General features: G+C 72.2%; 36 protein-coding genes and 2 pseudogenes (2 of these 38 cut by a window edge). 14 read left to right on the top strand and 24 right to left on the bottom strand.

What is annotated here, in order from left to right:
* The 11 genes from ACMCNK_RS03350 to ACMCNK_RS03300 all read right to left on the bottom strand — a co-directional run.
* Positions 1-366 carry the 5' portion of an MFS transporter gene (locus tag ACMCNK_RS03350; protein WP_412734903.1) on the bottom strand. 837 nt of this gene lie to the left of the window's left edge, so 366 of the gene's 1,203 nt are visible here — the first part of the coding sequence; the start codon lies at positions 364-366; its stop codon lies beyond the left edge, outside the window.
* A gap of 20 nt (positions 367-386) precedes the next feature.
* Positions 387-875 (bottom strand): GNAT family N-acetyltransferase, encoded by a 489-nt coding sequence (locus ACMCNK_RS03345; protein ID WP_412734902.1) that lies wholly within the window; start codon positions 873-875, stop codon positions 387-389.
* Positions 866-2,059 carry an ornithine decarboxylase gene (locus ACMCNK_RS03340; RefSeq protein ID WP_412734901.1) on the bottom strand — a complete coding sequence of 398 codons (1,194 nt, stop codon included), beginning with the start codon at positions 2,057-2,059 and terminating at the stop codon, positions 866-868. The genes ACMCNK_RS03345 and ACMCNK_RS03340 overlap by 10 nt, the downstream gene beginning before the upstream one ends.
* Before the next feature lie 20 nt (positions 2,060-2,079).
* Positions 2,080-3,441: a DUF6271 family protein gene (locus ACMCNK_RS03335; RefSeq protein ID WP_412734900.1), complete on the bottom strand. Its 1,362-nt coding sequence runs from the start codon at positions 3,439-3,441 to the stop codon at positions 2,080-2,082.
* A gap of 436 nt (positions 3,442-3,877) precedes the next feature.
* A complete protein-coding gene (locus ACMCNK_RS03330; protein WP_412734899.1) occupies positions 3,878-4,471 on the bottom strand; it encodes a hypothetical protein in 594 nt (197 codons plus the stop codon).
* Between the two features lie 10 nt (positions 4,472-4,481).
* A complete protein-coding gene (locus tag ACMCNK_RS03325; RefSeq protein ID WP_412734898.1) occupies positions 4,482-5,705 on the bottom strand; it encodes an ABC transporter permease in 1,224 nt (407 codons plus the stop codon).
* Positions 5,702-6,409 (bottom strand): ABC transporter ATP-binding protein, encoded by a 708-nt coding sequence (locus ACMCNK_RS03320; protein WP_412734897.1) that lies wholly within the window; start codon positions 6,407-6,409, stop codon positions 5,702-5,704. Before ACMCNK_RS03320 ends, ACMCNK_RS03325 begins: the two co-directional genes overlap by 4 nt.
* Positions 6,406-7,641, bottom strand: coding sequence for an efflux RND transporter periplasmic adaptor subunit (locus tag ACMCNK_RS03315; protein WP_412734896.1), 1,236 nt, complete (start codon positions 7,639-7,641; stop codon positions 6,406-6,408). Before ACMCNK_RS03315 ends, ACMCNK_RS03320 begins: the two co-directional genes overlap by 4 nt.
* A 69-nt stretch (positions 7,642-7,710) precedes the next feature.
* A complete protein-coding gene (locus tag ACMCNK_RS03310; RefSeq protein WP_412734895.1) occupies positions 7,711-9,450 on the bottom strand; it encodes a sensor histidine kinase in 1,740 nt (579 codons plus the stop codon).
* Positions 9,451-9,465: 15 nt separating this feature from the next.
* Positions 9,466-10,215 (bottom strand): response regulator transcription factor, encoded by a 750-nt coding sequence (locus ACMCNK_RS03305; RefSeq protein WP_412734894.1) that lies wholly within the window; start codon positions 10,213-10,215, stop codon positions 9,466-9,468.
* 92 nt (positions 10,216-10,307) lie between these two features.
* Positions 10,308-11,705, bottom strand: a complete 1,398-nt coding sequence (locus ACMCNK_RS03300; protein ID WP_412734893.1) for an efflux RND transporter periplasmic adaptor subunit — start codon at positions 11,703-11,705, stop codon at positions 10,308-10,310.
* 165 nt (positions 11,706-11,870) lie between these two features.
* Between ACMCNK_RS03300 and ACMCNK_RS03295 the strand changes: the two genes are divergently transcribed.
* The 5 genes from ACMCNK_RS03295 to ACMCNK_RS03275 all read left to right on the top strand — a co-directional run bounded on the left by ACMCNK_RS03295 (position 11,871) and on the right by ACMCNK_RS03275 (position 16,548).
* Positions 11,871-12,407: a hypothetical protein gene (locus tag ACMCNK_RS03295; protein WP_412734892.1), complete on the top strand. Its 537-nt coding sequence runs from the start codon at positions 11,871-11,873 to the stop codon at positions 12,405-12,407.
* Positions 12,408-12,924: 517 nt separating this feature from the next.
* Positions 12,925-13,878, top strand: coding sequence for an ABC transporter substrate-binding protein (locus ACMCNK_RS03290; RefSeq protein ID WP_412734891.1), 954 nt, complete (start codon positions 12,925-12,927; stop codon positions 13,876-13,878).
* A 65-nt stretch (positions 13,879-13,943) separates the two neighbouring features.
* A complete protein-coding gene (locus tag ACMCNK_RS03285; RefSeq protein ID WP_412740738.1) occupies positions 13,944-14,996 on the top strand; it encodes a FecCD family ABC transporter permease in 1,053 nt (350 codons plus the stop codon).
* Positions 14,993-15,796, top strand: coding sequence for an ABC transporter ATP-binding protein (locus tag ACMCNK_RS03280; protein ID WP_412734890.1), 804 nt, complete (start codon positions 14,993-14,995; stop codon positions 15,794-15,796). Before ACMCNK_RS03285 ends, ACMCNK_RS03280 begins: the two co-directional genes overlap by 4 nt.
* Before the next feature lie 176 nt (positions 15,797-15,972).
* Complete coding sequence (locus ACMCNK_RS03275; protein WP_412734889.1) at positions 15,973-16,548, top strand: hypothetical protein; 576 nt, start codon at positions 15,973-15,975, stop codon at positions 16,546-16,548.
* Between the two features lie 29 nt (positions 16,549-16,577).
* Here the strand turns inward: ACMCNK_RS03275 and ACMCNK_RS03270 are convergent, their stop codons facing one another.
* Positions 16,578-19,175, bottom strand: coding sequence for a tetratricopeptide repeat protein (locus ACMCNK_RS03270; protein ID WP_412734888.1), 2,598 nt, complete (start codon positions 19,173-19,175; stop codon positions 16,578-16,580).
* 23 nt (positions 19,176-19,198) lie between these two features.
* Here ACMCNK_RS03270 and ACMCNK_RS03265 point away from each other — a divergent pair, with 23 nt between their 5' ends.
* Positions 19,199-19,429: a hypothetical protein gene (locus ACMCNK_RS03265; protein WP_412734887.1), complete on the top strand. Its 231-nt coding sequence runs from the start codon at positions 19,199-19,201 to the stop codon at positions 19,427-19,429.
* A gap of 19 nt (positions 19,430-19,448) precedes the next feature.
* Here ACMCNK_RS03265 and ACMCNK_RS03260 read toward each other — a convergent pair whose 3' ends face one another.
* The 3 genes from ACMCNK_RS03260 to ACMCNK_RS03250 all read right to left on the bottom strand — a co-directional run bounded on the left by ACMCNK_RS03260 (position 19,449) and on the right by ACMCNK_RS03250 (position 24,334).
* Positions 19,449-21,500, bottom strand: a complete 2,052-nt coding sequence (locus tag ACMCNK_RS03260; protein ID WP_412734886.1) for a response regulator — start codon at positions 21,498-21,500, stop codon at positions 19,449-19,451.
* Positions 21,501-21,649: 149 nt separating this feature from the next.
* Entirely contained in the window at positions 21,650-23,158 is a 1,509-nt protein-coding gene (locus tag ACMCNK_RS03255) for a CehA/McbA family metallohydrolase (protein WP_412734885.1), read from the bottom strand.
* 132 nt (positions 23,159-23,290) lie between these two features.
* Complete coding sequence (locus tag ACMCNK_RS03250; protein WP_412734884.1) at positions 23,291-24,334, bottom strand: iron-siderophore ABC transporter substrate-binding protein; 1,044 nt, start codon at positions 24,332-24,334, stop codon at positions 23,291-23,293.
* Between the two features lie 101 nt (positions 24,335-24,435).
* Here ACMCNK_RS03250 and ACMCNK_RS03245 point away from each other — a divergent pair, with 101 nt between their 5' ends.
* Genes ACMCNK_RS03245 through ACMCNK_RS03225 form a run of 5 tightly spaced genes read left to right on the top strand, consistent with a single transcriptional unit; the run spans position 24,436 to position 30,800 of the window.
* The gene (locus ACMCNK_RS03245) at positions 24,436-25,482 is read left to right on the top strand and encodes a FecCD family ABC transporter permease (protein ID WP_412734883.1); all 1,047 of its coding nucleotides are present in this window, start codon (positions 24,436-24,438) and stop codon (positions 25,480-25,482) included.
* The gene (locus ACMCNK_RS03240; RefSeq protein WP_412734882.1) at positions 25,479-26,546 is read left to right on the top strand and encodes a FecCD family ABC transporter permease; all 1,068 of its coding nucleotides are present in this window, start codon (positions 25,479-25,481) and stop codon (positions 26,544-26,546) included. Before ACMCNK_RS03245 ends, ACMCNK_RS03240 begins: the two co-directional genes overlap by 4 nt.
* A 10-nt stretch (positions 26,547-26,556) precedes the next feature.
* A complete protein-coding gene (locus tag ACMCNK_RS03235; protein WP_412734881.1) occupies positions 26,557-27,384 on the top strand; it encodes an ABC transporter ATP-binding protein in 828 nt (275 codons plus the stop codon).
* Between the two features lie 8 nt (positions 27,385-27,392).
* Positions 27,393-29,054 carry an ABC transporter ATP-binding protein gene (locus ACMCNK_RS03230; protein WP_412734880.1) on the top strand — a complete coding sequence of 554 codons (1,662 nt, stop codon included), beginning with the start codon at positions 27,393-27,395 and terminating at the stop codon, positions 29,052-29,054.
* An 18-nt stretch (positions 29,055-29,072) separates the two neighbouring features.
* On the top strand, positions 29,073-30,800 hold the full coding sequence (locus ACMCNK_RS03225; RefSeq protein ID WP_412734879.1) for an ABC transporter ATP-binding protein: 1,728 nt from the start codon (positions 29,073-29,075) through the stop codon (positions 30,798-30,800).
* Positions 30,801-30,933: 133 nt separating this feature from the next.
* Here the strand turns inward: ACMCNK_RS03225 and ACMCNK_RS03220 are convergent, their stop codons facing one another.
* From ACMCNK_RS03220 to ACMCNK_RS03205, 4 genes and pseudogenes are all read right to left on the bottom strand, one after another.
* On the bottom strand, positions 30,934-31,389 hold the full coding sequence (locus tag ACMCNK_RS03220) for an Imm1 family immunity protein (RefSeq protein WP_412734878.1): 456 nt from the start codon (positions 31,387-31,389) through the stop codon (positions 30,934-30,936).
* A 125-nt stretch (positions 31,390-31,514) separates the two neighbouring features.
* Complete coding sequence (locus ACMCNK_RS03215; protein WP_412734877.1) at positions 31,515-32,084, bottom strand: flavoprotein; 570 nt, start codon at positions 32,082-32,084, stop codon at positions 31,515-31,517.
* A 300-nt stretch (positions 32,085-32,384) separates the two neighbouring features.
* Positions 32,385-32,726: a hypothetical protein gene (locus tag ACMCNK_RS03210; protein ID WP_412734876.1), complete on the bottom strand. Its 342-nt coding sequence runs from the start codon at positions 32,724-32,726 to the stop codon at positions 32,385-32,387.
* A 331-nt stretch (positions 32,727-33,057) separates the two neighbouring features.
* A pseudogene (locus ACMCNK_RS03205) lies at positions 33,058-33,309 on the bottom strand (transposase family protein); the annotation flags it as partial.
* A 317-nt stretch (positions 33,310-33,626) separates the two neighbouring features.
* On the opposite strand from ACMCNK_RS03205, the gene ACMCNK_RS03200 reads away from it, so the two are divergent.
* Complete coding sequence (locus tag ACMCNK_RS03200; protein WP_412740737.1) at positions 33,627-34,868, top strand: IS110 family transposase; 1,242 nt, start codon at positions 33,627-33,629, stop codon at positions 34,866-34,868.
* 8 nt (positions 34,869-34,876) lie between these two features.
* On the opposite strand, the pseudogene ACMCNK_RS03195 reads toward ACMCNK_RS03200, so the two are convergent.
* Positions 34,877-35,419: pseudogene (locus ACMCNK_RS03195) on the bottom strand (transposase family protein); the annotation flags it as partial.
* 107 nt (positions 35,420-35,526) lie between these two features.
* The gene (locus ACMCNK_RS03190) at positions 35,527-36,987 is read right to left on the bottom strand and encodes a hypothetical protein (protein WP_412734875.1); all 1,461 of its coding nucleotides are present in this window, start codon (positions 36,985-36,987) and stop codon (positions 35,527-35,529) included.
* A gap of 798 nt (positions 36,988-37,785) precedes the next feature.
* Between ACMCNK_RS03190 and ACMCNK_RS03185 the strand changes: the two genes are divergently transcribed.
* Positions 37,786-38,910, top strand: coding sequence for an adenosylhomocysteinase (locus tag ACMCNK_RS03185; protein WP_412734874.1), 1,125 nt, complete (start codon positions 37,786-37,788; stop codon positions 38,908-38,910).
* Between the two features lie 3 nt (positions 38,911-38,913).
* A complete protein-coding gene (locus ACMCNK_RS03180; protein WP_412734873.1) occupies positions 38,914-39,477 on the top strand; it encodes an NUDIX hydrolase in 564 nt (187 codons plus the stop codon).
* Positions 39,478-39,584: 107 nt separating this feature from the next.
* On the opposite strand, the gene ACMCNK_RS03175 is transcribed toward ACMCNK_RS03180, so the two are convergent.
* The 3 genes in view from ACMCNK_RS03175 to ACMCNK_RS03165 are tightly spaced (each overlapping or abutting the next) and all read right to left on the bottom strand, a layout consistent with a single transcriptional unit that may run on beyond the window.
* Positions 39,585-39,794: an MbtH family protein gene (locus tag ACMCNK_RS03175; RefSeq protein ID WP_412734872.1), complete on the bottom strand. Its 210-nt coding sequence runs from the start codon at positions 39,792-39,794 to the stop codon at positions 39,585-39,587.
* A complete protein-coding gene (locus ACMCNK_RS03170; RefSeq protein WP_412734871.1) occupies positions 39,791-50,590 on the bottom strand; it encodes an amino acid adenylation domain-containing protein in 10,800 nt (3,599 codons plus the stop codon). The genes ACMCNK_RS03175 and ACMCNK_RS03170 overlap by 4 nt, the downstream gene beginning before the upstream one ends.
* Positions 50,587-57,671: the 3' portion of an amino acid adenylation domain-containing protein gene (locus ACMCNK_RS03165; protein WP_412734870.1), read on the bottom strand. It continues 6,394 nt past the right edge of the window; the window shows 7,085 of its 13,479 coding nt (coding positions 6,395-13,479); its start codon lies off the right edge, out of view — the gene reads right to left on this strand; it ends in the stop codon at positions 50,587-50,589. The genes ACMCNK_RS03170 and ACMCNK_RS03165 overlap by 4 nt, the downstream gene beginning before the upstream one ends.

Here is a 57,671-nt window from a genome sequence, read left to right as displayed (position 1 = left end):
CTGCGCGTTCATGGCGACGTTGAGGCAGGCGATCGCGAGGCCGTCGACGAACAGCACCAGCAGCGCCGCCGGGTAGCTCGGCGCGACGGCCAGGCCCGCCAGCACGACGAGCAGGACGAGCGCCGACAGCCCGGCCAGCCGGCGAGAGCCGAGCCGTTTCATCAGCCGGGCCACCAGCGGGAACGCCACCGCCGCGCCGATCCCGGGGGCGAGCAGCAGCATCCCCAGCTCGGCCGCGCTGAGGTCGAGCCGTGCCTTCAGCGCGGGCACCCGGGACACCCACGTGCTGTATTGAAATCCGAGGAAGAAGAACAGCGCGGCGATCGCGAGCTGCGACCGGCGGAACGACTCGGGTACCGCGGGCATGCGGGTCTGCCTCTCCGTGCTCACAGCGTCCGGGACAGGTAGCCGGCTCCCGGCCCGTAGCCGGCCGGCACCGCGATCCCGGGGTGCGGGTGGAACCCGTGCGCCGACCAGAAGCCGGCGCTGCCTTCCACCGCTACCAGCGACACGGTCGCGCATGCCCGCCGCCGCGCCTGCCGCAGCAGGTGACGCACCAGCCGCCCACCCAGCCCCTGATGGCGATGCGTACGGGCGACGACGAGGTCGTGCAGGTGCAGGTTGGCGCAGCCGTGGACGGCCGTCGCCGCGCGAGTCAGGTCCGGCCAGCGGAACCGGGGATACCGCAGCGCCAGCAGATGGCCGACGATCCCGTCCGCGGTGGCGAGCACGTACGACGTGCCCGGGTCGGCCCGGGTCGCCAGTACGGCCGGGTCCTCGGACAGGCCGGTGGCGGCGTACGCCTCGAACTCCAGCGCCACGATGCCGGGCCAGTCGTCGTCCGTCACGGGCCGCAGGGCCGGGGTCACCGGCATGCCGCCTCGGCCGGCAACCCGTCGCGCACGGACCGGTGGGGCAACGGGTCGAAGCCGTTGAACCCGCGGGTCAGGTAGCTGACCGCGTACGCGCCGGCCGCCAGGATCCACACCGGATCGCCGGAGGTCAGCGCGGCGGGCACCGGCATGGGGTGGCTCGCGGCGTACGCGTCGTCGCTGTCACAGGTCGGCCCGGCGATCACGGCGGGCACGGTGGGGCCGGCCGGGTGCGCCGGAAACGCCAGCGGGTACTGGATCTGGTCCATCTCGTACAGTCCGTTGAACTTGCCGCAGCTCAGGTAGAGCCAGTGGGCGGCGCGGCCGTGGTCGCGCGGCCGGCGGGCGGTGAGCCGGACGACGTGTGCGCGGATGGCGCCGTGGTCGGCGACGAGGTGCCGTCCCGGTTCGAGGACGACGCCGAGCACTCCCCCGGCCTCCTGGCGCAGCCGGCCGACCCCGTCGCGGATCTCGGCGAGGATGCGGTCCAGTGGTGCGCGCAGGGGCCTGCCGCGCCGGTCCCGGTAGCCCAGGGCGGGCAGCCCGCCGCCGAGGTTGACGTGGCCGAGGTGGATGCCGCGCCGCTGCAGCAGGGTCTGTGCCTCGGCGAGATCGGCGAACGCGGCCCGCCACGCGGCCGGGCTCATCTGCTGTGATCCCACATGCAGGGAGAGGCCGGACGGGGTGAGTCCGCACGCGCGGGCGGTCTCCAGGACGGTCACCGCGTCGGGCACGGAGCAGCCCATCTTGCCGGTCAGTCCCCACAGCGCCCCGGCCCCGGTGGTCGCGAGGCGGCAGAACACCCGGGAGCCGGGCGCGTACGCGGCGACCGCGCGGACGTCGGCCGTGCTGTCGGTGGCGAAGTCGCGGATCCCCAGCCGGTGCGCCGCGGCGATGTCCATGTCGGACTTCACCGTGTTGCCGTAGTGGATCAGGCGTGCGGGCACGCCGGTGCGTAGTGCCTGGGCGATCTCGTTCGGGCTCGCGGCGTCGAACCCGGCCCCGCCGCGGGCCAGTGTGGCGAGCACGTCGTCGACCGGGCACGCCTTGATCGCGAAGCGAACGGCCACCCCCGGCAGGTCGTTGCGCAGCCGGGCGTGACTCTCGTCGATCCCGGACAGGTCGTAGATGATCTGGTCCGTGGTGGCGGCCGTCAGCGCGGCCCGCAACACCGGGCTCGCCGGCATCCCGGTCTCCCCCGCCGCCGTCATGCGGCGTCGAGTCCGATCGCCTTGGCGGCGCGCACGAGCGGCGCCCACGCGTCGATCAACAGCGCGAACTGCGCCATGTCGTCGGCGGCCTCGGCGAGCAGCTCGTCGCGGCGCGCCGCGAGATGGTCGGCGAACACCGCGTAGCGCCCGCCCAGCCTGCGGTACGCGCGGTCGAGCTCGTCCAGGCGGCGGACGTTGGGGGCCCGGTCGAGCAGCGTGCTGTCGCGGACGATGGCGGCGACCCGGTCGGGCCGGACCCGGTGGCCGTCGTCGAGCAGGCGCTCCCCCGCCTCCCCCAGGCGCTGGTAGATGACGTGCAGGTAAAGCATCGACAGGAAGAACTTCGCCAGCCGCAGATGGTACGGGTGGAACGCGGCGTCGGTCTTACGCTCGGGCGTGTGCCGGTTGACGACGTGCCGGTTGTGCAGCACGCCCGGCATCCGGCTGTCGGGCACCAGGTGGATGAGGAAGTAGTCGCTGCCGATGGTCTCGGCCATCGGGGGCAGCGGGATCTCCTCGTACACCCGGTGGTAGCTGATGTTGCCCATGTCGACCCGCATCGGGTCGACCAGGCCGAGGACGGTGTGGTCGCCGGTGAACGGCTCGTTGCCCGCTCCGGTGAACGATTCCGCGACGAGGTCGCGCTTCTGTTCCGCGGTGCTGCCCTCGGCGGCCCACTGGCTGACGATGTCGTGGTAGGCCTGCGGATCCCGCCGCCGGATGTCGTCGATGTCCACGGACATCTCACCGATGTAGGAGGCGCCGACCGTCACCACGGGCCGATCGGCGAGCGCCTGGTCGATGTCGCTTTCGGACACCTGGGAAGCCACGTCGGCGGCGCGCCGGCCCAGCCAGCGCAGTTCGTGGTGAATCGGGTGGACGGGGACGCCCGCGTGCTCCTGGAATTCGATGTCGGAATCGCGGCGGTGCACCGACTCGCAGCCGAGTGCGGCCGCGATGAGGAACGCCCGGTTGGTGCAGGCGCCGTACGAGACGCGATCCGGCAGCATCAGGTCGCAGATCAGTTCCGGCCGGGACATTCCGGCGTGCGCGATCACCCGCCGCAGGAATCGTCGTTGCGCCTCTTCGTCAAGGTGCAGCACGGAAACATTCGGAGTCGCCGGGATGGCGTTCACCGCCGCGGCGTGCCGCGCGAACGTCGCGTCCTCGGTGGAGTCGAGGATCAGCAGCACGACCTCGACGCCGAAATACGCGGCGCCGTAGGAGGCTTCCGCGGCCACGGCCGCGATGGTGGCGGCGCACTCGCGGTGCGTGGGCACGGTCAGGCAGATCTTGCGTACGCCGGGAACGGGCGCACCGGCGTCGGACGGGTGTGGAAGCCGGTTCGGTGCCGACATGAAACCGCTCTCTCAACGGAGTTGACCCGACCCGGCGCTGGGTCGAACAGCAGGGAACCACGAAGCGAATTGACACAGACACGGTCACGAGGAATCGGAGATGACTGTGTGGACAGCGACGGCAGCGGCGCCGGCCGAATGTGTACCAGGGCGGGGAAATCGCCGGAGAGAACGTAGCACGCGGCACCACCGCGAGGAATCATGGGCTCGCTCCCACGAATTCCCGGCGAACGCGCGACGTCGGTCTAAACAGGCAGGTCGACCGCGCTGTTTGGGGTGGTCGTGATGGAGATGACCGGCGCGAATATTGTCGCGCATCACACCATCGCGATAGCCCACAGTGCCGGACCGTATTCGCAGAGTCGAACAGGCAATCCGCGTACTGCGGGAGTGCGGACGCTGCCCATTCGGAAATTGCCCGCGGCGGATCAGCCGGTCAACGCGGCCCGGCGGTGACCGCGGTCGCGGCGACCGTGCCGTCGGCGCCTGCCGGGCCCTGGACGGTCACCGACTGGCCCGCCTTGATGTTCTTCACCGTGGACTTCGTGGCGGTGGAGATCGAGGTGTGCGCGTCCGTCTGGACCGTCAGGACGTCGCCGCCCGCGGTCTGCACGTAGATCGTCGACCCGTCGACCAGTTTGACCGTGCCGGTCGTGACGGGCGCGGCCGCGGTGCCCGTCCCGCCGGCGGGCGCACCACCGGCGGGCGCGCCGCCACCGAACTGGCCCGCCGCCGGGCCCTCCGGGCCGTTGCCGAATCCGCGGTTCTGCCCGGTGCCGGACCCGCGGCCCTGCCCGGTGCCGAAGCCACCGCGACCCGCGGTGGCGCCGCTCGTACCCCACTGCTTCTGGACCTGCAGGCCGCCGATGAAGCCGCCCAGCAGCAGCGCGGCCGCGGCCAGCGCCACCGTGCCCCTGTTCCACCACGGCCTGGGCGCGACCCGGGCCAGCTCGCTGGCGAGGTCGTCCGCGCGGCGGTCCTCGGTCTCGGCGGACGGCTCGGGCGCCGCAACAGTGTCGATGGGTCTCACCACGGGGTCCTCACTCGTAGCGCAGGGCGTCGATGGGTCGAAGGCGGGCGGCGCGGGCCGCGGGCAGCCCCCCGAAGAACAGGCCGATGGCGACCGACACCCCAAGGGCGAGCCCGGCGGAACTGGGCACCACCACCGGGTGGATCCCCGCGATCGTGAAGCTGCTGCCGATCAGCGCGGCCGCCACGCCCAGAACGCCACCGATCACGCTGAGCAGGGTCGCCTCGATCAGGAACTGGCCGAGGATCACCCGGCGCGGTGCCCCGAGCGCCTTGCGGATACCGATCTCGCGCGTGCGTTCGGTCACCGTCACCAGCATGATGTTGGTGATGCCGATCCCGCCGACCAGCAGGCTGATCGCGGCGACCGCACCGAGCAGCGCGGTGAACGTCGCGGCGGTCTCGGTCTGCGTCTGCAGCAGCTGGGACGCGTTCTGGATCCGGTACGGCGCTGCGGTGGCGTTGCGGCCCGCCGCTGCACCCGCGGCCGGCGTGACGTTCATCCGCTGGTCGAGGATCGTCGCGACCTCCGACTGCACGGCGTCCACCTTGTCCGGTGCGTTCGCCTCCACCAGGATCGAGGTGAGCGGGCCGTACCCGCTGAGGACCTGGCGGACGGCGGTCAGCGGCGCCACCGCGGTGTCGTTGGCGTCCTGGAAGCCGGTGGCGGACTTCTGCGCCAGCACCCCCACCACCGTGAACAGCGCGCCGCCCACGGTGACCTGCTGGTTGATCGGGTCGACGCCCGGGAAGAGTTCCTGAGCCACGGTCTGCCCGATCAGCACCACCCGCCGCCCCTGGGCGGCGTCGTCGGCGGTGAACGCCGCACCCTGGGCGACCGCGGTGCTCGACGCGGCGAACCAGCCCGGGGTCGTGCCCACGAACGAGCCGACCTGGTGGTCGGCCCCCTCGTACGTAAGCGTCGCCGAGGCAGTGACCACCGGCGACACCGACCGTACGTCGGGTGCGAGCACCGGGTCGGCCAGGGCGTTCGCGATCGGCAGGGTCAGGGCCGTGTCGCTCGGGCCGCCCCGGTTCGCGCTGAGCACGGTGACCGTGTTGGTGCCCAGCGCCGAGATCCGGTCGCTGATCGCCTTCGCCGAGCCGTTGCCGACCGCGACCAGCAGGATCACCGCGGCCACCCCGATCAGGATGCCGAGCATGGTCAGCGCCGACCGCAACTTGTTGGCGGCCAGCCCGCGCAACGCGAAGCGGACGACCTCGTACACGCTCATGCCGCGACGCCGATCGGGGCCTGCCGGACGTCCTCGACGATCTGGCCGTCGACCAGGCGGATCAGCCGCTTGGCCCGGTCGCCCACCTCCGGCTCGTGGGTGATCAGCACGATCGTGCGCCCGGCCGCGCTGAGCCGGTCGAAGATGTCCAGCATGTCGGCGGTGGAGTGGCTGTCGAGGTTTCCGGTGGGTTCGTCGGCCAAAAGCAGGGCGGGCTCGGTGACCAGAGCGCGGGCCACCGCCACGCGCTGCTGCTGGCCGCCGGAGAGCTGGTTCGGTTCGTGCCACGCCCGCTCGGCGAGACCGACGGTCTCCAGCGCGGCCAGGGCGCGGCGGCGGCGCTGCTTCGGGCGCACCCCTGCGTACGCCAGCGGCAGCTCCACGTTGGCCACCGCCGAGGTGCGGGGAATCAGGTTGAACGCCTGGAAGACGAAGCCGATGAGCCGGTTGCGGGCCAGGGCGAGCTGGCGGTCCGCGAGCCGGCTCACGTCGACACCGTCCAGCAGGTACGCCCCGGAGCTCGGCACGTCGAGACAGCCGAGGATGTTCATCAGTGTCGACTTCCCGGAACCCGACGAGCCCATGATCGACAGGTAGTCGCCGCGTTGCACGGTCAGCGAGATGCCGCGCAGCGCGTGCACGGTCGTCTCGCCGTCGCCGTAGACCTTGGTGATCCCCCGGACGTCGAGGACGGGGGCGCTCACTGGCCGCGCCCGATGCCGCGGGTGCCGGTACGCAGGCCGCCGCCGCCCGGTCCGCCGAACGGGCCGCCGAAGCCGCCGCCCGGGAAGCCGTTGCCGGTGTTCGTGCCGGTCGCGGTGGCGGGCAGCACGAGCTGCTGGCCGACCTGCACGCCGGAGGTGATCTGGGTGGTGGTGTCCCCGACCAGGCCGGTCTCCACCGGCTGGAGCCGCCGTTGGCCGTCGGCCAGCACCGTGACCGTGTGCCGGTTGCCGACCGTGGTGATCGCCGCGGAGTTGGCGTACACCGCGTCGGCGACCGTGCCGGTGGTGACGGAGACCGTGACGGTCTGGCCGACCCTGGCGCCGGACGGGACCGTACCCAGGTGCAGCGTCACCCCGTACGTGACGACGTTGTTGGAGGTGGTGGCGGACGGGTCGATCGCGCTGAGGGTGGCGGGCGCCCGGGTCCCGGCCAGCGCGTTCCAGGTGACCGTCGCCGCCTGCTTCTCCTTCAGTTTCGTCGCGTCCGCCTCGGCGAAGCCGGCCGAGACTTGCAAGCTCGTGAGGTCGGCGAGCGCGATGAAGCCGGACGACGACGCCGAGGCGGTCGAGTTCTGCCCGCTGCCGGAGCCGCCGGACCTCGCCGCCGAGCCGGTTCCGGACGCTCCGGTGCCCGAACCCCCGGTACCCGAGCCCGCCGAGCCCGTGCCCGACGACGAGCCGCCCAGCGTGCCGTTGATCGCGGTGACCGTGCCCGACATCGGGGCGGTGAGCACGCAGCCGTCGACGGCGGCCTGCGCCTGCTCGACGGCGACCTGCGCCTGCGCCACGGCGCTCGCGGCGGCAGACGTGTCCGTGCCGGCGGCCTTGGCGCGGCTGAGCGCGGCGTCGGCGGCGCTGCGGTCGGCGTCGGCGGCGTCGAGGCTGCGCTGCGCCGCCGCCGGGTCGACCTTGGCCAGCACCTGACCCTTCTTGACGAGCTGACCGACGTGAACACTGATCGCGGTGACCCGGCCGCCGGTGACGAAGTCGGCCGTGGCGGTCCGGGCGCTCTGCACCGTCCCGTCGGCGGTCACGGTCTTGGTGACGGTGCCCTGCGACACCGGCACCGTCCGGACCGCGGCCGCGGCACCCTGGGCGGCCGCCGACCCGGCGAGGATCTGGTACGCCCAGCCGCCCCCGGCGACGAGCGCGGCGGCGAGGGCGGCGTTGACCGCCACCGTCGGCCGTCGCAGGTTGAGGCGCGCTGGCATGCCGGCCACTGTGCGCGCCCGGCCTGGGAGGAGCTTCGACGCAACCTCGGAGCCGGCTCGGAACCCGCCCTATTCGGGGTCGCCGGCCGTGGGCAGCAGCACCCGGAACGTCGCGCCGCCACCGCGCGCGGCGTCCAGCTCCACCCAGCCGCCGTGCCCGTGGACGATCGCCGCGACGATGGACAGGCCCAGACCGGAACCGCCGCCCTTGCCACGGGTGCGGCTGGAGTCGGCGCGGTACAGCCGTTCGAAGATCCGCGGGGCGTGCGCCGGGGACACCCCCGGCCCGTCGTCGGTCACCTCCAGCACGGCCAGCGCAGCGCCGTCGGCCGCCGGGGCGGGGCCGGACCGTACGCGCGCGGCGCGCGGCGGCCCGGCGGGCAGCCGCCCCACCCGGACCGTGACCCGGGTACGCGGCGGCGTGTGCTGCAACGCGTTGGCGACCAGGTTCGTGGCGACCTGGCGCAGCCCGTGCTCGTCGCCCAGCACGGTGGCCGGCTCGAACGTGTCGGTGTCGTCGCGCAGACCGGCGAGGCGTACCGGCCGGTCGGGGACGCGGGCGTGCGCGTCGCGGATCGTGTCCGCCGCGATCTCCAGCAGGTCGACCGGACGCCGTACCGGTGGGCGCCGCTCGTCCAGCCGGGCCAGCATCAGCAGGTCCTCGACCAGGACCCCCATCCGCCCGGCCTCGCCCTCGATCCGGCTCATCGTCTCGTCGAGCAGCGGGCCGGGCGGGGCGCCGCCGCGGCGGTACAGCTCCGCGAAGCCTCGGATCGAGGTGAGCGGGGTCCGCAGCTCGTGCGACGCGTCCGCGACGAACTGCCGCAGCCGCTGCTCGGAGGCCGTACGCGCGTCGACTTCGACCTCGATGCGGGCCAGCATCGCGTTGAGCGCGAGCCCCAGGCGGCCGGGCTCGGTGTGCGGGTCGGTGTCGGCCACCCGGCCGGAGAGGTTGCCGGCCGAGATGTCCGCTGCCCGCCGCTGCATGTCGGTCAGCGGCCGCAGCCCGAGCCGGACCACGAACGCGGCCCCCGCGGCGAGCAGCCCCAGCACCAGTGCGGTGACGGCGGCGTCGATGAGCAGCAGGCGGTCGGTGGTCTGGTCCATTTCCGACAGGGACAGGCCTACGACGACCACGGCGCCGGTCTGCGGCTCGGCCACGGCGATCATCCGCCAGTCGGTGCTGCCGTCCGCGGCCTCGACCGTGTACGGCCGGGGCCGGGTGGCGCGGGCGGCGGCCTGGGGTCCCGACTCGGCGGCCGGCCGCGCCGGTTCCGCGGCCGAGCTGCGCGACAGGTCCAGCGTGGTGTCCGGCCGGTAGACGTACAGGACCTGATCGGGGCCGAGGCGCAGGCGCCGGTTGCGGACCACGAAATCGGGGCGGGGCGCGAAGTCGGGGCGGGGCGCGAAGTCGGGGCGGGGCGCGAAGTCCGACCGGCTCGCGGCGACCGGGCGGGTCATGGCGCGCAACTGGTTGTCGATGCGGTTGCGCAGGTAGCTGCGGATCAGCACGAGCCCGGCCACGTTGGCCACGACGAGCGCGACCGCCGTCAGTGCGACCACGACCAGGACCAGCCGCGACCGCAGCGTCCACTGACCCCATCGGCGCAGCCCGCCCGCGGGCGCGGCTGCCCGCCCCGCCGGCTCGCTCTGCCCCGCCGCGTCGGTCCGCCCCTCCGAGTGGCTCCGCCTCTCCGAGTGGCTCTGCCCCGCCGCGTCGCTCTGCACTGCAGCGTCGCTCTGCGCCGCCGCGTCGCTCTGCACTGCAGCGTCGCTCTGCGCCGCCGCGTCGCTCTGCCCTGGCGTCATCGCCGGTCCCGCCGCTCAGTCGTCGCCGCGGGGCAGGCGCAGCGCGTAGCCGACGCCGCGCACCGTGTGGATCAGCGGCGCCCCCACCTTGTCGATCTTGCGGCGGAGGTAGTACACGTACGACTCGACGATGCGCCCGTCGCCGCCGAAGTCGTAGCGCCACACCCGATCCAGGATCTGTGCCTTGCTGACCACCCGGCCCGCGTTGATCATCAGGTAACGGAGCAGGTTGAACTCGGTGGGCGACAGATCGATGAGCCGACCGCCGCGGCGGACCTCGTGGGCGTCGTCGTCCAGCTCCAGGTCGGCGTAACGCAGCACTCCGGTGTCCGGCGACGGATCCGGCTCAGACTGGGTGCGCCGCAGAATCGCCCGGATCCGCAACACCACCTCTTCCAGGCTGAACGGCTTGGTCACGTAGTCGTCCGCGCCGGCACTGAGCCCGGAGATCCGGTCCTCGACCCCGTCGCGGGCGGTCAGGAACAGGACCGGCACCTGCCGGCCCGTGGCGCGCAGCCGCCGGGCGACGGCCAGGCCGTCGAGATCCGGCAGCATCACATCGAGTACGACCAGGTCGGGGTCGAAGTCCTCGACCGCGGCCAGCGCGCCATGGCCGGAGTCGGCGACGCGCACGTCGAACTCGACCAGGCGCAGGGTCGCGCTGAGCAGGGCGGAGATGTTCGGTTCGTCGTCGACGACCAGGACCCGCGCGAGCGGTGCCCGGGCCTCGGTGAGCGCGACGCCGGAACGGGATGCCGTAAGCACCCGCCAGGAATATCAACGCCACCTTGGAATTCCCTATGAATCACGCATGCGGGAGCTGGGCCGGACGATCTCGGCCCGAACGTCGCCGCAGGTCACCACGACCGGACGACCACCTCCCCCGCCGAAAGTCCCGAGGTGATCTGGGTGAACCGGTCACCGCGCAGCCCGATCCCGACCGTGGTCCGGACGCCGCCGCGCAGAACGGTCCCGTTCGATCCGGCCACGTCGTGTACGGCGGTGCTCGGCACGCGCAGCACGTCCCGTTCGGCGCCGGTGGTCACGGTCACCCCGGCGCTCTGGCCGACCAGCAGGTTCCCGGGCGCCGTGTCGAACGCGAGCAGCACGCGGTAGCGGACCATGGTCCCGTCGCTGGTCCCGGTCGGGTCTACCTGCACGACCGTGGCCTTGAACGTCGTACCGGGACGGTCGGCCAGCGTGATCACGGCCGGTTGCCGGACCGTCACCCGGCTCGCGTCGGCCTCCGGGAACGCCGCGGTGACCTGCATGTCGTACACGTCGGCCAGGGTGATGAACGTCGAGCCGGAGGCGACGTTGCTGCCGACGGAGCCGGTCACGGTGAGGATCCGGCCCGCGATCGGCGCGGTGATGGTGGTGCCGGCCAACGCGTCCTCGGCGTTGGCCAGGGTGGTGATCGCCGCGTTCACCCGCTGCTCGGCGCTGAGGATGGGGTCCGCCCCGCCGGTCTGCCCGCCCCCGCCACCGCGCTGCCCGCCGGCGGGGTTGCCGCCGCCCGTGGTGGTGCCACGGCTGGTGCCACCGCCCGTCGTCGCGGACCCGCAGCCGCCCGCGGTGGAGCCGCGGCCGGACGCCGGGCTTTGTGCGGAGGGCTGCCCACGCCGGGCGCTCGGAGTACGCGGTGCCGTCGCGCCGCCCGCCGGGTGGGACGTCGGCGGGCCGCTCGGCCCGGATGTCGTGGGCGACGGCGGCCCGGGCGTGGCCGAGGGCGACGGCGAGGTGGCCCCGGGGGTGGCGGCCCCCGGAGTCACGGCCGGTGCCGGGCTCGGCGGCTCCACGGACGGCTCGTGATACACCGCGGGCACCACGCAACCCGCCGGGGCCGGGGCCGCGCTGGACCGTGCCGCGTCCGTCCGGGCCTGGTCGAGCTGCGTACGCGCGTCCTGCAACGCCGTCCGGGCCGCGTCGACCGCCGCGGTGGCGTCCGCGGCGTCGAGTTTCGCCAGGACCTGCCCGGCCGTGACCGTGCTGCCCGGCCGGACCGGCACGCTCGTGACCGTGCCGTCGGTGGCGAAGGACAGGCTGCGGGTCTCGCTCGGCTGCACCGTGCCCTGCGTGGCCACCTCGGTGCTGACCGCGCCGCGGTCCACCGCGACGGTCGCGGCCGCCGCCGGTTTCTCGTCGGCGCTCGCGCCCAGGGCATGCACCGCGCCGGCCCCGAGCAGCGCCGCCCCGGCGACCGCGCCGACCACCCACCAGCGGCGGCGCCGCAGGCCGGCCCGTACTTCACCCATGGTCGGGAAGTGTCACGGCCGGTCCTCGCCGCCGGCTCGGTTCCACCTCGGAGTTGCCTCGGAACCGCGGCATTCCGAGCGAACTCCGAGCATCGTCCGACGTTGCCTGCAGATAGCCGGGCTTGGGTGGGGCCGACACTGCCGGGCGAAGGAGACGAAGCAGACATGCCCAGTGCGCGAACCACGGCGACCCTGCTCCTGACATCCGTGACCGTCATGCTCGCCGCGGGATGCAGCGGCGGCGGCGACACGACCGCCGCCGGCGCGACCCCCGGCGGTCAGGGCCGCGGCCAGCAGTTCACGGCGTATGTCGACTGCATGAAGCAGAACGGTGTGCCGCTCACCCTGCCGTCGTTCGGCCCGCGTCCCGGAGCGTCCGGCCGTCCGCAGGGCACCGGGTACCCGTCCGGGATGCCGCGCCCGGACCGCAGCGGCGGGCCTCGCCGAGGCGGCGGATTCCTGGAGAAGCCCGCCGGGGTCGACGACGCGACGTGGCAGAAGGCCCAGGCGGCCTGCGCAACGCTGCGCCCGAGCGGACGCCCGGGCGGCGGCAACGGGGCGGCCGGGGCGTACCGGAACTGCCTGCGGCAGCATGGGGTGACCCTGGGCGGCAACGCGAACACCGCCGACCCGGCCGTCGCCAAGGCGCTGGAGGCCTGCAAGGTGCTGCGCCCCTCGGCGGCACCCAGCCCGTCCGCCTGATCCGGGTTGCTCGGGTCCGCTGTGGACCTGCAGCGGCCGGCAACGCCCTCGGGCACGGCACCCACCCGGCCGGTGGACGCCGGTGACCGGACGCTGACCCACGACCGGCTCGACGCCGCCGCCAACCGGCTCACCCGGCACGTGCTGACCCGCGGCGCACGCGCGGGTGTCAGGGTCGGCGGCGGGAGCGGTCGAAGCGGGTCGGCCGCAGCGACCGGGGCGCGTTGCCGCGCGACGATGCGGTGCGCGGCTACCCTGACCTGCGGTGCAAGCCGCGCAACGGCGGTGGGTTACGGTCTACCGGACTGCCCCGCAGCGAAGCCGGTGACCAACCCGGTGCTGTCCCGCAACTGTGATGCCGCCTCGCCCGCCGCCCCGCGCGGCGGACCGACGGCGGACGAGCCAGGCCGCCTGCGGTGCCGTCGCGACAAGCGCTTTCGAGGAAGGGCGCCTCGCGGACGGGGTCCCCTGCTCTGTCGGCGATGCACTCAGCCCTCCTCGGCCGACAGGAGGAAGAATGCTCACACGCGCCCCACGCGCGCTGGCCGTCGCGCTGTCCGCGCTGACGGTCACGGCGCTGACGCTGACCGCCGGCTGCTCCGGAGACACGAAGGCTGACCGGGCCGGCAGCCCGGCCACCAGCGGCGCACCGGCGGCCAGCTTCCCGGTGACGGTGGGCAAGGTCACGCTGGCCGCGCGGCCGGAGAAGATCGTCTCGCTGTCGCCCACCGCGACCGAGATGCTGTTCGCGATCGGCGCGGGCAAGCAGGTCACGGCCGTGGACGAGAACAGCAACTACCCGCCGGAGGCACCGAAGGGCGATCTGTCCGGTTTCCAGCCGAACGCCGAGGCCATCGCGGCCAAGAACCCCGACCTCGTGGTGATCTCCAACGATCTCAACAAGATCGTGGACCAGCTCACCCAGCTGAAGATCCCGGTGTTCCTGGCGCCCGCCGCGGTGACGCTGGACGACACGTACCGGCAGACCGGCGATCTCGGCACGCTCACCGGCCACCCCGCCGAGGCGAAGGCCGTGGTCGACAAGATGAAGTCGGACATCGCCCAGATCATCACGACCGTGCCGCAGCGTGCGACGAAGCCGACGTACTACTACGAGCTCGGCAAGGAGCTGTACTCGGTCACGTCCAAGACGTTCGTCGGCTCGCTGTTCACCATGGCGGGGCTCACCAACATCGCCGACCCGGCCGACGCCGACGGCGCCAAGGGCGGCTACCCGCAGCTGTCCGAGGAGTTCATCGTCAAGGCGAACCCGGACTACGTCTTCCTGGCCGACACCAAGTGCTGCGGGCAGTCCCCGGCCACGGTCAAGGCGCGCAGCGGATGGTCGAACGTGACCGCCGTGACCAAGGACCAGATCGTCGGCCTGGACGACGACATCGCCTCCCGGTGGGGCCCGCGCGTCGTCGACCTGCTCCGCACGATCGTCACCTCCACCACCAAGGCCGGCTAGTGGCCCGGCGCCCGGCACCGGGACGCGCGCCGTCCGCCGGCCCGCCGAGCGCGGCCGGCGTACGTGTGCCGGACCGGCCCGGGCGCCTGCGGGCCCGCTGGGTGCTGCTCGGCGTGCTCGCGGTGCTGCTCGCCGCGATCGCCGGGCTGTCCCTGGGGCCGGTCAGCCTGCCCCCGGGCGGGGTCGCCGCGGAACTGCTCGACCTCATCCCGCGCGTGCACCTCGACAGCGGACTCAACGCGCGGGAAGCCGCGATCGTCACCCAGCTCCGGCTGCCCCGGGTGGTGCTGGGCCTGCTGGTCGGCGCGATGCTGGCCCTGGCCGGAGGCTGCTACCAGGGGGTGTTCCGTAACCCGCTGGCCGACCCGTACCTGCTCGGGGTCGCCGCCGGGGCCGGGCTGGGCGTCACCGCGGTCATCACGATGCGGGTCGGCCAGACCGGCGGCGTCACCTCGGGGCTGCCGGTCACGGTGCCGATCGCCGCGTTCGCCGGGGCGCTCGGCGCGGTCGTGCTGACGTACGTGCTCGGGGTGGCCGGCGGCCGGGACCGTTCACCGGCGACGCTGATCCTGGCCGGTGTGGCGGTGTCGGCGTTCCTCGCGGCCGGGCAGACGTACCTGCTGCAGCGCCACGCGGACGCCATCCAGGAGGTGTACTCCTGGCTGCTGGGGCGGCTGGCCACCGGCGGCTGGCACGATGTGCTCGTGCTGCTGCCGTACGCGGTGGTGACGGCCGTCGTGGTGCTGCTGCACCGCCGGGAGCTCGACGTGCTGTCGGTCGGCGACGACGAGGCCGCCAGCCTGGGCCTGCACCCGCAACGCTCGCGGTACGTACTGATCGCGGCGGCGTCGCTGGGCACCGCCGCGGCGGTGTCGGTCTCCGGGCTCATCGGTTTCGTCGGCATCATCGTGCCGCACACGGTTCGTCTGCTCGCCGGGTCCAGCTACCGGGTGATCCTGCCGTTGTCGATGCTGTTCGGTGCGGCGTTCCTCGCCCTCACCGACCTGGTGGCGCGGACCGTCGCGGCGCCCGCGGAGATACCCATCGGGGTGGTGACCGCGTTCGTCGGGGCGCCGTTCTTCGTACTGGTGCTGCGCACGGCCCGGCAGGCGGCATGACACCGGCCGCCGCCGCATCACCGCCGGCCGTCGAGGTCGCCGGGCTGCACGTGTCGCTGGGCGGCGCGGGGATCCTGCACGGCGTCGACCTGACCGTCCACACCGGCGAGTGGGTGACGGTCATCGGCCCGAACGGCGCCGGCAAGTCGACGCTGTTGCGGGCGGTCGGGGGCTTGCTGCCGTACACCGGGTCGGTGCGGCTGCTCGGGTCGCCCAGCGAACGGCTGCGCCGCCGCGACCGCGCCCGGATGGTGGCCACGGTCATGCAGTCACCTGTGGTTCCCGCGGGCATGGCGGTGCTGGACTACGTCCTGCTCGGGCGTACGCCGTACATTGCGCCGCTGGGCCGCGAGTCGGCGGCCGACCTCGATGCCACGCACGCGGTCCTGGAGCAGCTCGATCTGGCCGGGTTCGCCGGGCGGCAGTTGTCCACGTTGTCCGGTGGTGAGCGGCAGCGGGTGTTCCTCGCCCGGGCGCTGGCGCAGGGCGCGACCGTGCTGCTGCTGGACGAGCCGACCAGCGCGCTGGACATCGGCCACCAGCAGGAGGTGCTGGAGCTGGTCGACCACCTGCGCAAGCAACGGCAACTCACGGTCGTCGCCACCATGCACGACCTGTCGATCGCCGGGGAATACGCGGACCGTCTGGTGCTACTCGCGGACGGGCTGGTCGCGGCCAGCGGCGCGGCGCACGAGGTGCTCACCGAGGAATTACTCGCGCGTCATTACCGTGCGCGCGTACGCGTGATCGACGGCGAACACGGCCCGCTGGTCGTCCCGGTGCGGGCGCCGGCTCCCTGAGCCGGTGAGGTATCTCTCGCCTGCCTCGATCGGAAAACGCTTTCCGGGCAAGGGAATCCGCTCGGCGAGCTTGTCAAGGTAAGTCGTCTCACCTCGGGTCCCCGGCTGGCCTGCCGATGGGTCAGGTCGGATGCCCAGGCTCGTCCTGCGGCGAGCCCGACGTGAGGAGAACCAGCATGGCTGACCGACATACGCGCCGCCGCACCGGAACGCATCACCCGGACCGCGGCCAGCACAGTGGTCCCGCCCGTACCAACAAGCGCCTGCGGCACGGTGTCACCGTCGCCCTCGTCGGCGCATGCGTCGCCCTCGTACCTCCGGCCTCAGCGGCCGCCGCGAACACCGCCGGTCACGCCGCCGCGCACCGCGCCACGGCGACCGCACACCACAAGACCCCCCGCAAGGCGCCTTCCGCGCGTAAATCCCCCAAGGCGCACGCGGTGGCCACACCGCGCGAAGCCAAGGCGGTCGCCAGGGAGATGGTTTCCGCCCGCGGCTGGAGCACAAAGCAGTACAAGTGCCTCGTCAAGCTCTGGACCCGCGAGAGTCACTGGCGTGTCACCGCCAAGAACTCCTCGACTCGCGCCTACGGCATCCCGCAGGCGCTGCCCGGCCGGAAGATGCGCTCCGCGGGCACCAGCTGGCAGACCGACGCGGCCACCCAGATCCTGTGGGGCCTGCGCTACATCGACGGCCGCTACGGCAGCCCCTGCCGAGCGTGGCACCACAGCCAGTCCACCGGCTGGTACTGACCGGTCCACCCGCCGGCCCGGCCCACCGCTCACGGGCTCTGGGCCGGGGTCGGCGGGACAGGGCGGTTCCGCACGTCGCGCAGCGCGTCGACCAGCGCTCCCTGCGCACGGGTGTCGGGATGCTCGGGGCCCAGCGCGCGCCGGCAGGCGTGCCACAGTTCACCGGGGACGGTCATCGTCAGGTCCTCGTCCGCACGCAACAGTGCGAGCAGCAGCGCGGACTGGGCGGCGAGCTGGTGATGCGGACCCAGCGTACGGACCACGTCGTCGAGCAGAGTCTCCAACTCCGCGACGACGCCCGGCCCCGGGTCGTCCGCCGCATGCGCGTCGGCGATGTTCAGCCGGGTCCGCAGCGTGTCGGGGTGATCGGGACCGAGGATCCGCACCTGGTCGGCCAGCAACGAGGTGAACGCGTCGGCAGGCCCGGCGAGGTCTCCGGCCCGCGCGGTGGCGTGGACCAGTTCGCTGCGCGTGATCAGCGTGTGCGGGTGGTCCGGTCCGAGCACCCGTTCACGTACGGCCAGCAGGTCGGCGAACTCGGCGGCGGCGGTGGCCGGGTCACCGGCGATGCTGCGCCACCGGGCCAGCTCGTGGCGGGTGCTCAGGGCGTCGGGATGTTCCTCTCCCAGGAACCGGCAGGTGTCGGCGAGCACCGCGGTCAGCTCGGTGACCGCGCCGGCGGCGTCGCCGGCCTCGCCCCGGCAGGCGGCAAGATTGTGCCAGGTCGTGAGCGTGTCGGGGTGACTCGCGCCGAGGATCGCCACCCGGTCGCTGAGCAGCGATTCAAGGTCCGCCAGCGCCTGGGTGGTGTCCCCGGCGAGCATCCTCTGCCGGGCGAGGGTGTGCCGTGCGGTGAGCGTGGCGGGATGGCGCAGACCGTGCACGCGGCGCCGGGCGGCGACAAGCTGCTCCGCGTTGGCCGTGCTCCGCAGGTCACCGCTGGCGCCCTGCCACAGCGCGAGGTTGCCGAGCGCGGCCAGCGTGCACGGATGCTCGGCGCCCAGCCGGTCCGCGGCCGTGGCATGCAGCCGGTGGAAGTGGGCGGCGGCCACGGTGACCTGGCCGATCTCGGCCAGGCTCATGCCGGTGACCGCCAGCACGGGGTGATACTCGTCAACGGTCCACAGTTGCTCGTCGGCGTGCCGGGTCAACGCGTCGGCGTTGGTACGCAGACGGGCGCCCAGCTCGGGTTCGCGGCCGCCGCCCGGCCAGACGTCGACGAGCGCGTCCGCCGCCGCCCACGCGACCGCGGCCAGGTGGTCGGCGGGCATGCGGTCGCGGACGACACGCTGGACGAGGTCGTGCACCCGGACCAGCCCGTCGTCCGCGGTGGCCAGGCTGAACAGGTGCAACTGCCGCAGCCCGTCGCGTACCTCGTCGGCGTCGACCTCCGGCCACCGGTCGTCGGTGCCGGCCGCGCGAGCGTACCCGAGCCAGTTGCGGGCGGCGCCGGTGGCGAACACCGCGGCGGGTACGCCGCCCGCGTCGAGCAGGGCGGCCAGCTCCAGCAGGGGCCGGGCCAGGCCGGCGGGCCGGGCCCGGTCGGCGGCCTCGATCGACAGTGACCAGGTCACCGGCACGGTCCGCAGATAGTCGTCGGGCACGCGATCGGCGGTCGGGAACAGCTCGTGCATCTGCCGGCTGCGGTCGGCGAAGCGGCGCCGGTAGCCGGAGCAGTCGAGGTCCAGGTCGGTCATGTACGCGGCGGCCTGGCCCAGCGCCAGCGGCAGCCGTCCCAGGTCGGCGGCCACGCCCGCGACGTCGTCGGCGAGCCGCTGCGGCAGCGCGGCGCGCAGATACGCCTCGGCCTCAGCCGTGGCGAACACGTCCACCTCCAGGCGCGGACCTCCGACCCCGGCCAGGGCGGTGTCGCGGAGCCGCGTGGTGATCAGGGTCTGTCCGGTGGGGACGTCCCCGGGTGGCCGCAGGTCCTTCAGGTCGGCCGGGTCGGTGAGGTCGTCCAACACCACCAGCCACGGCTGGTCGGCGGTCGCCAGCCACGCCAGGAACCGCTCCGCGGCCCGCAGCGGGTCGGCGGCGTCGGCGTCCGCGACCTGAGCCCCGGCGTCGGCGTACCGGGAGACGATCGCGTCGCGGGACGCGGCGTCCACCCACACCACCAGGTCACCGGCGGCCAGCCGGGCGCGGGCGTGCGCGGCGGCGAGCTGTGTCTTGCCGACACCGCCGAGCCCGGCCAGTACGCGCGCCTGCGCGGACGGCGACGCCGAGGCGAGTTCGGCGGACTCGGGTCGCCCGTGGAAGCACTGCGCCTGCGGCGGGATCCGCCCCACGAGCCGTCCCTTGCCGGGACGGGGCGCCGGTCGCGGGCCGCGCTGGGCGGCGTCGAACCGGGCCCGCCAGGTCAGCTTGTCGATCTGTTCTGGGGACAGTGGCCGGCGGCGGCTCGCGGCGTACCCGGCGCAGGCGTCGATGAACGCGTCCACGGTCGCCCAGCGTTTCCCGCCCGCGCTGCCGGCGCTGTTCACCTCGGCCAGCGCGGATCTGCTGACACTGTGGCCGCACCGGTCGGCGTGCTCCTTGAGGCTCGCGATGGTGGGGCCGCCGGCCAGTGTGTGCAGCCGCCGCAGGTGCCCGCGTAGCTCGTCGTCGTGCTCCTGCGCCGTCATCGCGTCTCCCGGCAGTGGTGGGGGTGTCCAGTGTCCAGAACTGGATCGGGCCGGACGGCGTGACGGCGAACGTGGATCGCATCGTCATCTGCGGAAAGGAACATCAGATGTGGCTCGACTGGATCCACGCCGGGTGGGCTCGCCTGCCCGAGGCAACCATCGCGTTGCGCTTCGCCACCGCGCTGATCGGATTCGTGATCGCCGTACCCGTGCTGGCGCACCGGGTACGGCGTTGGGTCCGGCGGCGGCGGTGAAACCCCAGGACCGCGGCGCTCAGGAGCGGGTCGGCGTCGTACCGGTGAGGCGGGCGATCGCGTCGAACAGCGCCGAGCGGGTGAACGGCTTCTCCAGCAGCACGCTGTTGGCGTCCAGCTGGACCTGCGGTCCGAGTGCGGCGGCGGTGTAGCCGGACATGTAGACGACGGGCAGGCCGGGGCGGTGCGTACGCATCTGTTCGGCGAGCTCGGGCCCGGTCATGGTGGGCATCACGACGTCCGTGATGAGCAGGTCCGGCTCGGCGCCGGCCTGCACCAGCCGGACGGCGTGGCGGGCGTCGGTGGAGACCGTGAGGGTGTACCCGGCGGGCTGCAACAGACGCTCGACGAGCCGGGCGACGTCCGGCTGGTCCTCCACGACCAGCACCTCCTGGACGGCAGTGACGGTGGCCGGCCCGGTGCTCTCCCGGTCGGCCGGTTCCACCATGGCGGGCAGGTACAGGTGGACCGTGGTGCCCATGCGCGGTTGCGACTCCAGCGTGATCGCGCCGCCCATGCTGCGCAGGATTCCCGCCGTGGTGGCCAGGCCCAGCCCGGCGGAGGTCGCGCGGGTCGAGAAGAACGGTGTGAACGCGCGACGCCGGGTCTCCTCGCTCATCCCGACCCCGGTGTCCGCCAGTGTCAGGCACACCACCGGCCCGGTGAGGGTGCTGCCGGCCAGGTCGCCCGGGCTCAGTTCGAGGTTGCTGGCGGTCACCCGCAACACGCCGCCGTGCGGCATGGCGTCGCGCGCGTTGGCGGCGACGTTGACCAGCGCCTGTCCGAGCGGGCCGCGTTCGGCGCGCACCGGGCGGGTGTCGGGGCCGAACGCGATCTCCAGGCTGATGTGCTCGCCGAGCGTACGGCTCAGCAGCGCCTGCACCTCGTTGAGCAGGTCGGGCACGGGCACGGTTTCGGGCCGGTGCCCGTCGGTCCGCCCGAACGCGAGCAGCTGGTGGGTCAGCGTCCGCCCGGTGGCCGCGGCGCGCACGATGTCCATGGCGAGCTGATGCTCGGGCGAGTCCGGCTCGACCCCCGACGCGATCATCTCGGCGGATCCGGCGACCACGGTCAGCAGGTTGTTGAAGTCGTGCGAGATCCCGCCGATGAGCTGGCCGAGGCTGTCCAGCCGCCGCAGGTGGTCGAGTTGCCGTTTGAGGCTGCGGGCGTCCACCTGGTCGGTGGTGTCCGTGATGATGCACAGCGATCCGCCGGCCTGGTCCGGGTCGTCGGGTTGCGGCACCATGCCGATCCGGACCCGGCGGCGTGAACCGTCGGCCCGGATGAGCTGCGCCGCGCCGACGGTCGCCCGCCCGGCTTGGCTCTCCACCAGGCGCCGCGACAGCTCGGCCTGGCCGCGGTCGTCCAGGAAGCCGTGCATCGGCAGCCCGACGAGCTGGCTGCCGGGCAGGCCCAGGGTCACACCGACCGGCTCGTTCGCGTACGTCACCAGCCCGTCCGCGTCGAGCTGCACGACGCCCTCGGGAATGGTCTCCAGGACGCGGCGGTACCGCTGCTCGCTGGCCCGCAGCCGTTCCAGCGACTGGGCCGACGACAACGCCAGGCACAGTTCCCCGGCGATGTCGCGGGTGAGCTCGACGTCACCGGCCCCGTACGTGCCGTCCGGGTCGGTGCGCACCACCAGCAGGTAGCCGACGTACGCGTCATCGACGACGACCGGGCACAGCACGGCGGCGTGGACGCCGAGGGCGTCCGGCCGCTGCGATGGCGTACCGGCCAGGTCGCTGGCCTGGTCCGGGGCCAGCGGCGACAGGACGATCGGCTGCCGTGTCGCGATCATCGTGGTGGAGTGGCCGTCCCCGGGCGGCGCGCCGCACCGGTCGAGCGCGTCGGCCAGCATCCGGCGCAGGCCGGAGTCCGGGTGATGGAACGTGATCGCGTCGTACCGGCCGTCGCTGTCGAGCAGGGCGATCCCGGCGCCGTCGCCGACCATCTGCACCGCGGCGCGGATCACCGTTTCGCGCACGGTCCGGGTGTCGGTGGAAGCCTGATCGAGGCTGCGCGCGAGATCCGCCAGCGCGTACCGGCGGGAGTGTGCCATCGCCGTCATGTCCGTAACTATTCCAGCCTGCGCGGACCCGGAGGCTCGGGTTGGCGGAACTGCTACCGCGGGGCCCGGCGCGCGCCCGGCTCCGCGGCCGAACCTCCGGCCACTGGCACGGAACGTGGTCGGCCACCGTCACGCAGCGTCGACGAGCGTCAGCTGAGCCAGACGGGATTGCTGAGCGCGGCCATGGTGGTCAGCGTGGTCGAACTCGGCTGCGGTCGCAGCACCTCGGCCCGCACGAAACCGGCGTCGGCGCCGCGGGTACGCCACGTAACCACGCCGGCGCCGGACCGGCCCACGAGGCCGACGGCCACCTGCCCGCGCCCGGTGTGCAGGGAGACGGTGCAGCCGGGAACCCCGGCGACCCGGGCCGTCACGTCGACCGTGTCGTCACCGACCGGCAGCGCCTGGCCCGGCCCGGCCACCCGGCCGCCCGCCGCGGCCGTCAGGTCGAGCGTCACGTCGGCCGACTCGGCCAGGTACGAGCGACCCGCCCGCACCCCCGCCAGGATCGCTGAGCGCGATAGCTCGGAGGCGTACACCACGGTCTGCGGCAGGCCGACGACGTCCGCGGGGCCGTGCGCGTCGCTGTTGCCGAGCGCGGCGACGCGGCGCCCGTCGCGCAGCAGCCCGTCCCAGATGCGGACCGAGTTGGTGTCGTCGAGCGACCACGGGCCGTTCCACACCTCGATGCCGTCGACGTGGTCGTAGCCGAACTCCCACGTCGAGCCGGGCCCGGGCGAACTGGGGTGGGCGGCGACCACGATGCCGCCGCCCGCGCGGACCGTGTCGGCGTACGCGGCGAACTGTCCCTCGCCGGGCCCGTACCGCCAGTCGATCCAGCGGTCGGGGGGCAGGCCCAGGGCGAGCCAGTGCCCGTGCCGGGTGGTGACCTCCTCGCCGCCGATGATCAGCAAGTCGTCGGTGGCGGATCGGCCCCAGATCTGGTTCGCCGCGCGGGTGTTGTGCTCGGTCGAGGCGACGAAGTCCAGGCCGCGGGCGCGGGCGTCGGCGACGAGCTGGTCCGGGGTGCGCTGGCCGTCGGAGTGGACGGTGTGCAGGTGCATGTCGCCGCGGTACCAGCCCGGCCCTCGCCCGGTTGCCTGCGCGGGCGCCGGTGACGGCTCGAACGCGGGCCCGGGCGGGCCGAACTCCAGCGTGACCTCGACCGTCCAGTCCATGCCGCGCGGGTCGTACACGATCGGGCCGAGCGCGACCGCCCACGTGCCCGGCACGATCGGGCCGGCCAGATATCCCGGGGTCGCGTCGGAGGCCGACAGCGTGAAGGAGCTGCGGGCGCCGCCGGACCAGCCGCGGAATCCGGCCTCGTCGCCGGCGAACCACCCGGCCGCACCGAAGATGCCGATGTCGAGCACGTTCTCCAGCAGGCCGGGGACGAGCACGAACGGGTGGAACGTCCGGCTCACCGAGATCCGGTTCACCCCGTCAGGCACGTGGAACGGTACGTAGGCCCACTGGTCGAACCCGGCCGGGGAATGGCCCGTGAACGTGGTGGTCGTGGAGCCCGGGTCGGGCGCGCCGGCGCGGGCGGCCCGGGCGGGCAGCATCGGGAGCAGGCCGCCGAGGGCGACCGCGCCGCCGAGGCGGAACACGTCGCGGCGGCGGACGGCCGGTCGGGGCTGGTCGCGGTCCGAGGTCATGGCGGGGTCCATTCCGGATGGTGGGACGCGATCGACTTTTGTCGATGCTAGTCCGTGGCCGCCCGGGTCTCCACCCCCCGGCTGACGCGGATGCCGGTGACCGCGGGATGCGGCCACCGGTCACCCGGATCGTCAGGCGGCGGCCCGCTGCACCGCGGTCGCCGGGTTGCCGTCGACCGCGGCGGCCAGCTGCGGCACCAGCTTGTCGAGCAGGTAGGGCAGGCTCAGCGGTGTGACGAACGACGTGGCCGCGCCGACGAGCTCGTTGTTCTCGAGGAAGACGTCCCGGCCCTGGGTCTTCACGTCGAGCTTGGCGTAGAGCGGGTCCGCCTGCACCTTCGCCTTGTCCTTCGCGTAGTCGTCGACCAGCCAGATCAGGGCGTCGGTGTCGAGCATGTCGGTGTGCTCGCGGCTCAGGTTCGCGCCGAACTCCTTGCCGGTGACCGCGGCCAGCCCGTCGGGCAGTTTGAAACCCAGGTCGGTGAGCAGCCGGCCGCGGGAGTCCTGCGGGCCGTACACGTAGTAGCCCTCGAACGTGGTGGCCATCAGGCCGGTCGCGCCGGCGAACCTGGGGTTCGCGGTGCGGACCGCGGCGAACTTCGCCTCGACGTCCGCCACGACCTTGTCGGCCTGGGCCTTGCGGCCGACGGCCGTGCCGACCGTACGGGTGAGGTCCTGCCAGGAGACGCCGTAGTCGACCGTGTCCTGGGGCTGCGCCACGGTCGGCGCGATCTTCGACAGTGTCGCGTAGTCCTCAGCGGTCAGTGCGGAGTAGACGCCGAGGATCAGGTCGGGACGCAGCGCCGCGACCTTCTCGAACTGCAGGCCGTCGGTGTTCGTGAGCACCTGCGGCTTGGCGGCGCCACCGAGCGCGGCCTGCGCCCACGGCCAGATGGCGCCGGGCTTCTGGCCGAACCACTCCGTGGTGGCGACCGGCACCACGCCGACCGAGAGCAGGGCGTCCTGCTCGACGAGGCCCACCACGACGATCCGCTTCGGCTCGGACTTGATCTCGGTGGTGCCGTACTTGTGGGCGAGGGACACGGGGAAGGCGCCGGACGCCGCCTGGCCGGCGGGGGCTGCCGGGGACTCCGCCTTGCCGCCGCAGGCCGCCAGCAGCAGCAGGAGCCCGGTCGCCGCCACGGCGGCGGTCCGCCGGAATGTAGGTAGCCGCACGGCTGATCCTCTCTGGGTACGAGGCCCCCGGGGCGGTGACCTCTGCCGGGAGTGTAGGTTAGCCTCACCTAATCACGCGACGCGGACGGACGGAGGTCACCTTGACCCCCACCACGGCCGTACGCCCGGCCACGACGTCGCGCGACACGCTGTCGCGCACCGGGCGGCGCGGGGCCGGTCTGGTCGCCGGGCTCGCCGCGCTGGCCCTCGCGGTGGGCCTGAGCATCGCGGTCGGCAGCCGCTGGATCGGCGCCGGCACCGTCTGGCAGGTGCTCTGGCACGACGACGGCTCGCCGTCCGCGGTGATCGTGCACCAGCTCCGGCTGCCCCGGACGCTGCTCGGGCTCGGCGTCGGCGCCGCGCTCGGCCTGGCCGGCACCGTGATGCAGGCGCTCACCCGTAACCCGCTGGCCGAGCCGGGCCTGCTCGGCGTCAACCTCGGCGCCGCCACCGGGGTCGTGCTCGCCATCGCGTTCCTCGGCATCGGCAGCGCCACCGGCTACGTCTGGTTCGCCTTCGCCGGGGCCGCGCTGACCTCGGGCGCGGTGTTCGCGCTCGGCGGCTCCGGCCGCGCACCCACCCCGGAACGCCAGGTCCTCGCGGGCGTCTCGCTCACCGCGGTGCTCGGCGCCGGTGTCTGGGCGGTGCTGGTGACCCGGCGCGAGGCGTTCGACCGGTACCGGCACTGGGACGTCGGCTCGCTCGCCGACCGGGAAACCGCCACGGTCCTGCAGGTCATGCCGTTCCTGGTGGCCGGCATCCTGCTCGCCGTGACACTGGGCCGGCAGCTCAACGCGCTGAGCATGGGCGACGACTCGGCCACCGCGCTGGGCGCCCGGCCGGGCCGGATCCGGGCCCTCGGCATGATCACGATCACGTTGCTGTGCGGCGGCGCCACCGCGGCCTGCGGGCCGATCTGGTTCCTCGGGCTCGCCGTGCCGTACGCGGCCCGGCTGTTCACCGGCTCGGACCATCGCTGGATCCTCGCGTACTCGCTGGTCCTCGGCCCCACCCTGCTGCTGGCCGCGGACGTGGCCGGGCGGGTCCTGGTGGCCCCGGCCGAACTGCCGGTCGGCGTGGTCACCGCGTTCCTCGGCGCGCCCCTGTTCATCGCGTTGTGCCGCCGTCGCCGGCTGAGCGTCCTGTGACCGCCGGCCTCCAGGTACGCCGCACCGGCCGCGCCCACCACCTGGTGCTGCGCGCCCCGGGCGGGCGCCTCTCGCTGCGGGTGCACCTGCGCGCGCTGATCACCGGGACCGTGCTGCTGCTCATCGCGCTGAGCGTCGCGCTGGTCAGCCTGTCCACCGGCGACTTCCCCGTCCCGGTCGCGGACGTGCTGCGCAGCCTGATCGGCCAGGGCGACCCCGGCACCGACTTCATCGTGTACGAGCTGCGGCTGCCGCGCGTGCTGATCACCCTGCTGGTCGGTGTCGCGCTGGGCGTCAGCGGCACGATCTTCCAGGGCCTGACCCGCAACCCGCTGGGCAGCCCCGACTTCGTCGGCCTGACCGTCGGCGCGGCCAGCGGCGCCCTGGTCGTCATCCTGCTGCTCGGCGGCGGCATCCAGGTCGCGGCCGGCGCGGTCACCGGCTGCCTCGCCACCGCGGTCGCCATCTACCTGCTCGCGTTCCGGCGCGGGGTGCAGCCGTTCCGGCTGGTGCTGATGGGCATCGGGGTGTCCGCGCTGCTCGACTCGGTCAACTCGTACCTGATCTACCGCAGCCGGCTGGACGAGGCGCTGGCCGCCCAGCTCTGGCTGATCGGCAGCGTCAACGGCCGAGGGTGGACCGAGGTCGCGCTGGTCGCCGTCACGGTCGCCGTGCTGCTGCCGATCGTCCTGCACCACGGCCGCCACCTCGACATGCTCGCCCTGGGCGACGAGACCGCCGCGTTGCACGGCGTACCGGTGGAACGCAGCCGGGCCGTGCTCGCACTGGCCGGAGTGGGCCTCGCGGCCGGAGCGACCGCGGCGGCCGGACCGATCGCGTTCGTCGCGCTGGCCGCTCCCCCGCTCGCGGCCCGGCTCACCCGCTCGCCCCACGCCGGGATCCTGCCCGCCGCGCTGATGGGCGCCGCCCTGCTCAGCGCCGCCGACTGGGTGGCACAGCACGCGCTGACCGGCCACGACGTCCCCGTCGGGGTCGTCACCGCCGCGCTCGGCGGCATCTACCTGACCTGGCTGCTGTTCCACGACCGACGCACCGGCGGATGAGGAGACACCGATGAGCGACGCGCGGTTGCGCGCCGACGCGCTGACCCTGTCGTACGACCGGCGGGTCGTGGTCACCGATCTCGACGTACGGATCACCGACGGGTCGTTCACCGTGATCGTCGGCCCGAACGCGTGCGGCAAGTCCACTCTGCTGCGTTCGCTGGCCCGGGTGCTGAAACCGCAGTCCGGCACGGTCCACCTGGACGGGCAGGCGATCGAGGCGTACCCGTCGCGGCACGTCGCCAAGCAGCTCGGGATGCTGCCGCAGTCCCCGGTCGTACCGGGTGGCATCGTGGTGGAGGAGCTGGTGGCCCGCGGACGGTTCGCCCACCAGCGGCTGCTGCGGCAGTGGTCCGCCGAGGACGAGGCCGCGGTCGCCGAGGCGATGCGGCTCACCGAGGTCGCCGAGCTGGCCGACCGGTTCGTCGACGAGCTGTCCGGCGGCCAGCGTCAACGGGTGTGGCTGGCCATGGCGCTGGCCCAGCAGACGCCGATCCTGCTGCTCGACGAGCCGACCACGTTCCTGGACCTGGCGCACCAGTTCGAGGTGCTCGACCTGTGCGCCGAACTGCACGAGCAGGGCCGCACGATCGTCGCGGTGCTGCACGACCTCAACCACGCCTGCCGGTACGCCACCGAGCTGATCGTCATGCGCGGCGGACGGATCCTGGCCCAGGGCCCGCCCGCCGAAGTGATGACCGCGGAGCTGGTGGATGCGGTGTTCCACATGCCGTGCCGGGTGATGAACGACCCGGAGACCGACACCCCGATGGTGGTCCCGGCCAGCCGCCAGCGCCGCCGCGCCGGCCAGGCCATTCCCGACCGGGCACCGGCGTGAGCCGGATGATGTCTGCCGCGCTGGGCGGGCAGCGGCGCCGCATCACGTTCAGCGCGCTGCTGGTCACCGGCCACCAAGCCGGCGAGGTCGCGGTGCCGTACCTGATCGGCGTCATCATCGACCGGGCCGTTGCCGGTGGCGGCGACGACCTGATGCTGTGGCTGGCCGTCCTCGGTGCCATCTACATCGGCCTGAGCTACAGCTACCGGTACGGCGAGCTCACCGGCGAACGCGCCGCCGAGCAGGCCGCCCACGACCTGCGCCTGCGGGTGACCCGGCGCGTCCTGCACGATCGCGGCGGCGCCGAGGCGGACCGGCTGCCCGGCGCGCTCGTGTCGATCGCCACCAGCGACGCCGCCCGGGTCGGCGCGGTCGCCATCGCGATCGCGTCGGGCGTGGCCGCCGTCGCCGCGGTCGGCTTCACCGCGGCCCTGCTGCTGTCCATCTCGATCCCGCTCGGGCTGCTGGTGCTGCTCGGCACGCCGCCGCTGATGCTGCTCACCCGCGTACTAGGCAAGCCCCTGGAGGACCGCAGCGAAACCGAGCAGGAGCACGGCGCCCACGCCTCCGGCATCGCCGCCGACCTGGTCGGCGGCCTGCGCGTACTCAAGGGCCTGCGGGCCGAGGACGCCGCGGTCGAACGGTACCGGCAGCGCAGCCGCAGCGCGCTGACCGCGACCGTGCACGCGGCCCGCGCCGAGGCCGCGTACCAGGGTGTGGTGCTCACGCTCAGCGGGGTGTTCCTGGCCGTCATCGCGGTGGTCGGCGGGATCCTCGCGGCCCGCGGCGACATCACGGTCGGCCAGCTCATCTCGTCGGTCGGCCTGGCCCAGTTCCTGGTCGGCCCGATGTCGACGTTCGGCTGGGTGGGCGCCGACCTCGCCCAGGGCCGCGCATCGGCCAGGCGCATCGCCGCGGTGCTGGACACCCCGGCCGCCGTGCCGGGCGGCGAGGCCGCACCGGCCACGCCGGTGCGGGGCGCGCTGACCGTACGCGCCGTGGACAGTGCCCCGCTGCGCGGCATCGACCTCGACGTGGCACCCGGGGAACTCGTCGGCGTCGTCACCACCGACCCGGCCGAGGCGGCGCAGCTCGTCCGCCTGCTCGGCCGGACCACCGACCCGGCGACCGGCACGATCGAACTCGACGGCACCGCGCTCGCCTCGCTGGCCCCCGACCGGCTGCGCGCCGCGGTGCTGGCCGCCGAGCACCACACCGACCTGTTCGACGGTACGGTCCGCGACGCCGTCTCGCTGTCCGGGCGCGCCCGCACCGCGGCGGTGGACGCCGCGGTGCACACCGCCGGGGCGGACGAGGTCGCCCGCACGCTGCCGGACGGCCTGGACACCGTGCTGGACGACCGGGCCCGCTCGCTGTCCGGCGGGCAGCGGCAACGGATCGCGCTGGCCCGCGCGCTGGCCGCGGAACCGGCCGTACTGGTCGTGCACGACCCGACGACCGCGGTCGACGCGGTCACCGAGGCCCGCATCGCCGGTCGGCTGCGGTCGATGCGCGACGGGCGGACCACCGTGCTGGTCACCACGAGCCCGGCCCTGCTGGCGGTCACCGACCGGGTGATCGTCGTGCACGACGGTGCCGTACGGGCCGGCGGCAAGCACACCGACCTCGTCGCCACCGACACGATCTACCGCGAGGTCGTCCTCTCGTGACCTTCTTGAGGGAGCCTCGTGACCGCTGAGACCCTGCTGCTGCCGACCGCCACCGGGCGGCGTACCCGGGCCCTGCTGCGCGTGCTGGCCCGGCCGCACCGCGGCCGCCTGGCCGGGGCGTTCGCGCTGCTGATCGCCGGGACCGCGGCGGGCCTGGCCACCCCTCCCCTGCTCGGCCACATCGTCGACCTGGCGACGCATGGCGCGGACACCACCGGCATCGTCGTGGCCGGGGCCGGACTAGTCGCCGCCGCGGTGACCGAGGCCGCGCTGGCCGGCTTCGGCGTCGCCGTGCTCGCCCAGGTCGGCGAGGGGATGCTGGCGAGGCTGCGGGAACGGTTCGTCGAGTCCGCCCTGCGCCTCCCCTTGGAACAGGTCGAACGGGCCGGAGCCGGTGACCTCACCTCCCGGGTCACCAACGACGTCGCGGTGATCGCCGAGGCGGTCCGCAGTGCGCTGCCCGAGTTCGCCCGGTCGCTGTTCACCATCGGGCTGACGCTGGCCGGGATGGCGGTGCTGGACTGGCGTTTCCTCGTCGCGGCGCTGGTCGCGGTGCCGGTGCAGGCGTACACGGTCCGCTGGTACGCCGGCCGCGCCGTCCCGCTGTACGCCCGGCAGCGGGTGGCCGTCGCCGCGCAGCAGCACCACCTGCTCGCCACGATCGACGGCGCACCGACGATCCGCTCGCTACGCATCGCCGACGAACACCGGGGCCGGGTCGCCGCCCGGTCGCAGCAGGCCGTCGACCTGTTGCTGCGCGGCGTCGCGTTGCAGACCCGGTTCTACGCACGGCTGCACGTCGCCGAGTTCGCCGGGCTGGCCGCGGTGCTGGCGACGGGCTACTTCCTGGTCCGTGGCGACGCGGTCAGCATCGGTACGGCCACCGCGGCCGCGTTGTACTTCCACGGCCTGTTCGGCCCAATCAACGTGGCGCTCGCGCTTGTGGACGACGCGCAGGCAGCCTCGTCCGGTCTGGACCGTCTGGTCGGGGTCGCCGACCTGGCCCCGCCCGCGCGCTCGCGGGCGGCCGCGAGTGCGGGGCCTGACGCCGTACTGGTCGAAGGGCTGGACTTCGCGTACCACCCGCACCGCCCGGTGCTGCGCGGGATCGACTTGCGCATCGGCCGGGGCGAGCGGGTGGCCGTGGTCGGTTCCAGCGGCGCCGGGAAGACCACCCTGGCCAAGGTGATCGCCGGGGTGCACGCGCCCACGGCGGGCCGCGTGGCAGTGCCGGCCGGCGAGGTCGCCCTGATCACGCAAGAGGTGCATGTGTTCGCCGGGCCGCTCGCCGACGACCTGCGGCTGGCCCGGCCCGGCGCCACCGAGGACGAGCTGCGCGGCGCGCTGGCCGCGGTGGACGCGCTGGGCTGGGTGGAGCAGTTGCCGGACGGGCTGGCCACCGCGGTGGGCGCGGGCGGGCACGTGCTGACCGCCACGCAGGCGCAGCAGCTCGCGTTCGCCCGGCTGATTCTGGCCGACCCGCCGGTGGCCATTCTGGACGAGGCGACCGCCGAGGCGGGCAGCGCGGGCGCCCGGCTGCTGGAACGGGTCGCGGGAGCGGCGCTGCGGGGGCGTACCGCGCTGATCGTGGCGCACCGGCTGACCCAGGCCGTGACCGCGGACCGGATCGTGGTGCTGGAGGCCGGTCAAGTGGTCGAGGTGGGCGCCCACCGCGAGCTGATCGAGCGCGGAGGCCCGTACGCGACCCTCTGGCAAGCCTGGTCGGACCACCGACCGACGGAGTAGCAAATCGGGGTGGGCATGCCAGATCACCGGACTTCCTGCAGATCTCCCTGGCTAGCGTGGGGATCTCCTTGGTCTGATCCACCAATTGCTCTCCCGTCCAGTTGGCGCAGCTCCAGCAGCGGTTCGCTGCCGCTCAGACGTCGAGTTCGGCTCGCCACTCCAGGCTGCTCGGACGCTGGCCGGTCGTCGCGTACTCCCACATGGCCCGCCGAACGCCGCCCGGCGTCACCCGGGCCTTGCACGCTGCGATGGTTTCCACAGGCTCGTGCGAGTCAACCAACACATGCAGGTCTTCATGGTGCGGCGCCACGTTCGGTTCCACGCCCCAACCACCGTCAGGCACCCACCGAACGGCAGCGCGCCCCGCGTCGTAGTCCATGCTGATGCGCAGCGGGGCATTCTCGAGGTCCGGCCACTGGCCAACCTGCAGCGTCACTGCTCGCCCCCCATTTGGCCAGATGGCGCGGCTCAACTCATCGAGATAGTCAACGGCATGCGCCGCGCAGGTCACCGTCACGAAATCCTGGTCGGCCCAAACCGTACAGCTTTCGATGGCTTTCGCCTCACCCCAACCCTCGTCGTAAATCATTCTGGCCTCCATCGTCCGCGGTATCGCTTGAGGTACTTCGGTGGCACGCCGGGCTGCTTCCACAACGCTCCCGTGGAGGTGACAGATGTCGTGCCGACTTGGTTTTGCGGCCACCATCAGGGAACCTATCTTCCGTCAACGTCGATCGTTCTGCGGAGCTTGCTGACCGCTGCGACCAGATCAGACCACGGGAAGAGTGCGGCGGCCGGCGGCCCCATGTTCGGAGTCGGCAGCGGATAGCGGTTGGGATCGAAGAGCAAGTCGACGCCCCAGGATCGGAGCGCTTGCACGCTGGCACGGAAGGCCGGGTGACGGGCAAGCGCCACGTTCGGCGTGGGGACCGCGATGATGGGCAGCGGGACGCCGATGGCCTCGTTCAGCATTCCGACCGCGAGCGTGTCACTTGCCCCGGACACCATCTTGTTGATCGTGTTGAACGTCGCGGGAGCGACCACGTACGCGTCAGGGGAAGGGAGAACATCAGGTTCGTCCGGCTGTTTGTAGTCGAAGCGGACCTGGTGACCGGTGATGGCCGCGAGCGCCTTCAGGTCCATGAACTTCATGGCGGACGGCGTAGCGATGACGCAGACGTGCCAACCGTCCGCCTGCGCCTGCGTCACGAAGGCTGGCAGGTCGGCTGCGGGGCGCCCGCCGCATGCCACCACGTAGAGCACAAGTTGACCCGAAATCGGCACTGCCGCTCCATCACTCGTCTCGTTGAAGCGTCCAACGGCTGGCGGTGCTACAGGGCGGACCTGACGCTCAAGGGCAGCGCGAATCCGGCTGACTGCGAGCACCGCGGCGGAGCTCCCGAGAACGCGTTCTCTGGGGTTATCCGCTGGCGCGCGCCGATGAGCGCGCCGGTCCGGACGCACCTCAGCGGTCGGCGTCGATGAGCCTCTGCGGCCGTACGTCGGTCCAAGCCGCACCCGAACAAGGCAACGAGACCCAGCCGCACCCGGCCAAGGAAAGGCCGGCGCATGTGGCCGGGCGATTCAGCCGGGCGCCGGGGCCTCGCCTGTTTTGAGTACCGACTCCTCAATTCGATCAAAGATGTCGGCATCAGTCTCACGCTGCCAGTCCGGCAGGTCGTCCCAGTCCGCGACGTACGCGGGCTTTGGGTCGGGAATGTGTTTGTAAATCTGAGTGATCCAGCACAGGGCCACAAACCGCCCGCGCTGCACACGGCTCAGCCTGCGAGTGTTTCCATCGCTGATCATGATGAAGTCACGCACTTGCCCGAAGACGGCGGAGGCGCTGCTTCGTTCCCAGTCGGGTGTGTCTTCCCACGGCGTGATGTATGAAGCCTTCGGCTCTCCTGGATAATGCTTGTTCACACCGTCGATCCATGCCTGTCGAAAAATTCGGCCAGCGTCCAACGAGTTCGACAACGGATTCCCTTCCGAGTTATGCGGTCGTGGTCATCGAGCGAAGGGCCGAGATGTCGTCATTGAGCTGTCGAATCCCGGGCTCGCCCAGCATGCGATTGAGCTTCCGTTGCAGCAGATGCAGCTTACGACCAACGACCCCCGAGCGGGTTTGCCGGGCAATACCGAGTGCCTCACGCCCGAAGTACGTGACTTGCTCCGCGTCCCGTCTCTGAAGGCCTACCGTCGCGAGGTCGGCAAGCACGTTGCCTCGCCGCCTGGCCGAAAGATTGAGCCTTTTTCATCCTGCGTAGCGGCCGGACTCGATGCAGTGCAGGACGAGGATGGCCTGCACGATCGCGGAGGCGCGGCGTGGGCAGCAGCGCAGCTTGGCCAGGATCTTCCAGGTCTTGAGCGTCGCGATCGCGCGTTCCCCGCGGGCGCGGATCTTCGCGTGGGCGCGGTTCACGACCTTCTGCCGTCGTGACAGCTTGGGTCGGTAGCGGCGCCGTTTGAACGGGGTGCGCACGCTGCCGCGAGCGCCTTGGTAGCCCTAATGGGATCAGAGCGGGTCGGGTTTGTCGCGACTCCTTTGGTAGCCCTGGCGCTCGACGCCTCTTGATAAGGCGGGAGCTGTGGCCAGGGCCCGGCCCGCTCGGCAAGATCGGGTCCGCTTGGATTCGTTCGTGGTTCGAGCCCGCCAGCACGGAACATCCCTCGGTGATCCGGGGCCAGGAGCCCTCGACGTAAGACGGGGAGCCGTGCCGGTCGCTGGGATCAAGGACGGCTCATCGGATGTCAGGCCATCGAGCCTTTCCATTAGGGCGCCGCGCGATCCCGATCCGGGCCAGGACCAGCCCGAACCCCGGCATGGAGGACATATTGAAGATCACGTGCGGCATCGACTGGGCAGAGAAGCACCACGACATCGCCCTCATCAACGACGACGGCGCCTTGGTAGCGAAGGCGCGTATCACCGAGTCCGTCGAAGGGTTCCAGACGCTTCTGACGATGCTGACCGAAGCCGGCGACAGCAGCGACTGCCCGATCCCAGTAGCGATCGAAACCCCACGAGGGCTACTGGTCGCCGCGCTGCGCGCCACCGGCCGCCCGGTCTACCCGATCAACCCCATGGCCGTCGCCCGCTACCGGGAACGCTACTCGGCATCGGGCAAGAAATCCGACCACGCCGACGCGGTCGTGCTGGCGAACATCCTGCGAACCGACCGGCACGTGCACCGGCCACTGCCCGCCGACACCGAACTCGCCCGCTCCATCACGGTCCTCGCCCGCGCCTGCCAGGACGCCACGTGGCGGCGCACCCGAGCCGGCAACGAACTACGGTCGCTGCTGCGCGAGTACTACCCGATGATGCTGGAGGCGGCCGCCAACCGCAGCGGCAACCTGGCCACCCCGCTGACCCGAGCCCTGCTCGAACTCGCCCCGACCCCCGCCGCAGCACGCACACTGTCCAAAGCCCGCATCGCCGCCGCGCTGCGCCGAGCCGGCCGCTCCCGCAACATCGACCAAGTCGCCGGCGAGCTCCACACGATCCTGCGCCGGCCCCATCTGCGTCAGGACCCGCTCGTCGAGCACGCGATGGGCGTGCAGGCACTGCGGCTGCTGGCCACACTCACCACGGAATGCGCGAGCATCGAGCACCTATCCGCGGCTGTCGAGACGGCGTTCCAGCAGCACCCGGACTATGAGGTCATCACCAGCTTCCCCGGCATCGCAGCCCAGGCCGGTGCACGGCTGTTGGGCGAGATCGGCGACGACCGCACCCGCTTCACCGATGCACGATCGTTAAAGGCTTTCGCCGGAGCAGCACCGGTGACCCGCGCTTCCGGCCGCAGCCTGATCGTCTCGCAACGCCGGATCAAGAACGATCGACTCGCCGCGGTTGGCTTCACCTGGGGATTGTCAGCGCTCAACCAGTCACCCGGCGCGCGAGCCCACTACGACCGGCGCCGAACCACCGGCGACGGTCACGCCGCCGCCTTCCGCCACCTGTTCAACCGCTTCCTCGGCTGCCTCCACCACTGCCTGACGACACGCCAGCACTACCAAGAAACGACTGCCTTCCCGATCGCGGCGCCCGTCGCTGCTTGACAGTTACGCCCATCGGATGTCTTGTCCGCGAAGGTCATCACGTCTGCCCTGGTCAGCGCGTCGATGATGCCGTGGGTTCGGGCTGCGGTCAGATCGTGGGTCGAGCCCGGCAGTGCCGGCGAAGCCCAGATGAGCCGGCCGGCCGCATCGGCGATGACCTGCACGTTCACGCCGTGGCGCTTGTGCTTTCCGGAGTAGTACGGCTTCTGATCGGCGACCCGGTCGATCGGGACGAGCGTGCCGTCCAGGATTGCGTACGCCAGCATGCGAATCTTCTCCATCGCCGTGGCCAGGTCCTCAGCGGCGGCTGTGATCAGGGCGATTACTTCCTGGACGTACCGCCAGGCGGTAGCGACACCGACCTCGAATCCGGCGGCCAGCCGGGTGTAGGTGTCGCCGTTGCGTAGCTGAGCCAGGGCGAGCAGTGCCTGCCGGCCTGGGTTGAGGCGCCGCCAGCGTGATCGTTGCTGGTTGCGGTGCGCTCGGATGCGGTCGGCGAGGTGGTTCAGGGTCCGGCTGGACAACGAGATCGTGGACGGGTAAGACAGCACAGGCGAGGCTCCCGGTCGGGGCATCGGATCTTGGTCGACTGCTGTCTTATCTGGAGCCTCGCCCTCATCGATCTCTGGGGTCCACGTACCGCTGCTGACCTGCGGGGTCAGGTTGGAAAAGGCTCATTGAGGTCGAGCGCTGACATCAGGGCAGACTCCGCCTCGTCGAGCCGATCAAGTTGTGCGTAGCATGATCCGCGTTCCTCGTGCACCCGTGACCCGTCGAAGCGTAGCCATCCGCCATTGTGGATCTTTCCGGTCATGCCTTGCACGGCCGCTGCGGATTCGATCGCGTTCTCACAAGCTGCCGCGTCCTTCATTCCAGCGAATGCCTGCGCCGCCACGGCGTCAACCCATCGGCGAGTGGACAACTGGCTGTCCCCACTCCTGGCTACCTGCGCTGAAAGCTCAAGCAAGGGAATTGCTTCGGCGAAACGCCCCTCGTAAACGCTTATGAAGGCGTGACGGGTTACGGCGCAGGACCACAGGTCACGAGCATTCGCCTCTTTGCTAACGCTCGCTGCCACGGTGTAGCAGTGCGCAGCTTCGACGTATTGCTCCAGGTCGAAGAAAACTTCACCGGCGAGTTGCAGAAGCTCGCTGAGGAGTTCGCAGAGACGGACGTGGGCAGTTCCTCTGCTGTTGTGGAGTCCGTCCATCAGTGCGTCGAGTTGGTGCCTCGCCAGTGTGAAGACGTCACCTTTGCAGTCGCTCGCTGCAAAGGCCCGCCATAGCCGGGTGTTGATGCTGGCGAGGTCGATGAGCGCCGAGCCGTCGAACGGTGGTCCGTGCCGGGCGGTTGTCCACTCGGGCATGTCCAGCAGGCCCAGGTGGTCGTTCGGGCGTCGGACGACAGCCAGCGTTCCGACAGCGCTGAGGTTGCGAAGTAAGGCCCGCCGGTTCATGCGATCAAGTTTGCCTTGCGTCGGCGCCGCGACGGTGCTGGCGTACGGGGTCGCTTGGCTGCGGTCGCGTGCCGTCTGTGCGATCCACGCATCGAGGGCGACGGCAGCCTCGTCAAGGTCGCGGCGCTCAAGGCTGTTAATGGCGCGATCAAGATCGTTCTCCGGTGCCTCAGCGCGGCCCCATGAGCTACCTATCACAACCGGGCGCGAATCCGCTGGAAGCCCCTTGAAGCCTTGCAGGGCGTCGAGGATGAGCGGATCCAACAGATCACGTTCAAGGTGCCGCTGGATGGTGTCGGGCTCACGAGCGTATGCCCGTCCGGTGTACGCGCGGTCGGCTGCCCGGCGACGGTCCTCCAGGGCAGGGAGTCTGCCTGGTGTTCCGACGTGGAACAGGATGCGAGCGGCCCGTTGCATCGCGTCAGACGGCAGACGTTGGAGGGCTGCACCGAAGGCCGCCGCGTTGAATTCAAGGCGTCGCAGGACGTCACAGGGCGCCGGCGCGCCGGCCTTTGCCAACAGGGCATTCAGCGCGGGGTAGCGGTGTGGGCGCATGGCCAGGTCGGCAAGTCCCGCCCGGCGCAGCCGCTTCAGTTCGGCGCCGAGACTCGCAGCATCCGGACCGGGCCATCCGGCGTCCGTGAATTTTCCGTGTTTCGTCACGGGAAGGCTCCGTGCTTGCTGGGTTGCATGACAGCTATGCCTGAACCGCCTGAACGTCAGATGCAGCGAACTTGCTCCGTCATCGTCGGCGCACGTACGTGCGACGTCAAGGCCCGGGCCCCCGTGGGTGCGCGATCCCGTCTCCGTGCTTGCGAGTGAGCGGGTGGACATGCATCCGCCGTCTCGCCGACACGTGATGGCTTGCGCGTCCACCCGCACCTATGGGACCGGACACACCGGAGGCGGCAAGTTGCAACAGAACAATGGTGGGCTGCCCCGGAGGGAGCCCGGATCGCACTTTCCCGCAAACGTCCTACTTCATGGGTGCACTTTCGTGGGTCGGGCTCGTGTGCTGAGGCAGCGAAACACGTGGTCAACCGACGAGCGCACCCTGAGTCGCCTCATCGAGGCGCTGAGGCCGGAAACTGCGTCGTGACGGGCGCAAAGGAACCTCTGCCTGCCGACACTCGCCTTGTTGTTGAAGCGTCGTACAAGTTCGGCGTGGGACCGATACTCGTCCACTCGGTGGAAGTCATCGCCGAAACAATGTTCGACGCAGAGCCTTGGTTTCATGTGAATGCGTGGGTCGCAAATGGCGACTGCTGAGTCACGGCGGTTTCGTCCACCGCGAGCTGTACATCAGGGCGAACGCGAAGGAAACACCCGGCCAGACCCTCTGCTAATCGTGGTTTCTTGCGGGGCGAACACGCTCCGTCCCTCGGGTGCACAACCGGCTCCGCTCCCCCGTAGGTGGAGACATTCGACTTTCCGTGTTGCTCGCTAGTCAGGGAGGCAGGCGTGGAGACGTTCGAACGCGCGCACTTGGACAACTACTTCGGCAGGATCGCCGAGCGGTTCGCACCCACGGAGGCTCTGTGCAGTGTGGTGGTGACTCACCTTCTCGCGGACCGACCGTCGTTCGTGCAGGCCGTCGGCACGTTGGCGGAGGTGCGGGCGGTTCTACCGAAGCCGAAGAGTATTCACCATGCTGCGATGGCCGAGGTATCTCGCGGTTCAGTGGTGGATGAGTTGAGTCGGGAGAGATTCGCCGACCCGGACGAGGCCGTGGAGTACATCGAGGAGCGGGCATCCGGGCAGCGCCTGGTGCTGCTTGACGTCGGTGGCTACTTCGCACCGTCACTGCACGCAATGTGCGACCGTTTCTCGGGTCAGGTCGTTGGTGTGGTCGAGGACACCGAGAACGGCTTTCGGCGATACCAGGCGCTCGGCAAGCCGCCGTGCCCGGTGTTCTCGGTGGCCCGTAGCCCTCTCAAGCAGCCCGAGGACTACCTGGTTGGACAATCGGTAGTGTTCAGCACCGAGGCACTGATGCGCTCGCGAGGCGACATCCTGCACGGACGGGAGGCGTGCGTCATCGGCTTCGGCAAACTCGGTAGCAGCATCGCCCGGATGCTGCACGCCAAGAGCGTGCGGGTAACGGTGTACGACGAGGACCCGGTACGGATGACGCAGGCGATGTCCCAGGGATTCCGCATCGCTCGATCTCGCAGCGACGCCCTCGCGAGGGCCGGCGTGGTCATGTGCGCCACGGGAAACCTGGCGCTACGCCACGACGACTTCAACCAGCTCCGCAACGGCGCTCATGTCGCGACGGTCACCTCGTCGGAGGACGAGCTAGAGATCGGCGGGTTGGCGAACTTGTACCGGAGATCCCCGGTAGGCGAGCACATCACCCGATACGCGACTACCGGGCACTACTTCTACGTTCTGAACAACGGCAATGCAGTCAACTTCCTGCACGGTGCATCGGTTGGCCCGTTCATCTTTCTCGTGCAGGCGGAAATTCTGGCGGCCGTAGCGAACCTGGCTGCACAACCGGAGGAACCGGGCTACTACGAGGTTCCTGACGCTGAGCGGCGTTTCATTGCACAGACATGGCTCAACTACTTCAACAGGAGATGACGAATGGCAGTCAGCCAAGGTCAAATCAGCGACACGGTAGGCCAGTACCTGACGCGATTTCCTGACGAGCGGAACCGGCTGGAGCGACTCACGGACGCCCTGGCCGGCGACTCCGCCATCACGTCTCGCAAGGAGTTCAACGGGCATGTCACCTGCGGTGTCGTGATCCTCGACGCGGACTGGCGCGTCCTGCACATCCGACACAACGCACTCGGAAGATGGCTCCTGCCCGGCGGGCATCTGGAGCCCGAAGACCTTGACCTTGTGGACGCGGCATTGCGCGAAGCCCGAGAGGAGACTGGGCTGGTGTCGACCGGCCTTCGCCTCTTGGAGGGATGTGGAGACATACCGCTGGACATCGATGTCCACGCCATCCCTGAGAACGCGGACAAGGAGGAGCCACATCATTGGCACTTCGACCTCCGCTTCGCGTTCAACCTGGCGGGAAGCTCGCCCGTTAGATTGCAGGCTGAGGAGGTCTCCGGCTACGACTGGCTCGACTTCGACGCTATGCCAGCGGTTGAGCTGACGAAAAAACTCGCCAACCATTTCATGGCGGGGCAGTAAGCCACGGTCGTCCACATCCACGAACATAGATCGGCACGTCCGCGACCGTCGGATATGTAACCACCTCGGGTCGGCGCACAGCAATAGCGCGCCGACCCGGCGTCGCTTCAGCGGTCGGCGTCGATGAGGCTCTGCGGCCGCATGTCGGTCCAGTTCTCGTTGACGTAATCGAGGCATTCCTGGCGGCCGGCTGGGCCGTGCACGCAACGCCAGCCCGCCGGCACCTCGGCGAATTCCGGCCACAGGCTGTGCTGGTTCTCGTCGTTGACCAGCACCAGAAAGGTGCCGTCCTCGTTGTCGAACGGGTTGGTGCTCATCGGTTACTCCTCGTGCGAATGTGGATTACCAGGGTCTGCAGGGTGTCGAACCACAGGCGGGCCAGTTCCGTGACCGATTCTGCGGTGCACACGCCGGCCGGCCAAGCCCATGTGGCGACGAGCTGCGGGCCGCCCGGCCGGTCCTCGGTCTGTGCGTTCACCACCAGCTCGTACGACTCGGGCATGGCGTCGTCGGCACCGTTCTCGGCGGCTTCCGCCTCGGGGGCGTACTCCCAGTCGGCCGCCTCGGGGAAGTCGAACCGGCCCATGTAGTTGAACTGGATCGGCGGGTGCGGCAGCGCCGCCAGCACCGGGGCGGTGTCCGGGTTCAGGTAGCGGAGCAGGCCGTACCCCATGCCGTTGTCCGGCAGGGCGGCCAGGTGTTCGCGTACGCGGGTCACCGCCTCGGCCACCGCGGGCCCGCCGGCCGTGGTGTCGATGCCTGCGGTGTCGAGGCAGACCGGGAAGATGTTGGTGAACCAGCCGACCGTGCCGGACAGGTCGGCGCCGGGCACCAGGTGTTCCTCCCGGCCGTGTCCTTCCAGCGCGACCAGCACCGCGTCACCCGTGCCGCCCTGGGTGGCGCGCCAGCGGGTGACGGCGACGCCGAGCGCGCCGAGCAGGACGTCGTTGATCGTGGCGCCGAGCGCGGTGGGCACTCCGGTCAGCAGCGCCTCGGTGACGTCCGTAGGCAGCGTCTCGGTCACGTCGAGCAGTGTCGCGGCGACGTCGACGGACGCATCGAGCGGGCGCCGCACCGGCAGCGGGTCGCCCCGCTGCATCAGTTGCGTCCACACCGGCAGCTCGGCCACGCGGGCCGGGTCCAGGGCGTGCCGGGTGAGCCCGGTCGCCCAGCGCCGGAACGAGGTCGCCGCGTGGGCGGCCGCGGGTGCGCGTCCGGCCACGGCGTCGCGCCAGGCGGCGCCGAGCTCGGGCAGCAGCACCCGCCACGACACCCCGTCGACGACCAGGTGGTGCACGAGCAGCAGGAGCCGGCCCGGTCGGTCGGGCCCGGCGTCCAGCCAGGCGCACCGGATCATGACGCCGTTGTCCGGGTCGAGCGCGGCCTGGGCGATGCGGGCCTGTACGGCGACCGCATCCCACAGCTCACGGTCGTCCAGGCCGGACACGTCGACCCGGACGGTCCAGTCGGCGGAGCGCGACGACCCCGGCGGGGGCACGGTCATCGACCAGCCGCCGGTGCGGTCGAGCCGGGCCCGCAGCAGGTCGTGCCGGTCCGCGGCGGTCTGCAACGCGGCCAGCAGCGGCGCCCAGCCGAGCCCGGCGGGAACCTGCACGACCGCGGACTGGTTGAAACCGTCGATCGGGCCGTCGATCTCGCTGAGCCAGCGCATGACCGGGGTGAGCGGGAACGCGCCGATGCCGTCCCCGGCGGTGTCCGCGTCCGGGCCGGTGACCGTGGCGACCTCGGCGAGGCGGGCCACCGTACGCTCGGCGAAGACCTGGCGGGGGGTGAGCCGCAGGCCCGCCGCGCGCGCCCGGCCGACCACCTGCATCGCGACGATGCTGTCGCCGCCGAGGGCGAAGAAGTCGGCCTCGACGTCGATCGTGGACAGCCCGAGCGCGGCGGCGACGATCTCGCCCAGGGTGCGCTCGTGCGGGGTCCGCGGCGCCCGCCTGGCAGCGCCCGCACCCGGGTCGGGTGCGGGCAGGGCGGCCCGGTCGAGCTTGCCGTTGGCCAGCGTGGGCAGGCGGTCGAGCCGGATCAGTACGGCCGGGACCATGTGGTCGGGCAGCTCGGCGGCGACACCGGCGCGCACCGTGTCCACGTCCACGTCGGCCGGGGCGACCAGGTAGCCGACCAGGCGGCGGACGCCGGGACGGTTCTCGCGCGCCACGACCACGGCCTCGGCGACGCCGGGCTGCGCCGCGAGCACCGACTCGATCTCGGCCAGCTCCACCCGGAAGCCGCGGATCTTCACCTGTTCGTCGACCCGGCCCAGGTATTCGACCTGGCCGTCCTCGGTCCAGCGCACCAGGTCACCGGTGCGGTACATGCGGTCGCCGGGCGGCCCGTACGGGTCGGCGACGAACCGGTCGGCGCTCAGGTCGGGCCGGCCCAGGTAGCCGCGGGCCAGCCCGGCGCCGGCGACGTACAGCTCACCGGCGATGCCGGGCGGGGTGGGCCGCAGCGCATGGTCCAGCACGTACGCGCGGGCGCCCGCCACGGCCCGGCCGATCACCGGGGTCGCGGTGTCGCCGATCCGGGCGGCCAGGGCGTCCACGGTGGCCTCGGTCGGGCCGTACAGGTTGAACGCGCTCGTGCCGGCCAGGTTGCCGAGGCGGCGCCACAGTGCGGGCGGAACCGCCTCGCCGCCGACCCCGACCACGGCGAGCGGGCAGCGCCCGTCGCGGATCAGCCCGGCGTCCGCGACCTGCGCGAAGTGTGACGGGGTCAGCTCGATGAAGTCGATCCCGTCGGCGTGGATCAGCTCGGCGAGCTGCGCCGCGTCGCGCTGCACCTCCTCGGTGACGATGTGCAGGGCGTGACCGTCGAGCAGCCAGAGCTGCGGCTGCCATGACGCGTCGAACGCGAACGACCAGGCGTGCGCGACCCGCAGGTGGCGGCGGCCGGTGGCGGCCCGGGCCGGCAGGTGCAGTTGGGCGCGGTGGCTGCGGAACAGGTTGACCAGGTTGCGGTGGGTCACCACCACGCCCTTGGGGCGGCCGGTGGACCCGGAGGTGTAGATGACGTACGCGGGATGCCGGGCGTCGGCGGGGCGTACCCGGTCGGCGTCGGTGAGGTGGTGGCCGGGCAGTGTGTCGAGCAGCGGATCGTCCACCAGCACCCGGCCGATCCCCTCATCGACGGCCGGTACGCCGTCCGCGGTGACCAGCAGCACGGGCCGCGCGTCGCGCAGCATCGCCGCGATCCGCGCCGCCGGGTACGCGGGATCCACCGGCAGGTACGCGGCGCCGGTCTTGAGCACGGCCAGGATCGCGGTGATCGCGTCCGCGGTCCGTGGCAGGGCCAGTGCGACCGTGGTCTCCGGCCCGGCACCCCGCGCGGCCAGGTGCCTTGCGAGCCGGTTGGCGCGCGCGTCGAGCTCGGCGAACGTCCACCGGACCGGGCCGCAGACCACGGCTGTGGCTTCGGGCGACTCGGCCGCCTGCCGCTCGAACAGTTCCGCGACCGTGGGCCCGGCGGGTTCGGCATCCGGCGGGCTCGAAGCGGCCCGGTCATGCCCGAAAGGCGGCCGGTCATGCCCGGCAACCAGGTCGATGCGCCCGACCCTCCGCTGCGGGTCGGCGGCGAACGCGGTGAGCACCGCGGTGACCGCGTCCACGAGCCGGGCGGCCACCGGGCGGGTGAACAGGTCGGCCCGGTGTTCCAGCGTCAGGTGCAGCCGCTCGCCCGGGTCGACCACCCAGGTCAGCGGGTAGTGGGTGGCGTCGCGGCCGCCCGCGTCGGCCGCGGCGAGCAGGCTGTCCGGGTCGTCGCCGCGGTCCGGGTAGTTCTCGACGATCAGCAGCGTGTCGAACAGCTCCCCTGCCCCGGCCAGCCGCTGGATGTCGGCGAGCCCCAGGTACTGGTGGTCGAGCAGCGCCGACTGCTCGTCCTGCAGCCGGGTCAGCAGGGCGGTCACCGGTTCGGCGTGGTCGAGGCGGACCCGTACCGGCACGGTGTTGATGAACAGGCCGATCATCGACTCGACGCCGGGCAGGGGGGCGGGGCGCCCGGAGACGGTCGCGCCGAACACCACATCGGTACGGCCGGTGAGCCGCCCCAGCACGACGCCCCACGCCGCCTGCACCAGCGTGTTCAAGGTCAGGCCGCGGGAGCGGGCGAGCGCGGTCAGCGCGGCCGTCACGTCGGCGGGCAGCTCGTGCTCGGCCAGATCGGGTACGGCGGGTTCGCGTTGCGGGTCGGCAGGGGCGAGCCGGGTGGCGTCGGTGACCCCGGCCAGCGCGTGGCGCCACGCCTGCTCGGCGGCACCCCGGTCCTGCCCGGCGAGCCATGCCAGGAAGTCGCGGTACGGCGCCACCGCGCTCCGGTCGTCACGGTCGGCGTACAGCGCGGCGAGCTGCTCCATCAGCGGGCCACGGGACCAGCCGTCGAGCAGCATGTGCTGGTGCGTGAGGATCAGCCGGTACGCGCCCGGCGCCCGGACCAGCATCATCCGCAGCAGCGGCGCCCTGGCCGGGTCGAAACGCCGGGCCTCCTCGGCCAGGCACCGCTGCCAGGCCTCGACGAACGCCGTACCGTCCAGATCGGACAGGTCGGCGGTCGCCCAGGGCAGCGCGGCGGCGCGGGCGACCACGGCGACCGGCCGCCCGGAGCCGAGCTGGTGAAACGACGCCCGCAGGTTGGCGTGCCGGTGCAGCAGCGCCTGACCGGCCGCGCGCAACCGCGCCGGGTCGACGGTCGCGGGCAGGTCGAAGACCATCTGCACGGTGTACAGGTCGAGCCGGTCCGCGTCGAACGCGGCGTGGAACAGCAGCCCGGCCTGCAACGGCGACAGCGGCAGCACCTCGGCCACGTCGATGCCCAGCGCCGCGATCTCCGCGGTCTCCGCGTCGGTGAGCGTCACCAGCGCACCGGAGGCGGCCGCGGCCGTGAACACCGACCCGGCCGCCGCGGCCAGCGCGGCCGGGGTGCGCAGCTGGAACACCTGCCGCAGCGACAGCGACAGTCCCGCGGCGCGGGCCCGGCCGACCAGCGCGATGGACACGATGCTGTCGCCGCCGAGGGCGAAGAAGTCGTCCTGCGCGCCGACCGACGGCAGCGCCAGCACCTGGGCGAACAGGTCGCACATGAGCTGTTCGCGCGGGGTGCGGGCGGCGGTGCCGGTGCCGGCGAAGTCGGGGGCGGGCAGGGCGGCCCGGTCCAGTTTGCCGTTGACCGAGACCGGCAGCGCATCGAGCGCGACGAACGCGGAGGGCACCATGTACTCCGGCAGCCTCGCCCGCACCGCGCCGACGTCGACCGGGCCGCCGACGACGTACGCGACCAGGTGCGCGACGCCGGGACGGTCCTCGCGCAGCAGCACCACGGCCGAGTCCACGCCCGGTTGTGCCACCAGGGCGGCCTCAATCTCGCCCAGCTCGACGCGCAGGCCCCGGATCTTCACCTGGCCGTCGCCGCGCCCCAGGAACTCCAGCGCACCGGCAGAGTTCCAGCGGACCTGGTCGCCGGTGCGGTACATGCGCTGCCCCGCCGGGCCGTACGGGTCGGCGACGAACCGGCCCGCGGTCAGGCCGGGCCGTCCCCGGTAGCCGCGGGCCAGCTGGACGCCGGACAGGTACAGCTCGCCGGGCACACCGGCGGGCACCGGCCGCAGGTGCGGGTCGAGGACCTTCACCGCCGTGTTCCAGACCGGCGCGCCGATCGGCACGGTTGCGTCGCCGCAACCCCGGGCGGCGGGCCAGGACGTGACGTCCACGGCCGCCTCGGTGGGCCCGTACAGGTTGTGCAGGGCGGTGCCGGGCAGCAGTTCGTGGCAGCGTTCGGCGAGCGCGGTGGACAGGGCCTCGCCGCTGCAGATGATCCGGTGCAGTCCGGTGCAGGCCGCGGCGGCCGGGTCGGCGAGGAACGCGGCGAGCATCGACGGGACGAAGTGGACCGTGGTGACCCGCTCGCGTCGGATGAGCTCCGCCAGATAGGCGGGGTCGCGGTGCCCGTCCGGGCGGGCCACCACCAGCGTCGCGCCGGTGATCAGTGGCCAGAAGAACTCCCACACGGACACGTCGAAACCGGCCGGGGTCTTCTGCAGCACCCGGTCGCCGGCGGCCAGGCCGTACTCGTGTTGCATCCAGCGGAGCCGGTTGACGATCGCGGCGTGCTCGACCGCGACACCTTTGGGCGCCCCGGTGGAACCGGACGTGTAGATCAGGTACGCCGGGTGGCGCGGCCCCGGCGCGACCGGCGTCACGTCCGGGTCGGGCAGCGGCGCGTCCAGGAGGATCGGCGGGGGCCCGGTCACGCGGTGCGCCGTGGCGGCGACCGCGAGGACCGCGGCCGGGCGGGCGTCGTCCAGCATGGTCGCCAGCCGGGCGTCCGGGTGGTCCAGGTCCAGCGGCAGGTACGCGGCCCCGGCCCGGCACACCGCGAGGATCGCCACGACGAGCTCGGCCGAGCGGGGCAGCGCCAGCGCCACCACCCGTTCCGGCCCCGCCCCGGCCGCGGCCAGCACCCGGGCCAGCCGTTCGGTCCGCGCGTCCAGTTCCCGGTACGTGAGGGCGGCCCCGTCGGGGCCGACCAGCGCCACCGCGTCCGGGGTGGCGGCGGTCTGCGCGGCGACCAGTGCGGGCATCGTCGCCGCGGGCAGATCCCGGGTCTCGCCGGTACCGGCGGCCAGGATCGCGTCCGTGCCGGCCGCGTCGAGCAGGCCGGTCCGGCCGACCGGGACGTCCAGCCCGGCGCCCAGCCCGTCGACGACGGCGAGCAGTGCCGCCGCGAGCCTTCGCGCGTACGCCGCGTCGAACAGGTCGGGCCGGTACTCGACCGCGAGCCGCAGGGTGGGACCGGGCTCGGCGATCAGCGTCAGCGGGTAGTGGGTGGCATCGTGGCCGTCCGTGCCGATGACCGGAAGGCCGTCGTCGCCGGGCTCGTCGTCCGGGTAGTTCTCGAACACCACCAGCGTGTCGAACAGTTCCCCGTGCCCGGCGGCCCGCTGGATGTCGGTGAGTCCGAGGTACTGGTGTTCCATCAGCGCGGACTGTTCGTCCTGGATCCGGTCGAGCAGCGCGTGCGCCGGCTCGGCCGGGTCGAGCCGGACCCGGACCGGGACGGTGTTGATGAACAGGCCGATCATGGTTTCGACGCCGGGCAGCTGCGGCGGCCGGCCGGCCACGGTCGCGCCGAACACCACATCGTCCTGGCCGGTGAGCCGGGCCAGGACCAGCGCCCACGCGGCCTGCACGACCGTGTTGAGGGTGAGGCCTCGGGCCCGGGCGAGAGCCCCGAGTTCGGCGGTGCGGGCCGCGGGCAGCTCGACCTCGGCGACCTCCGGGGTGGGCACGGCACGGTCCGCGTCCACGACGGGTCCGGTGACGGCCCGGGAATCCGGGGCGGGGGGCCCGGCCGCGGTGACGACCTGGTCCGGCCCGGCGGGGACGAGCTGTGCGGGCCCGGCAGCGGGGGCGACCTGAGTAGGCCCGGCCAGGCCGGTGAGGGCGGCGGCCCAGGCCCGTTCGGCGCGGACCCGGTCCTGACCGGACAGCCAGGCCAGATAATCCCGGAACGGGCGGCCCAGCGCGGGCGCCGCCTCGCCGTCGCGGTACAGCGCGGACAGCTCCGCCAGCAGCGGCCCCCGGGACCAGCCGTCGAGCAGCAGGTGGTGGTGAGTGAGCACGAGCTTGTGGGTGTCCGGGCCGGTGTGCACCAGCGCGAACCGCACCAGCGGCCCCGCGGCCGGATCGAACCGCTGTCCCTCGCCGGCAACGGCCTGCTCCCACGACTCGTACTCGGTCCAGGGCGCTGCGGTGGACGCGGGCGGAACGACGCTGACCAGAGTGCCGGAGCTCAGGTGGTGGAACGAGGCGCGCAGGTTGCCGTGCCGGTCCAGCAGGGCCTGGCACGCGGCGCGCAGCCGCACGGGGTCGATCGGCCCGGCCAGGTCGACGACCATCCGTACGGCGTAGACGTCGGGGCCGGTGTCGTCGAGCAGCGTACGGAACAGCAGCCCGGCCTGCAGCGGCGACAGCGGCAGCACCTCGTGGACGTCGGTGCCCAGCGCGGCCAGTTCCCGCCGGTCCGCGTCGGTGAGGCTGACCAGCGACAGGCTGGCCGCAACGGTGTCGGCCCCGGTGAGCGCGTCCGCGACCGTGACCAGCCGGGCCGGGGTCCGGTGCTGGAACACCTGCCGTGGGGAGATCACCAGCCCGGCGGTGCGGGCGCGGCCGACGAGCTGCATGGACATGATGCTGTCCCCGCCGAGCGCGAAGAAGTCGTCGTCGATGCCGACCTGCGGCACGCCGACGACCTCGGCGAACACGTCGCACAGCAGCTTCTCGCGGGGGGTGCGCGGTGCCCGTCCGGCGGCGCCGGCGGCGAAGTCGGGTGCGGGCAGGGCGGCCCGGTCGAGCTTGCCGTTGACCGAGACGGGCAACGCGTCCAGCGCCACGAACGCGCCCGGGACCATGTGGTCGGGCAGCACCGCGGCCACGTCGGCCCGCAGGCCGCTCAGGTCGGCGCCGGGCACGACGTACGCGACGAGGCGTGTGGTCCCGCCGTCGGTGCGCAGCACCACGGCGGCCTGCCGGACCCCCGGCTGGCGGGCGACGACCGCCTCGATCTCGCCGAGTTCCACCCGGAAGCCGCGGATCTTGACCTGGTGGTCGGCGCGGCCGACGAACTCGATCGCACCGTCCGCCTTCCAGCGCACCAGGTCGCCGGTGCGGTACATGCGGGAACCGGGGGTCGCGAACGGGTCCGCCAGGAACCGTTCGGCAGTCAGGGCGGCCCGGTTCAGGTAGCCGCGGGCCAGGCCGAGCCCGCCCAGGTACAGCTCGCCGACCGTGCCGGCGGGCACCGGTTGCAGGCCGCTGTCCAGCACGTACGCGAGCTGGCCGGGATCGGGGTGACCGATCGGCACGGTGCCGGTGGTGACCGGCGCGCACTCCCACAGGGTCGCGTTGACGCTGGTCTCGGTCGGGCCGTACGCGTTGAACATGCGCCGCCCGGCGGCGAACCGCTCGGCCAGCCGGGGCGGCACCTCCTCCGTGCCGACCAGCATGGACACGCCGAGCGGCAGCCGGCAGTCCGCGGGCAGCGCGCCCAGCACCGACGGTGGCAGCGCGAGCTGGGTGACCTCGTGTTTGGTGAGGTAGTCGATCAGCGGCGCGCCCGGGACGCGCAGCTCGGCCGGAACCACCACGAGCGCGCCGCCGGACAGCAGCGCCTGGCACATCTCCCAGTACGCGAGGTCGAAGCTGGGCGAGGCGAACAGCAGCACCCGGCTCGTCTCGGTGACGCCGAGCCGCTGCTGCTGGGTGGCGAGCAGTTTGGCGACGCCTTCGTGGGTGACCACGACGCCCTTGGGTTGCCCAGTCGAGCCGGACGTGTAGATCACGTACGCGGCGTCGTGGACGTCCGGGTCCCGCGGGTCGGCCTGCGGCCCGGTGGCGGTGACGTCGAGGGCGGGCAGGTCGCCGGGCAGGCCGGCGCGGGTGATCGCACAGGCGGGGGCGGCGTCGTCGAGCATGTAGCGCAGCCGGTCAGCGGGATAGTCCAGGTCCAGCGCGAGATACGCGGCACCCGAACGCAGCACCCCGACCAGCGCGGTGACCAGGTCGGTGCTGCGGGGCAGCGCGACCGCGACGACGTCGCCGGGCCCGACACCGCGTCCCGCCAGGGTACGGGCCAGCCGGGCGGAACGGGCGTCCAGTTCGGCGTAGGTGACCCGTTCGTCGGCGAAGACCACCGCGACGTGGTCCGGGTACGCCGCGGCCATCTGCGCGAACCGGCGCGGGAACGTGGTGGGCGCGATGCCGTCGGTGCTGCCGTTCCATCCGAGGATGGTCGCGCGTTCGTCGGCGTCGAGGACGTCGATCCGCCCGACCGGGCGGGCCGGGTCGGCGGCGATCGCGGTGAGAATGCGGACGAGACGGTCGAGCAGGACCCGGATGGCGGCGCGGTCGAATACGTCGGCGCGGTAGCGGATCTCCAGGTTGATCCGGTCCCCCGGCTCGGCGATCAGCACCAGCGGGTAGTGGGTGGCGTCCTCGTCGTGCACCCGGGCGACCTGCAGGCCGGGAACGGTTTCGGCGCCGGAGTCCGGGTAGGACTCGAACACGGTCAACGTGTCGAACAACTGGCCGTGCGCCGCCACCCGCTGGATGTCGGCGAGCCCCAGGTACTGGTGCTCGATCAGCGCGGCCTGCTCGTCCTGCAGGCGTACCAGCAGGTCGCGGGCGGGTTCGGCCGGGTCGATCCGGACCCGGACCGGGACGGTGTTGATGAACAGGCCGATCATCGACTCGACGCCGGGCAGTTGCGGCGGGCGGCCGGACACGGTCGCGCCGAACACGACGTCGTCGCGGCCGGTCGTGCGGGCCAGCAGCAGCCCCCACGCTGCCTGGATCAGCGTGTTGAGTGTGAGGCCATGGCCGCGGGCCAGGCCGGTGAGGCGGGCGCTGAGCGTGGGCGGCAGCGCGGTCTCCACCGAGTCCGACACGACCGGCTCGGTCGCCGTGCCCGCGGGCGCGACGCGGGTCGGCCCGTCCAGGCCGGACAGCGCCTGCCGCCAGGCGGCCGTCGCGGCCTGGCGGTCCCAGCGCGACAACCACGACAGGTACGCCTTGTACGGGGTGACCGGCGGCAGCGAGCCGGGCCGGGCGTACCCGTCGAGCAGTTCCCGCACGAGCAGCGGCGCCGACCAGCCGTCCAGCAGGATGTGGTGGTGGGTGATGGTGAGCCGGTGCAGGTCGGCGGCCAGCCGGGTGAGCGTCATGCGCAGCAGCGGCGGGCGGGTCATGTCGAAGCGCCGGGCGCGGTCGGCGTCGGCGAGCCGGGCCAGTTCGGTGTCGCGTTCGGCCGCGGGCAGTGCGCTCAGGTCGTGTTCGGTCCAGGGCAGCCGGGCGCGGGCGGGGATCGCCGCGACCGTGGTCCCTTTGCCGGTACGGCGGAAGCCGGCGCGCAAGTTGGCGTGCCGGTCGAGCAGCGCCTGACCCGCCGCGCGCATCCGGGCGGCGTCCAGCGCTCCGGTGAGGTCGAGCGCGGTGGACACGGTGTAGACGTCGGGCGTTTCGGAGTCGTACAGGGCGTGGAAGAGCAGGCCCTGCTGCAGCGGCGACAGGGGCAGGACGTCCTCGAGGCCGGTCTTGTTGGTCACTGGGTCTCCCACTCGGCTTCGAGGTCGGCGAACTCGGCTTCGAGGCTGTCGATGTCGTCCTGGCTCAGCTCGACCAGGTCCAGGTCGGACGGGGTGTGGCCACCGGCGCCGGGATCGGCGGCGTACGCGGCCAGGCCGTGCAGCGCGGCCCGCCACCGCCCGGCCAGATCATTGACCTGTGCCTCGGTGAGCAGGTCGCGCGGCCACGTGAACGTGGCGTGGAGCCGGGGACCGTCCGGGTGGTCCTCGGTCGTGGCGGTGATGTCGAGCGGGTAGTCGGCGGGCATGCCGTCGTCGGCGCCGCCGCCCCAGCCCTCTCCGGCCGGCTGCCACGGCGCGGCCCCGGCATCTCCGGCGGCGAAGCGGCCCAGGTAGTTGAAGCCGATCTGGGGCGGCCGGTGGGCGCCGAGCACGGCCGCGGTGTCCGGGTTCAGGTGGCGCAGCAGGCCGTACCCGAGGCCGTTGTCCGGTACGGCCCGCAGCCGTTCCTTGATGGTTTTCAGCGCATCGCCCGGGTCCTCGGCGCCGAGGTCGAGCCGCACCGGGTATTCGCTGGTGAACCATCCGACCGTGCGGGACAGGTCGGTGCCGGGTACGAGGTGTTCCGCGCGGCCGTGCCCTTCCAGGGTGATCAGCCAGCCGGTGCCGCCGGACCAGTCGCGCAACGCCAGGGCGAGCCCGGCGAGCAGCACGTCGTCGATGGTGGCGTGGAAGCCGGACGGCACGGTGGTCAGCAGCGGCCGGGTGTGTTCCGGCGGCAGTCCCATGCTCAGTTCGTCGCACGTGGCGGTGGTGTCGCGGGTGGGGTCCAGGGGGCGGCTGCCGAGCGCGGCCCGCGGCCCGTCCAGCACCCCGGCCCAGTACGGCATCTGGGCCACGGTCGCGGCGTCCCGGGAGAGGCGATCCAGTTCCCGGGCCCAGCGCCGGAACGACGTACCGGCCGCGGGCAACACGATCGGCTGCCCGGCCGTACGGGCAGCCCAGGCGGTGGCGAGGTCGGGCAGCAGGATCCGCCAGGACACCCCGTCGACCGCGAGGTGGTGCACGACGAGCAGCACGTACCCGGGCTCGAGCAGGACCGCCTGCACCATGATGCCGCCCGCGGGGTCGAGCCGGTCCCGGGCCTCCGCGGCAATGCCGGGCAGCGCCGCTGCGTCGAACGGCGCGGTCCGGACGAGGCCGCGGGCGCGGTTGTCGGGGGCGGGTTCCGGGATGTGCATGCCGTCCGTGGTGACGCGGGCGCGCAGCAGGTCGTGCCGGTCGATGAGAGCCTGCAGGACCTCGCGCAGGCTGTCGGTGGTGAGGTCGTCCGGGGCGCGCAGCAGCATGGACTGGCTGTAGCCGCGGGTCGGCCCGGGCACCTCGTGCAGCCAGCGCATGACCGGGGTGAGTGGGGCGGTCCCCCACGCCTCGCGCGGGTCCTCCGCGACGGCGGTGTCCACAGTGGCCGCCGCGGCGAGCCCGGCGGGGGTCTTGTGACGGAACACGTCGCGCGGGCTGACGCCGAGACCGGCGGCGCGGGCGCGGCTGACGAGCTGGATGGAGACGATGCTGTCGCCGCCGAGCGCGAAGAAGTCGTCGTCGATCCCGACCGTGGGCAGTCCCAGCACCTCGGCGAACAGATCACACAGCGTCCGCTCCCGGGTGGTGCGGGCGGCACGGCCGGTGCTCAACGCGGTGAAGTCCGGGTCCGGCAACGCGGCCACATCCAACTTCCCCGCCACCGTCCGCGGCAACACATCCACCTCCACAAAGGCTGCCGGAACCATGTACTGCGGCAACCTCGCCCGCAACGCCTCCACATCCACCGGGCCACCCACCACATACGCCACCAGGCGACCGTCCCGCACCACCACCGCACTCTGCCCGCCCAACGCCGCCTCGATCTCACCCAGCTCCACACGGAACCCGCGCACCTTCACCTGACCATCCGCGCGACCCGCGAACCCCAACACACCCCCGGTCGACCAGCGCGCCAGATCACCCGTGCGGTACATCCGGCTCCCCGCCGGACCCCACGGATCCGCCACAAACCGCTGCGCGGTCAACCCCGCCCGGCGCAGATAGCCGTGCGCCAGGCAGGGACCGGCAACGTAGAGCTCACCCACCACACCCCACGGCACCGGCCGCAACGCCGCATCCAACACATAGGTCCGCACGTTCGCCAGCCGGTACCCCACCCGATCCGGACCGTCCCACCCATACGCGTCGACGGACGCCTCGGTCGGGCCGTACAGGTCGTGGCACGCCAGGCCCGGCGTCGCGCACACCCGCTGCCACAACTGCGCATCAATCGCCTCACCACCGACCAGCAGCACACGCAGACCGGTTTCGAGGATGCCCGCGGGCACGAGCTCCCGCAGGTAGGTCGGGGTCACGTCCAGCACGTCGACCCCGTGGTGACGCACGTACGCCACCAGCGCGGCGTCGTCGCGGTACTCGTCATCGTCGAGCACGTGCAAGGCGTGCCCGTCGAACAGCCACAACAGCGGCTCCCACGAACCGTCGAACGTGAACGACGCCACGTGCGCCACGCGAAGCCCGCGCTCCCGCATGAGGTGTTTCCGATGGGTGTGGAACAGATTCACGATCCCCCGATGCGGCACCACCACACCCTTCGGCACACCCGTCGAACCCGACGTGTAGATCACGTAGGCGGGATCGTCGGGCGACACCGCGGGAATCGGGGCGGCGTGGGCCGCTGCGGGCAGATCCGGGCCCACGATCAGGCGGGGCCCGGTCCACGGCACATCGATGCCTGCGGTCGTGACGAGCATCGCCGGGGCGGCGTCGTCGAGCATCCCGGCGATCCACTCGGCGGGCTGGCAGGCGTCCAACGGCAGATACGCGGCCCCGGCCTTCAGCACGCCCAGGATCGCGGGCACCGTCAGCGGACGGGCCGTCGCCAGCGCGACCAGGGCCCCTCGCCCGACGTTCTCCCCCGCCAACGTGCCGGCCATCCGCGACGACCAGTCGTCCAGCTCCGCGAACGTCCAGGACCGCCCGCCCGACACCAGCGCCACCGCACCCGGGGTCGCATCCACCTGCGCCCGGAACAGATCCACGATCGACCCGCCCGGCACCTCCACCTCGGCCACCGGCCCGATCCGCTCCCGCGCGTCGAGCACATCGATGCGCCCGATCGGCACGGAGGCGTCGCGGGTGACCGCCGTGAACACGCGCAGCAGCCGGTCCACGAGGTGTTGTGCCGTGTCCCGGTCGTACAGGTCGGTGGCGAACTCCAGCGTTCCTTCGACTCCGTTGCCGTCGGGGGCGTCGGTGAAGTCGAACGACAGGTCGAACATCGCCACCCGGTGGCCCACCGGCTCCGGTCGCGCATCCAGATCGGCGAGCCGCCACCGGTCGCTGCTGCCGGGCAGGTACGACACCATGGTCTGGAACAACGGATGCCGCCCCAGAGAGCGCACCGGATTCAACACCTCGACCACATGCTCGAACGGCACCTCCTGCCGATCGAACGCCGCCAGATCCGTCTCCCGCACCCGCCCCAACAACTCCCGAAACGACGGATCACCCGACGTATCAGTACGCAACACCACCGTGTTCACAAAGAACCCGACCAACCCGTCCAACACCGCATCCGGACGACCCGCCACCGGCGAACCCAACGGAATGTCCGTACCCCCACCCAACCGCGTCAACAACACCGCCACCGCCGCCTGCACCACCATGAACAAGCTCGTACCGGTCGTGCGGGCCAGGTGCCGCAGATCCTGGGCCACCGTGCCGGGCAGCGCGAACTCGATCACCTCTCCCCGGTGGCTCGCCTCGGCGGGCCGCGGCCGGTCAGTAGGCAGATGCAGCTCCTCGGGGAGCCCGGCGAGCGCCGCACGCCACAGCTCGGTCTGCTCGGCGAAACCGTCCGCCTGATCACGCTGCCACAGCGCGAAGTCGGCGTACTGGACCGGCAGGGGCGCGAACGCGGGGGCCCGGCCGGCCAGCCGGGCCTCGTACGCGACGGTGAGGTCGGCTCGCAGCGGCTCGTCGGACCATTCGTCGCCGGCGATGTGGTGCAGCAGCAGAAGCAGCACGTGTTCGTCCGGTCCGGCGGGGAACGCCTGGACCCGCAGCGGCGGTTCCCGGTCGAGCGCGAAGCCGTGTCCGGCGGCGTCGGTGAGGTCGGCCGTCGCGTCAAGGAACTCGACCGGCACCGCGTCCGGTTCAAGGATCCGCTGGTACGGCGTTCCACGGTCGTCCGGGAAGATCGTGCGCAGTGTCTCGTGGCGGGCCACGACGTCGCCGACTGCGGCGGTCAGCGCATCCGGGTCGAGGCGACCCCGCAACCGCCACGCGATCGGAATGTTGTACGTCGGATCCGGCCCCTCCAACCGGAACACAAACCACAACCGCCGCTGCGCAAACGACAACGGCACCCGCACCGGCCGCTCCCGCACCACCACCGGCACCCGCGACGAACCCACCAACCGCGGCAACAACGCCGCCACCGACGGCGCATCAAACACCGCCCGCACCGCCACCTCAACACCCAACACAGCACGCACCCGACCCGCAAGACGCATCACCAACAACGAATGCCCACCCAGAGCAAAAAAGTCGTCGTCGATTCCCACCGACGGCAGCCCCAACACCTCGGCGAACAGATCACACAGCGTCTGCTCCCGGGACGTGCGGGCGGCACGCCAGGAGCTCAACGCGGTGAAGTCCGGGTCCGGCAACGCGGCCACATCCAACTTCCCCGCCACCGTCCGCGGCAACACATCCACCTCCACAAACGCTGCCGGAACCATGTACTGCGGCAACCTCGCCCGCAACGCCTCCACATCCACCGGACCACCCACCACATACGCCACCAGGCGACCGTCCCGCACCACCACCGCACACTGCCCGCCCAACACCGCCTCGATCTCACCCAGCTCGATGCGGAACCCGCGCACCTTCACCTGACCATCCGCGCGACCCGCGAACTCCAACACCCCGCCCGCCGACCACCGCGCCAGATCACCCGTGCGGTACATCCGGCTCCCCGCCGGACCCCACGGATCCGCGACGAACCGCTGCGCGGTCAACCCCGCCCGGCGCAGATAGCCGTGCGCCAGGCCGGGACCGGCAACGTAGAGCTCACCCACCACACCCCACGGCACCGGCCGCAACGCCGCATCCAACACATACGTCCGCACATTCGCCAGCCGGTACCCCACCCGACCCGGACCGTCCCACCCATACGCGTCCACAGATGATTCCGTCGGACCGTACAAGTCATGACACGCCAGGCCCGGCGTCGCGCACACCCGCTGCCACAACTGCGCATCGATCGCCTCACCACCGACCAGCAGCACACGCAGACCAGCGTCCAGCACCCCCGCGGGAACAAGCTCCCGCAGATGCGTGGGAGTCACGTCCAGCACGTCCAGCCCGTGCTCGCGCAGACAACCCACCAAGGCCCGCGGATCGCGACACACCTCCGCATCCACCACATGCAACGTGTGCCCATCCAGCAGCCACAACAACGGCTCCCACGAACCGTCAAACGTAAACGACGCCACATGCGCCACCCGCAACCCACGCTCCCGCATCAGATGCTTCCGATGACTGTGGAACAAATTCACAATCCCCCGATGCGGCACCACCACACCCTTCGGCACACCCGTCGAACCCGACGTGTAAATCACGTACGCCGCATCCCCGGCCCGCGGCCCGACGGCTGCCGACAGCTCGACCGGGCCGGCCGAAGCGGCGAACATCCCGGAGGGGCCGATCAGCACACGCGGACCCGACCACGCCACCTCAGCGCCCTCGGCGGCGATCAGCAGCGCCGGTCCCGCGTCGTCCAGCATCGCCGCGACCCGGCCGGCGGGCTGGTGGGCGTCCAGCGGCAGATACGCGGCCCCGGCCTTCAGCACGCCCAGGATCGCGGGCACCGTCAGCGGACGGGCCGTCGCCAGCGCGACCAGGGCCCCTCGCCCGACGCCCTCCCCCGCCAACGTGCCGGCCATCCGCGACGACCAGTCGTCCAGCTCCGCGAACGTCCAGGACCGCCCGCCCGACACCAGCGCCACCGCACCCGGGGTCGCATCCACCTGCGCCCGGAACAGATCCACGATCGACCCGCCCGGCACCTCCACCTCGGCCACCGGCACGATCCGCTCCCGCGCGTCGAGCACATCGATGCGCCCGATCGGCAGCGACGGGTCGGCGGCCACCGCCGCCAGGATCCGCTGCAGGCGTTCGACCAGTTGGTGCGCGCTGTCATGCTCGTACAGATCGGTGGCGTATTCGAGCGCGCCGCGCACCCCTTCGGTGGTTTCGAAGAAGTCGAACGACAGGTCGAACATGGCGACCTGCTGGCGTACGGGCTCGGTCTCGACGCGCAGTGATCCGAGGTGCCAGGTGCGGTCGGCTTCGCCGAGGTAGGACACCATGGTCTGGAACAACGGATGCCGCCCCAGAGAGCGCACCGGATTCAACACCTCGACCACATGCTCGAACGGCACCTCCTGCCGATCGAACGCCGCCAGATCCGTCTCCCGCACCCGCCCCAACAACTCCCGAAACGACGGATCACCCGACGTATCAGTACGCAACACCACCGTGTTCACAAAGAACCCGACCAACCCGTCCAACACCGCATCCGGACGACCCGCCACCGGCGAACCCAACGGAATGTCCGTACCCCCACCCAACCGCGTCAACAACACCGCCACCGCCGCCTGCACCACCATGAACAAGCTCGTACCGGTGGAACTGGCCAGTTCGCGCAGTCGCGCAGTGACGTCGCCGGGCAGGTCGAAGGGCACGACGTCGCCGCGGTGGCTGGCCGCTGCCGGGCGGGCCCGGTCGGTGGGCAGGTGCAGCTCCTCGGGGAGCCCGGCGAGCGCCGCACGCCACAGCTCGGTCTGCTCGGCGAGCCTGTCCGCCTGATCACGCTGCCACAGCGCGAAGTCGGCGTACTGGACCGGCAGCGGCGGGAACGCCGGGGGTTGCCCGGCGCACCGAGCGGTGTAAGCGGCCACGAGGTCGCGGCGCAGCGGCACGTCGGACCATTCGTCGCCGGCAATGTGGTGCAGCAGCAGAAGCAGCACGTGTTCGTCCGGGGCGATGC

Origin of the sequence: Krasilnikovia sp. MM14-A1259 (assembly GCF_047159535.1) — a bacterium.
In the GTDB taxonomy this organism is placed as follows: Bacteria; Actinomycetota; Actinomycetes; order Mycobacteriales; family Micromonosporaceae; genus Actinoplanes.
Note: the sequence above shows the minus strand (reverse complement) of the source record. Positions and strands in the feature narration are given on the sequence as shown.

Coding starts and splice junctions, on each gene's coding strand:
- ACMCNK_RS03345 (WP_412734902.1), bottom strand. CDS start 875: ATGCCGGTGACCCCGGCCCTGCGGCCCGTGACGGACGACGACTGGCCC.
- ACMCNK_RS03340 (WP_412734901.1), bottom strand. CDS start 2,059: ATGCCGGCGAGCCCGGTGTTGCGGGCCGCGCTGACGGCCGCCACCACG.
- ACMCNK_RS03335 (WP_412734900.1), bottom strand. CDS start 3,441: ATGTCGGCACCGAACCGGCTTCCACACCCGTCCGACGCCGGTGCGCCC.
- ACMCNK_RS03325 (WP_412734898.1), bottom strand. CDS start 5,705: ATGAGCGTGTACGAGGTCGTCCGCTTCGCGTTGCGCGGGCTGGCCGCC.
- ACMCNK_RS03315 (WP_412734896.1), bottom strand. CDS start 7,641: ATGCCAGCGCGCCTCAACCTGCGACGGCCGACGGTGGCGGTCAACGCC.
- ACMCNK_RS03310 (WP_412734895.1), bottom strand. CDS start 9,450: ATGACGCCAGGGCAGAGCGACGCGGCGGCGCAGAGCGACGCTGCAGTG.
- ACMCNK_RS03300 (WP_412734893.1), bottom strand. CDS start 11,705: ATGGGTGAAGTACGGGCCGGCCTGCGGCGCCGCCGCTGGTGGGTGGTC.
- ACMCNK_RS03295 (WP_412734892.1), top strand. CDS start 11,871: ATGCCCAGTGCGCGAACCACGGCGACCCTGCTCCTGACATCCGTGACC.
- ACMCNK_RS03290 (WP_412734891.1), top strand. CDS start 12,925: ATGCTCACACGCGCCCCACGCGCGCTGGCCGTCGCGCTGTCCGCGCTG.
- ACMCNK_RS03280 (WP_412734890.1), top strand. CDS start 14,993: ATGACACCGGCCGCCGCCGCATCACCGCCGGCCGTCGAGGTCGCCGGG.
- ACMCNK_RS03275 (WP_412734889.1), top strand. CDS start 15,973: ATGGCTGACCGACATACGCGCCGCCGCACCGGAACGCATCACCCGGAC.
- ACMCNK_RS03270 (WP_412734888.1), bottom strand. CDS start 19,175: ATGACGGCGCAGGAGCACGACGACGAGCTACGCGGGCACCTGCGGCGG.
- ACMCNK_RS03260 (WP_412734886.1), bottom strand. CDS start 21,500: ATGACGGCGATGGCACACTCCCGCCGGTACGCGCTGGCGGATCTCGCG.
- ACMCNK_RS03255 (WP_412734885.1), bottom strand. CDS start 23,158: ATGACCTCGGACCGCGACCAGCCCCGACCGGCCGTCCGCCGCCGCGAC.
- ACMCNK_RS03235 (WP_412734881.1), top strand. CDS start 26,557: ATGAGCGACGCGCGGTTGCGCGCCGACGCGCTGACCCTGTCGTACGAC.
- ACMCNK_RS03230 (WP_412734880.1), top strand. CDS start 27,393: ATGTCTGCCGCGCTGGGCGGGCAGCGGCGCCGCATCACGTTCAGCGCG.
- ACMCNK_RS03220 (WP_412734878.1), bottom strand. CDS start 31,389: ATGATTTACGACGAGGGTTGGGGTGAGGCGAAAGCCATCGAAAGCTGT.
- ACMCNK_RS03200 (WP_412740737.1), top strand. CDS start 33,627: ATGGAGGACATATTGAAGATCACGTGCGGCATCGACTGGGCAGAGAAG.
- ACMCNK_RS03180 (WP_412734873.1), top strand. CDS start 38,914: ATGGCAGTCAGCCAAGGTCAAATCAGCGACACGGTAGGCCAGTACCTG.
- ACMCNK_RS03175 (WP_412734872.1), bottom strand. CDS start 39,794: ATGAGCACCAACCCGTTCGACAACGAGGACGGCACCTTTCTGGTGCTG.